The organism is Campylobacter concisus (assembly GCF_015229965.1).
GTDB classification, from domain to species: Bacteria; Campylobacterota; Campylobacteria; order Campylobacterales; family Campylobacteraceae; genus Campylobacter_A; species Campylobacter_A concisus_BD.
The window spans coordinates 1-45,101 of record NZ_JAAKZB010000018.1 but is presented as its reverse complement, the minus strand read 5'-3'; the positions used below and the strand labels follow the sequence as shown (position 1 = coordinate 45,101).

The window sequence follows — 45,101 nt, the reverse complement described above, 5'->3', positions numbered from 1 at the left end:
GAGTTCTCATCTTAACCTTCCTTGGAAATAACTATAAAGTTATATTTTTTAAAATAATTTAGTGACATTATAAAGGATATAATCTTAATTTAATATTAAAATATAATGAGAAAAAAGAATTTTTATACAAAATATTTCAAAAATGAAACTTTTTAGATATCTAAATGGCAAAGATAAATTTATTTTGATTTATCCACTGGTGGATAAAATTTAATTTTATATTGACAATGATTATTATTTTGATATAATTGCGAAACTGATTTTATTTCGTAATTTCAGTAGTTAAAGTATTTTATAGACGTGCTATTTTTATAAATTTAATAAAATAAATTTGGTTTTGATTACTAAATTTTCTAAAAATTAGCAAAATTTAGATCTATAAAAATTTAACAATATTTTTGTGACATATATTAGAAATAGAAAAATAGACAATTTAATCTGAAAGGATAGGTAATGAACAAGCATTTATTTGCACTTTTGGCTTTGGCGGCATTTAGCAGTCACTCTTTGGCTCACGAATTTTGGCTTTTTGGAAGCAGCAAAGAGGTAACTAGCGTCGATATCGGCTACGCAGACGACTTTCCGACTGTTGAAAAGATCCCAGATAATAGGATTGCCCTATTTGAAGCCCCATACATTATAAACAAAAATGGCGAGAAACTGAGCCTAAAACAAAGTGGCGAAAACTACCACTACGAAAGAGCCAAACTAGAAAACGGCTCATACCTTATAGCTGGCGAGTATAAGCCTACGTTTTGGACAAAAGCGAGCGATGGCACATGGCACATGGGCAAAACCAAAGAGGACATCAAGGACGCCAAATACTGCAAAAAAGCGAGCATGAGCGCAAAAGGTATCATAAATAAAAACGCCAAGGACGACTCTGTGACAAAGCCTTCACAGCAGCGCTTAGAGATAGTCCCACTTGACAATCCAGCAAATTTCAAAGTTGGCGTGCCATTTAAAGTGAAAATTCTATTTGAGGGCAAACCTTTAGAAAATGCTACGCTTGATGGAACATTTGATGGATTTTTAAAAGAAAAAAGTGCATTCCATGGCCAAACTGAGTCAGACGGCACGATAGAGGTACTTGCACTTAAACCTGGAAAATGGTTGCTACAAACAGTGCATAAAATGCCATTTGCCGACTCAAAAATTTGCGACGATGAAACGATTGCTGCAACGCTTGCATTTGAGATAAAACAGTAAATTTAGCAGTGAGCGTATCAGTTTGGTGCGCTCTTTTTGTGTATTAATTTGTTGTATTTGCAATTACTAGAGTATAAATAAAATTATCTCCATTGTTTTTATAATAATTATTTATATATTCACTTGCTTTTTCAAAAGATTTTATAAAGTTGCTCCCAGAAAAGCTCCAACTATCATATGTAATGATGATTTCACCACCATTTAACTCATAAACATCTCCGCCAAGCACTGTCATCTCTTTTTCTTTGATAATGTCTAAAACTTTTACAATATCGTCAAATTCCCAGCCGACCTCATAAACTCCAATTCTCTCTCTTAGAAAAATCCCCCTATTTAATAGTGCTTGAGGCAAGATATTTATAAAGTCTAAATCTATAATCATAAATTTTCTATCATATCCGTCCAAAACGGCACATTTTTATATTCACTTATATATTTTGGAATATCAATACCACAAAATTCATGCAATAAATACTCTTGTAAATTTCTACCGTAATAGACTATATCGTCATAATATATTGACAAGACTGGCGGATCATTATCATCATTCATCTCTGGCATAAATCTATGAAAATAGACTGGTATGATCTTTGGTGCATTTTTATATAGCTCAGCCACAATTTTAACTCTTTGCTCTCTTGATATCTTAGACCATTGATCCGGTAAATAAGTGCTATTTGGTATATATTCTTCAAAAGAGGCGCTTTTCACAAATTCATAAAAATGTTGCATCATATTTTTTATTTTCGTGACATTTCCACTTGAAAAGTCACGCCAATCATAAAAGCCATCCGAAACTGGCAAAGCTGTAGTCAAAAACGACCTTAAATTTAATATCATAAATTTCGTATATTTTTTCAAGCTCGTTTTGAGTAAGGCCGGCGTCAAGTTTAATACCTCTATCTTTCAGGAGTTTAATAATTTCTAAATACACTATTCAATCTTAATAAAACGTTTATAATGATTTAAATAAATTCCAAAATCTAAAATTACTCTTACTAAAGTTGATATTTTAGACTCACAGTAATCATTCTCTAAAGTATTTAATATATTTGTATAGAAATATAGATATTACGACTTATAACAAAATACAAATAGTTGAAACTTACAAGAAAATACAGTTTTTATTTAAGAATTTAAAAAGTGGTGACCCATACGAGACTCGAACTCGTGTTACCAACGTGAGAGGCTGGTGTCCTAACCGCTAGACGAATGGGCCAAAAGATGGTGCCCCGTGTAGGTCTCGAACCTACGACCCCATCATTAAGAGTGATATGCTCTACCAACTGAGCTAACGAGGCAAGATTAAATATCAATAACAAATCATAAAGTGTTATCTTAGAACTTATAATCTTAAAATTTAATTTGATCACTCAAAAAAACAAGAAAAAATAGAATCAAGAACCTTAACCTAAGGTTTAGTAGATGGCGCAGCGGACGGGGCTCGAACCCGCGACCTCCGCCGTGACAGGGCGGCATTCTAACCAACTGAACTACCGCTGCACCTAAAAGTAATGGTGGTCGCTATAAGACTCGAACTTATGACATCCACCTTGTAAGGGTGGCGCTCTACCAACTGAGCTAAGCGACCTAAAATTTAAAATATCTGGCGACCCTTAGAGGATTTGAACCTCTGTTTCTACACAGAGAAAGTAGAGTCCTGAGCCACTAGACGAAAGGGTCATAAACCCAAAAATGGTGTCCTGCGTTGGATTCGAACCAACGGCCCCCTCATTAAAAGTGAGATGCTCTACCGACTGAGCTAGCAAGACATGATTATTTAAAAAAGAATTGAGATTATACAAAAAACATTATTATATGTCAAGAAAAAATTAAATTTTAAATCAAATTAAAGCTATTTTGTCCGCTATTTCTAAGCGAAAAATATAAAATTTTATTTTTAAATATTCTAAATTTAAAGTCAAAATTTCTTAGAAATTTAAACCATTTTTACTTTATAATCCAACAAACAAAACACAATCAAGCACCTAATCCGCTTAGTGGCAAATTTAATCCTTATATAAAAAATCTTACCGCCATTTTTCTAGCTTTTTCTATCTTTTCAGCCTCTTGATTTTGAACTGCACTAGAAGATATCCACTTTTTACCAAACAAAATTTGAGCTGCTTCTATCATAATCGCGCAGGCGTATAGCTCTTTTTCACTAGAGATGCCTTGCAAAAATGCGGCTTTTGTTTTATCTCGCAAGCTCTCTTGGCTGGCCCTGTGAAATGACATCTGCATAAGGCTAGCTGCTGCCCATGCCCTGCAAAGGCTATCTTTGCTGTTTAACATCTCGCTTATTAAAATTTCTATTTGCTCTAACGAGCCAACCCAACCAAGCGCTATTATAAGCTTGCGGCGTAAGGCATCATTTGTCTCCGAAAAAGAGGTGATTTGAGGGACAAGGCGGTCACAAAACGCGGTGTAAAAATCTCTATGCTTAGACTTAGAGAGAATTTGCGCTATTAGATAGATAGTATCTACTTTTAGTTTTTGATCGCTCTCCTTAGCTAAACGCTCAAACAAAAACTCCAGCCCAGCGCCTCCATGCCTGTCAAAGCTACTCTCTAAATTTAGCTGCCAGCCCTCTTGCCACTGCTTGCAGATTAGCTCATAGTGGTATGCTATCTCGCCACTAGCGCCTAAATTTGCAATAAATTTGATCCTTTTGCCGTCTGGGAAATTTTCCTTTTCTAGCTTTAGATACTCTTTTTCAAGATCATTTAAATTTGACACTAATTTTTACTTTATCATCTCGAGCTTGGCTTTGCAGGCGTCTTTGTAAGCACTTGTGAAATTTGAGCCAACGCACTCGTTTAGATAGGGTTTAGCTAGCTTATATTGCTTTTGTCTGATATAAATTTCACTTGCCAAATTTAGAGCATGCAAGCGGTCTTCTGGCTCAAGCTTCATATTTAGTATAAATTTCGCCTCATCAAGCGCCTCGTCAAGATTATCTGTCTTTAACGAAGCCTCCGAGTAGTCAAAATTTAGCTTTGGTGAAAAGGTATTTATCTTAGCCCTAGTTTGTAGCTCAAGCGCCTTTTTAGCGTAGGTTGCAGCGATAGCGTAGTCGTTGCTTTTCATCGCGTAGTCGCTTATAGCTGCGTATGCTTCTATAATCTTAAAGTCCTGCCCTCTTAGCTGCTCGATCGCACTGATCGTAGAGACCGCCTCAGTAAAGCGTTTTAGCGCAAGTAGCGAGTAAAATCTATCAAAAAGCGATGGCGTCGGGTCTGAGTACTCGACTGCTGAGCCAAGCGAGAGCGCGTCGTTTGCAGCGATGATGGCGTGCTCGTAGTCTTTATTTTTATATAAAATTTTGCTCAAATTTACCAGCCACTCGACTCTATCTTCTAAATTTTCATCCTTCACGTGCGCCTTTGCAAGCTCTAGCGCCTCGTTGTAACGTGCCGTTCTAAAGTAGCAGTTAAAGAGCTTAAACTGCGGCAAAGAGACCTTACTTACATCATAGTTTTCAAGTAAATTTACAACCGCTGTGCAGTCATCTTTGATGAAAAACTCTTTTGTTAGCTCAAGCGCAGCCTCATTTACTAGCTCCATTGCCCGGCTTAAATTTTCATCTTTTGCGAGGTTGTTATAAGCTAGCGCATCGGCAAATTTACGCTCTTTTAGATCAAGCTCAAGCTCGCTGATTAGCGCCTTTTGGCTGATATTTGTGCCGGCATATTTTTCGATGAGATCTTTATATCTTGCGTGAAGTGCGGTGGCGTTTTTGTCATCCTCTTCAAAAAATAGCCCATCCTTTGCCTTAGCGACCTCATCGATATAATCGCCATACTTAAACTCTTTTTCATATCTGTTTAGATACTCATACGCCCTTTTTTCATCTTTTGTTTTGGCTAAATTTAGTGCTAAATTTTTTAGTGCTGCCTCGTAAAAATCCTTTGTCCTATCACTATTATTTACCAAAATTTCATAAATTTTAGCAGCTACGTCTGGCATATCTTTGCTGGCAAATGTATAGGCCAAATTCATCGATTTTGTCGGATCGTTCATAAAAAATTTTTCATTTGCATTTGCGATCTTTAGTACAAATTTCTTTGCCTCTTCAAATTTCTCTTTATCGATATTTGCGTCTGCTAGGCTTAGCGCTGCTCTGCTTGCAAGGTCGATGTCGTTTGTCGAGTAAAGCACCTTTTCGTAGTCGCTTAGCGCCTCTTTTTGCCTGCCTATTTTATATAGATAGTCAGCATAATCAAGCGTGGCAAGCTTTGTAAATTTTGACTCCGCGTGCTCTTCACTTAGTATGTCAAGCATATATTTTGCATCACTTGCGATGCTATCTTTTAGGTAAGCTCTGGCGATGAGATATAGCACCTCTGGGTAGTTCTCATCAGAAGGGAATTTTCTTATCCAAGCTCTGCCCTCGCTTACGATATCTTTTGGCTCAAGCCCCTCAAACTCGCTCTTTGTCTCAAAAATTTTATCAAGCGCTCTTAGCCTAAAAAGTAAAAACTCGCTTGAGAAAAGACTGGCTGGATGCCTTTTCATCGCTGTTTGCGTATCTTTTACCACGCTTTCATAAGCGCCTTTTTCGTAAGCTCTTTTTATATTTATGTAGATGTCTATATCGTTGCTATCAAGCCCAGCAATAGGCGCTTTGTTAAGATCGAGCGCTCCGATGCCTGGGCTTAGCATATCTCTAAAATCAGGCGAGAAATTTAGCCCAGATACTCTTTTGTTGTTTTCGCTAAGCGAAGTATCGATGATGATGCTAAAGTGCTTTGAGATGGTCGTCTTTGGCGTATCTTGCACGCTTGGACTGCTGTAAAGCTCAGTTTGAACATTTAGAAGTTTTGAAGGCGCCTTTGGCATGATGACGATGAAGAGTTTGCCATCTTGCTTTTTATATTTTATGTCCATTAAAGGCAGAGTCGTATCTTCGATCTTTGGCAAGATCCCATCATCGAGCATACAAACGTAGCGCTTCGTGTCGTAGGCTAAAATTTGCTCCACACATTCAAATTCTTTTTCGTCGCTTAGCTGAAGGACGCTATAAGGCTTATTTGCGTTTGCGCCGCTGTTTAGGCTAAGGCTAAAGGCGGATAGATAAAGCGGTAAAAATAAGATGGTTAAGAGCTTTTTCATGCCGCCATTATAGTTAAATTTTCTAAAATCCTGAAGCAAAGACAAAATGCTCGATAAATTCCAAAATCGCCCCAGAAAATAAAAAGGCAAAGACCGTGCCAGCAACGGCAACTCCAACGATCACTTTTAGCGCCATCGATACATTTGAGATGTAGATATTTTTATCTTTTACGATAGGCTCTTTTAAAAACATAAAGACGATGAGCTTTAGGTAGTAATAAATAGCAATCGCCGAGTTTATCATGATGATAAGGCTAAGCACGACGTAATCAGACTTTATGAGCGATGAGATAAGCACCATCTTACCCCAAAATACGCTAAAAGGTGGTATGCCAGCAAGGGCGATCATGAAAATTCCCATTATCACGGCGTAACTTGGCAAAATTTTAATAAGCCCTGAAAATTTCTCATACGGATGTTTAAAGCGCTTGTCCCAGCAGACGACGTCGTCGCACCTTGCCACCCAGAGCATAGAAAATGCGCCCAAATTTGCAAACAAAAACATGATCCAGTAGAAAAACAAGGCGACATTTGCCTCGTGAGAATTTGCCACAAGCGCGCAAAGCACGACACCAGCGTGAGCTATCGAGCTAAAAGCGAGCATCCTTTTGACATCTTTTTGCACTAGCGCCATGATGTTTGCAAGGCTCATCGTAAGCACGGCGATGATGTAGAGCATATCTTTTATCCATGAAATTCCAGAGCCCTCAAGCATCGCAAAAATTCTTAACGCGACGATAAATCCCGCCACCTTTGGCACGATCGACATATAGCCTGCTAGCGGGGCATTTGAGCCCTCATAAACGTCTGGTATCCATGTGTGAAATGGTATGAGCGAGAGCTTAAAGCCAATGGCTGAAGCGATGAAAACGCAGCCAAGAAGGATTATTAAATTTTGATTTAGGCTAAGATCTTTTATGACAACGCCGATACGAGCGATATCTATTGAGTTTGTTGCCAGATAAAACATCGCTATCGCCATCGCAAAAAAGCCAGCTGAGAGTGAGCCCATCGCGAAGTATTTGATAGCAGCCTCGACGCTTTTTGCCTTGTTGTGAAGGGCGATTAGGGTGTAGAGGCAAAGCGAGCTGATCTCAAGGCCTAAAAAGATGATAAGTAGGTTGTTTGAGCTCACCATAAATAAAAATCCAGCGATCATAAACAAAAATAGCGCGTAATACTCGTAAATTTTATACTCAAAATACTCTTTTGTGCTAAGTGCCAGTGGGATGAAAAGAGCTGAGGCGATTAAGATAATAATCTGCGAGATGATAGAAATTCCATCAACTAAGAGCATATCCCAAAAGCTTAGGCTAAGCCCGTTAAAATCAAGCGTAATGCCTAAATTTACAAATATAGCGATGATGCAAAATACGCAGTAGAAATTCCTCGAAAGATCCTTTTTTATCGCTCCAACTATGAGGATAAAAAGCGCAAAAACCATCATGCTTAGCATCGGCGAGAGTGATTGCAAAGAGATCTCGTTTAGGTCTAAAAAGGCTATTTCGTTCATAGTTTGCTCCCGCCATTTAAAGATGAAATTTTATCCTTCGTGCCGCTATTTACAGCTCTAGTTTGCATTTTGCTTATGATATTTTGCACGCTTGGCTCAAGTGGTTTTAGTATCAAATTTGGCGCGATACCAAGAGCGATTATGAGCAAACAAAGTGGCACAAGAGCGGCTAACTCTTTAAAATTTAGATCTTTTAGGCTTAAATTTTTCTCCTTGCACTCGCCAAAAAAGACCCTTTTATAAAGCACCAGCATATAAACAGCGCCCACGATGATACTAAAACCACCAAGTAGCGCAAAGAGCTTATTTAGCTTAAATACGCCAAGTAGGCTCAAAAACTCGCCCACAAAGCCAATGGTTAGTGGCAAGCCGATACTTGCAAGCGTTGCTATAAAAAATATGAGTGCATACTTTGGCATCACCTTGGCAAGTCCGCCAAATTCGCAAATTTCTTTGGTGTGAGCTCTCTCGTAGATGACGCCAACTAACAAAAATAACGCGCCACTAACGATGCCGTGGCTTATCATTAAAAATATAGAGCCGCCAAGGCCTATTAAATTTAGTGAAAAGATGCCTAGCATGATGACGCCCATGTGCGAGATCGAACTATAAGCGATCACTTGCTTCATATCGCTTTGCGCGTAGGCAACTAGGGCTGCGTAGATGATCATGATGATAGCTATGACGCAGACAAAGCCGCTTAAAAGCAGGCTAGCATCTGGAAAAAGTGGGAGTGAAAATCTCACAAAGCCATAAGTACCCATCTTTAAAAGCACGCTAGCAAGCAGCACTGAGCCGATAGTCGGAGCCTGTCCGTGTGCGTAAGGTAGCCACGTGTGAAACGGAAATAGCGGAGTTTTCACGCCAAAAGCGAAGAAAAATGCTAAAAATAGCCAAATTTGAGCGCTTTCTCCGATACCAAGCTTGTACCAATCAAGCAGATTAAAGCTAAAGACGCCACTTTTTTGGTAGCACAGATAGCCGATAAAGATGATCGCTACTAGCATAAAGACAGAGCCTAAAAATGTGTAGATGAAAAATTTAATCGCCGCGTAAATTCTATTTTTACTGCCAAATGCACCGATGATGTAAAGCAGAGGTATAAGACTAAGCTCCCAAAAGCTGTAAAACAAGATCATATCAAGCGCGCTAAAGACGCCCATCATCGTGCTCTCTAAAAATAGCACGCTAATAACAAGGTGCTTTAAATTTCCATCATCACTAAGGGCTGCGATAGAGATGAAGCTCATAAATGCGCTAAGGACTATAAGCACAAGCGAAATAGTGTCGATGCCCACAAAATAGCTGATATTTAGGCTTGGTATGAGCGAGACTTGATGCGTTAAAACAAAGTCATAACCCTGAAAATCGACATTGACGCAGATAAAAATGGCTAGCAAAAGCTCTATGAGAGCGATGCTTGCTCCATAAAATTTGATACTTTTATTTTCTATCAAAAAGCCAAGTATTGCGCTTATTGCTGGGAAAAATATGATGACACTTAGCATTATTTGGCTCCATTTAATAAAAATATAAAGCTTAAAAGCAAGGCAAATCCTGCAACCATAAACCTAAGCATGACGCTAAGATCTCCGCTTTGCATTTTGTTTGCAAGATATGCAAATTTAGTAACCAAAAGTGCGACAAAATCAACACTTCTATCAACTATCATCTCATCAAATTTCTTACAAATTTTAGAGATTAAAGCGTAGCCATTTATAAAAAATTTCTCATAAAATTTTGGTATAAAGTAGGCATTTTGCAAAATTTTATAAACTCTACTTTCGCAAATGCTCTCTTTAAAAATTTCTTTTTTATAAGCAAAGACTGCAAAGCCAGCACTTGCAAGCACTAAAGTAAGCGTTAAAACGAGTAAGAAAATTTCACTGCTGTGAGATAAATTTAGCTTAAAATCCCCAAGGCTGTTACTTAAAAACCCACTAAAGTTGCTCCAGAAAAAGCCGCTGATGACTGAGAGAACGCCAAGCAAGCTCATGCCAACAAGCATGTAGTTTTTGGCCTCATGTGCGTGAGTGTCGCTCTTTGGTCTCGCAAAAAAGACAAGCATAACGAGCCTAAAGCTATAAAATGCCGTAAGCACCGCGCCAAATAGCAAGACGGCCCACAAAATTTGATTTTCACTAAAGGCGACTTCTAAAATTTTATCTTTAGAAAAAAAGCCAGCAAATGGATAAAAGCCAGCCAGCGCGCAGCTTGCGATGATAGAAAGAAGTGCAGTTGGCTTCATAAATTTATAAAGTCCGCCCATTTTTTTGATATTTAGCTCGTCATTCATCGCATGCATGACGTTACCAGCGCACAAAAAGAGAAGTGACTTGAAAAATGCGTGCGTGACAAGGTGAAAAAGTGCGATCTTGTAAGCGCCAAGACCAGCGGCTACAAACATATATCCAAGCTGTGAAAGCGTCGAGTAGGCGACTATCTTTTTAAGGTCGTTATGCACAAGCGCGATGCTAGCTGCAAATACCGCTACAAATGCGCCAAGGCAGGTAATAAAGTGTGAGACTTCAGGCACGTTTGCAAAGATAAAATTCGCACGTATCACTAGATAGACGCCAGCTGTTACCATGGTCGCAGCGTGGATGAGGGCTGAGACTGGCGTTGGACCCTCCATGGCGTTTGCAAGCCAAGTGTGAAATGGAAACTGCGCGCTTTTACCCATAGCGCCTATAAAAAGTAGCGTGGCGATGATGCCTAAATTTAGCCCAGAAAGGTCGCTTCTAGCGTTAAAAACCTCGCTAAATTTAAGTGAGCCAAAGCTATAAAATATATAAAAAATGCCAACAAGCATGGCAAGGTCAGCCACTCTATTCATCACAAAGGCTTCGTTTGCAGCGATGTTTGCGCTAGGTCTTTTATACCAAAAGCCAATGAGCAGCCACGAGCAAAGTCCAACGCCCTCCCAGCCGATAAATAGCCCTATGAAGTTATCGCTTGATACAAGGACGTTCATGCAAAAGACAAAGAGCCCAAGATAGCTAAAAAAGCGGTTAAAACTCGCGTCATCTCTCATGTAGCCAATGGAGTAGATATGCACGATGCTAGCGACTACGCCCACGGTGCTAAGCATCACAAGGCTAATCGCGTCAAGGTAGAAGCTGAAGCTAAGATCAAGCGAGCCAAAATTTATAAACTCTTTTAGGGTTAAATTTAAAGGCTCATCTACGCTAAGACTAGCCGTTAGCATAAGCGAGGCTGTGGCGCTAGCGATCATGAGAAGCGAGCAAAAAAGACCGATAAATAAATTCTTACTGCTATGCGAAAAGATGCCAGCTATGATGAAGCTAAGAAGTGGGAAAAATAGCGAAATACAAAATAAAATCATCTCTTAGCCTTTCATATTTGTCATCGAATCTAAACTGATGCTGCCAGTCTTTTTATACCAAAGCACGAGCAGCCCAAGCCCCACAGCGACCTCGCTAGCAGCGATGGCTACTATAAAAAATGCGATGATCTGCCCAGTTAGATCAAAGTAGTATTTCGAGATAGCTGCAAGCGCGATGTTTGCTGAGTTTAGTAAAATTTCGCTTGAGAAAAATAGCATTATCAAATTTCTTCTTCTCATTATGCCAACAAGCCCTATGACAAAGACTAGACTTGCTAGGATGAGGTAGTGAGTAAGGCCTATCATAGCATCTCCTCAAATTTGCTTTGCGCGTTCATGTCTTTATGTATCAAGATGATGCCAGCCACCATCGCCACAAGTAGCATGATAGCGCACATCTCAAAGGCTAGCAGATACTTGCTAAAGAGCAAAATTCCAACCGCTTCGATGTTGCCAAGATTAGCGAGGGTAGAATTTACAACCTCTTGCTTAGCGCTATAGATCGGCGCTAAAAAGATAAATATCAAAAGAAGCGCTATGAAGCTGCTTAGAAGATAGACGATAATCTTTGCTTTTTTGCTACTTTTTGGCTCGCACTCCTTGCTGGTGTCAAAAAACATCATCGCAAATGCGTATAAAACGACCACCGCGCCTGTATAGACGACGATTTGTACCACGCCTAAAAACTCAGCCCCAAGCAAGAAAAATATAGCTGATATAAAAACCATGCCAGCAGCTAGCGCAGAGACCGCGTTTAGGGCGTTTTTGCAAAGCACGCTAAAAGAAAAACTAACTAATATAAGGGCGCTAAAAAGATAAAATGCAAAGCTCTCATACATCGCTTGACCCTTTTAAATTTATATCCATCGTTTCTGCCTTATCTTCATTTGTAAGCGCATTTGGCGTCTTTTTCACTAGGCTATTAGCATTTTTAGGTAGTGCGCCATAGCCCTCAAACTCGGTTTGATCTTTTAAGAATTTATCATCTGTCAAAAACTCAGCCTTTGTACCAAAGAGAATTTTATTTTCACTTGCGACCTCGTACTCTTGCCCACAAACTATGGCAAGCTCAGGGCAGACATCAGCGCAAAATCCGCAATAGACGCATCTACTTAAATTTATCGTGTAGCTTGCGACCTTTTTGCGGCCATCTTCGCCAAGAGAAGTCTTCATCGAGATGCAGTTACTAACGCAAATTTTCTCACATAATCCACAGCCTATGCAGCGCTCATTTTCGCTCTCAACAAATTTTAAAAGCCTGTGAATTCCCCTATATCTGGCGTTTAGCTCCATCTTTTGCATAGGGTATTTTAGAGTGTGCGACTTGCTAAAGAGCATCTGCTTTAGCGTGATCTTTAGCCCCACCAAAAGATCAAGCTTAAAAGTAGCGGCGATGAAGTGCTTAAATTTATCAAATGCCCCTTTTGGCTCTATCTTTTCGTCTATCAAAATATATCTTTTCTCGTTCATTTTACGCCTTAGATAAGTAGTGCAAAGCCGGTGATTACGACATTTAAGATGCCAAGCGGAAGTAAAATTTTCCAGCAAAGCATGCTAAGCTGATCGACCCTTAGATGCGGCCACGACGCCCTCGTCCAAAGAAAAAAGAAAAAGACTAGGCTTGATTTTAAAAGTATCATTAGCCCGCCTGGGATAAACAAAAACTCATTGAAACCGCCCAAAAACAAAAGCGTGATGATGATGCTTGCTGCGATCATGTTTGTGTATTCGCCGATAAAAAACATCGCCCACCTCATGCCGCTATACTCAGTGCCATAGCCTGCTACGATCTCAGTCTCGTTTTCTGTTAGGCAAAATGGCGTTCTGTTGCACTCCACAAAGCTTGCCATCACGAAAAGCACGAAGGCTAGGGGCTGCTTGAAGATGAGCCAGTTAAATATGCCTTTTTGGTAGTTGTTTATATCAACTAGCGAGAGCGAGCTAGTCACCATGACAACGCTTAAAAGTGCCATGCCAGCGACCACTTCGAAGCTAAGAAGCGATACAACTGCACGAGCGGCGCTAATTAGTGCAAATTTATTGTAGCTTGCAAGGCCTGCTGCAAGTGGCGAAAATACGCAAACAGAGGCCACGCCTGCGATATATAAGATGCCCACGTTTATATCTGCAAGTATCGGTCTAATCGTATGCCCAAAAACCTCAAACTCAGGCAAAAATGGCACAGGCGCAAGCGCTGCAAATGCCGCTATAGCAGAGATTAGAGGGGCTATTAGAAAGATAAATTTATTTGCATTTGCAGGCACGATGTCCTCTTTTGTAAAGAGCTTTATCATGTCAGCCACGATCTGAAGTACGCCAGCAGGACCCACCATATCAGGTCCCACGCGGCGCTGCATGTAGGCTAGCACCTTTCTCTCAGCGTAGGTCGCAAGTCCTGCAAGGCTAGCCATGACGGCCAAGATGACGACTGCTTTAACAATAGTTGTTATCACAAAAAATAGCATTTCACTCATTCTCTGCCTTTATTATTTTTACGCTAGCGTAACTTTTGCCCTCAAAAATGGCGCTCACATCAAGCTTATCATCGTAGTCACCAAGATAGGCTGCCACGCCTCCTAGCTCGCTATCAAGCTCCACGCAAATGGCAAGCTTTTGCCCATTTTTTTCTAAAATGACCGCTTCATTTTGTGAAATTTCAAATTTAGCCATGAACTCGCCGCTTGCGTAAAGTTTCGCGCGTTTAGCTGTCTGGCTGGCATAGTTTGCAAAAAACGATGGCAGATTTATAGGATTTGCAAGGCTTATTAGCGCTTCATCCTCTTTTAAATTTAGCTCATTTTGCTCTTTAAAAAGTGGCTCTATGTCCTCTTTTGGAGCGAAATTTGAAATTTCAAGCTTGTAGCCTCTGTGGCTTGTGCCGTCATTTGCGTAAAAGTTTTCTAAATCATCAAATTTAACGCCCCTATAGCCCTTCTCTTTTGGCAGCTGCGCTGTGTAATCAATCGTATTTTTAGCCGCCAGCCCAAGTGCATTTGCGATATCGTTTAAGAAGTAGCCATTATGAGCCAAAGCCGCATTTGTCGGCACTACTTCGTTATTTATGCTTGTAAATGTGCCCTCTTGCTGATTTAGCGCACCAGCGTCAAGATCGCCCTCAAAAATGCTAAATTTAAACTCGCCCATTTCATTGTATCCTAGCGTCTTGCCAGGCTTTTTCTCGTGTGAAAGCGTGCAAATTTTAGCCACGCCAAGCGAGTTTGTGCGAGGCGGTATGAGCATCACACGAAACGGCGTAGTTCTTGCGATCACTCCAGCAAGGGCTGCAAGTAAATTTGCATTTTCATGAGCGTAAAAGTCGCTACCCAAAATGAGCGTAAATTTAGCCTTGCCCTCGCTCAAAGCGGCTACCTCCAAGCCAAAGCTCTCATCAAATTTTTCAAGTCTTGCCTGAAGTGCTACTGGTAAATTCTCGCCCCAGTTTTTAAGCACAAAGAGTAAAATTTGCTCCAATTTGCCAGCCTCATAGCTCACACAGGCGAAATTCTTTGAAAATTTCTTCACCACCTCATCAGCGATGTGGTGAAAGTAAATTCCAACCGCTTTATTCATCTTAAGGGCGTTACTTAGCTTATAGCTTGTCACTGGGCTCTCATGGCGCAAGAAGCTGCCAGCTGTGATCACAAAATCGCTATTTTTAAGGCTAGCATAGTCTGCATTATATGAGTCAAGCCCGCTAAATTCGCTAAAAATATTTAAGAAATTTTGAAATTTAAAAGCCTCATCGTTTAGTAAATTTAGGTCAAATTTCTCCCTCAAGCGCTCCAAAATAAGCGCCTCCTCGTTTGTTATGAAGCTATTAAATTTTATATTTTTTATGTTGCCATTTTTAAAATTTAAGACTAGCTCGTTAAATTTCGTCTCATTTTTGCGGGCATTTTCGTTGTGAAAGTCGTAGCCAAACCTTGCCGCACCGCTTATCTCACCAAAGTGAAAGTCGTTGCTCACACGATAAATTTGCTTGCTTCTATCGCTAGTGCTTTTCTCTTTTACATCATAAAAAATGAGCTCGCAGTCGCTTTGGTGCGGATTTGCCGCTGGGACGCGGCTTAGCTCCCAGATATTTGAGCTATACTGGAAATTTGAGCTAACAAGCGCACCAACAGGGCAGACGCTGATACACTCGCCGCAAAATGAGCAGTCCAAATTTTCGCCCACACTTGGGCCAATTAAGCTCTTTTGCATCTTGCTAAAGACGGCGTAGGCATCTTTTGGCATGCTCTCTTTTAGCTCTTTTGGCACTTCAACGCCTCTTGGCACCGTTTTTAGCGCGCTCTCGCCGATCTTATCTTTGCAAACCGTCACGCACCTCTCGCAGACCACGCAAAGGGCTGGGTCGTAGTTTATGAGACCCCATTTTTTGTGCGGTTTATGCGTATCCTCTATGGCAAAACTTTGCTTATTTACACGCAGATGCGCCGTTAAATTTTGCAATTCACACTCGCCACTTTTATCGCAAACGCCGCATTGAAGGGGGTGGTTGACGCAGTAGGTCTGCATGATCGCATTTCGCTCGGCAGCGATCTCTGGCGTATTTGTGTAAATTTGCATATCCTCTTTGGCTTTGGCGTTGCAGCTATAGACCACTTTGCCGTTTGCCTCGACCATGCAAAGCCTGCAAGCAAGCGTTGGCGAACAGCCGCTAAGGTAGCAAAGCGCAGGGATGTAGATGCCATTTGCCCTTGCGATGTTTAGGATGCTCTCGCCCTCGTTTGCCTCTAAAATTTGATCGTTTATGGTGATTTTCATTTGCTAACTACTACTTGTTTAAATGCATATCCATCAAAATTTTTTGCGCCTAGCACGGCAACCGTGCCTTTTAGCGCTGGATCAAGCCTAAATTTAGCGCTCACACTAAAGTCTTTTGCCTTTAAATTTAATGTTTCGCCATCCTTTGCCTTTGCCACGATGCCAAACTGCACGCCGCCCACGATCTCGTCGCTTGCGTTTTTGTTTAGATAGACGACCGCTCCGTCAAAATTGTCAAGCTCTCTTAGCTCGCCAACTTCGCCGCCTACTGCAAATTCTCTCACTTCGCCGCCTGCTAAGACGACATTTTTACCTAAAACCTCAAGCAGCCAAAAGATCGCATCTTTGTCTGGATGAGTAAAAAAAGAGTCATCTATGATCACGTTTTTAACGTCCTTTATCCACTCGCCAAGCTCCTCAAACTCCTCTTCACCCACGTTGCACTCGCCACTTATGAGCCCATCATCAAGCTCGTCAAAAAACTCATTTTGCACCAAATTTGCATACTTGCAAAGAAGCGCCAAGACATAGCTTATCGATCCTATCTCGCAGCGGATCAAATTTTTACTGCCAAGCTCGTTATCCTCAAAGCATGAGATGTATTTAAACTCGTGCTCTTTTATCTTTTTTGCTAAATTTTTGTCGCTCAAACTTAGTAAATTTGCGATACTTAGGCTCTTGCCTGCTATTAGATCATTAAATTTCATATCTTGCCTTTTTTTATCGTTAATGCCCAATCAACTTGGTTAAATTTAAGCGAGTTCATCACCTCGCAGTTTAGGTTATAAGCCAAATTTACGGCTTTTGTTACACCGCTGTAATCGCCTATCTCAAACAAAAATATCACCACTTCGCCTGGCTCGCTAGCCTTTATCTGCTGCCCAAGAGTGCTCAAAAACTCGCCCTTTAGATGCCTAAGATCGACCCTTCTCATCTATCAACCTCGCCTAAGATGATATTTGTGCTGCCTATTATCGCAGCGACATCTGCCACATACTGCCCAACTAGCATATCTTCATAAATAGCGCAGTGCCAAAAGCTTGGAGTGCGAATTTTTAGGCGGTACGGGCTTGCGCTGCCGTCTGAGTTTATATAAATTCCAAGCTCGCCCTTTGGCGACTCACTAGCAAAGTAAATTTCGCCCTTTGGTGGCTTTAGCCCCTGAGTTATCAGCACAAAATGCTGCATTAATGAGTAGTTTTGGCTCATTATCTGCTCTTTTGAGGCGCTCACATACTCTGGCGCGTCGGCGATGATAGCTGGGCTACTTGTCTGATACTTGCTAACGCACTGCTTTAAAATTTTCACGCACTCGCGCATCTCTTTCATATAAAGTAGGTATCTCGCGTAGCAGTCGCCCTTGGTGGCGTAAGGCACGTCAAATTCTAGCTCGTCGTAGATGAGATATGGCTCTTCTTTTCTGATGTCGCGCGCGATGCCACTTGCTCTTAGCATGACGCCAGAGCAGCCGCTACTAAGAGCTAACTCTTTGCTAACTACGCCCACATCCACAAGCCTTGCTTGCCAAATTCTATTTTCACTTAGCATATCTTCGTAAAGCGTGATGTCGCTTGGAAATTTCTCGCAAAATTTAAGTAGCTCCTCGCACCAGCCATCAGGCAGATCAAGCGGCACGCCACCGATCCTTATGGAGCTATGCGTTAGCCTTGCGCCGCAGTATTTTTCTATGAGATCAAGGACGTATTCGCGCTCTCTAAATGCGTATAAAAAGACGCTCATTGCCCCCACGTCAAGGGCGTGCGTAGCTAAAAATAAAAGGTGCGAGCTGATACGGTTTAGCTCCAAAAGCATCACTCTAATGATCTGCGCACGGCGAGGCACTTCTATGGCGCAAAGCTTCTCCACAGCCGCGCAAAATGCATAGTTATTCGCACTTGATGCGATGTAATCGACCCTGTCAGTCACTGGGATAAATTCCTGATAGGTCATATTTTCAGCCATCTTTTCAACGCCTCGGTGCATAAAGCCAACCTCTGGCATAGCGCGCACGACCTTTTCTCCGTCAAGCTCAAGCACGAGTTTTAGCTGTCCATGAGCACTTGGGTGCTGCGGGCCAAAATTTAGTATCATCTTGCCGTCATTTTGCTCAAATTCTAAATTTTCAAAAAATGGTTTTAAGCGGTTTGGTGCTTGGCTCAAGGTCTTTCCTTTACTATCTGGCTTTGGTTAAATTTAGCCTTTTTGACAAATCTCACGCCGCCTTCTTCTTGATACTCGTACTCTTCATTTTCGTCAAACACTCTTGAAAATCCAAAGGTATCTTTCTCATCGACAAAGGCTGGGTCGCGGTTCTCTTCGCCGATCTGCTCTCTAAACTCACGCCCAAAAATTTTATCCACCTCGTACCATTTAGCAGCCTCATCGCCAACTAGTGGATAGCTCTTTAAAAGCGGGTGCGAGTGCCAGTCATCAGGCATTATAAGACGCTTTAAATTTGGATGATCTTTGATTAAAACGCCACTTAGATCATACATCTCGCGCTCAGCCCAGTTTGCACTTTTGTAAAGCTCGCAAACGCTTTTTAGTATTTCGTCTTTTTTGACAAAGCACTTTACTCGCGTGCGCCTATTTTTGCTAACACTTAAAAGCTGATAAAAGACCTCATATCCACCTTTTTGCGCTATATAATCAATCGCTGCTAGCTCACAAAGCTGTTCGTAGCCAAAGTTTTTTAACGCTTCAAGCGCTTTAAAATTTTCACTAGAATTTACGTAGAGAACAAGTTGGTCAAACTCCACATAGCTAGATAAAATTTGCACTCCGCTTTGCTCTAAAACAGCCAGCTCCTCGTCAAATTTAGAACCACTTGCTGCTTCTTTTGGCGTCTGCTTGGTGATATAAAATTTCTCGCTGTAGTACTGCTTTTTTTGCAGGTCGTTTTTTGGCTTATACTCTCTCATATCTCTAGCTTTCTTGGCTTTTGCGCCCTAAATGCACTTTGTTTTCTTATCTTTTTTTGAAGCATCATAAGTGCGTACTGAAGCGTCTCTGGGCGCGGGGCACAGCCTGGGATGTAGATATCGACGGGGATTATGCGATCGACACCTTGAACGGTTGAGTAGGTGTTAAACATGCCGCCAGTGTTTGCGCAGCTACCCATCGAGATGACCCACTTTGGCTCAGGCATCTGGTCGTAAAGGCGCCTTGTAAATTCAGCGTGCTTTTTAGTTAGCGTGCCAGCTATGATCATCACCTCTGAGTGTCTTGGACTAGCGCGAAAAATGGTGCCAAATCTATCAAAGTCATATCTGCTAGCGCCACTCGCCATCATCTCGATCGCACAGCATGCAAGCCCGTAGCTAAGTGCCCAAAGCGAGTTGCTCCTGCCCCACTGCACGAGCTTATCAACGGTTGTTAAAACGACTGGCAGACCGCCATTTGCAGCGTAGTTTATCTGATGCTTTGCCATTTAAAGACTCCTTTTTGCCAAGCGTAGGCAAAGCCGATGAGTAAGATCGCCACAAAAAGCAGCATTTCTATTAGCCCAAATAGCCCAAGCAGCCTAAAATCCACCGCCCACGGATACATAAAAATGACCTCAACGTCAAATAAAATAAATAAAATTCCATAAAAAAAGTAGTGGATATTTATCTTATTTGGTTGTTTTACAGTTGTCGGTCCGCACTCGTAAAAGCCTACTTTTAGGCGCTCAGTGTTGCGGTTGGCTAGCTTTTTGCTTATCTTTGAAGATAGAAATGTTATCAGACTAAATGAACAAGTAGCTAACAAAAGTATGATAAAAGCGCCAAGATAGGTGCTGTCAAGCTCTGAGTGTGACATACTTCGCCTTTTTTAATTTTTCAAAATTCTACTAAATTTAAATTTATTTGATCTTGAAATAGCTCAAGAGTAGCGCACTCAAATCTCTTTTTGTGTAAAAAATACTCTTATTTTATCTTCTCAACGGCGTCTTTTGCAGCACTTATGCGCTCTGCCTCATCAAGCTCGCGCACAAAGCCATCTTTAACTAAAATGATCCTAGTTGCCACGTCAAAGTAGCTATCATCGTGGCTCACGGCGATGACGCTGATACCTTTGCTTTGCAAAAACGGCAAAATTTCTTTGTAAAATTTACGCTTAAATAATGGGTCTTGATCGGCCGCCCACTCATCAAGGATAAGGATAGAACGGCACTCTAAAATGGCTATTAGCAGGCTTAGGCGCTTTCTTTGGCCGGTTGAGAGCTGCGTGGTGCTAAGTTTATTATCCACCACACTTACCTTTTTATCTATCTCAAGCAGCGCCAAGAGCCCCTCTATATCGCTTTGGCTGGCAAAGCCATCACGCGAGAGCGTTTGTGAAAATAGATAAAAATCAGCAAAGATGGCGCTTATCTTTGCTTGATAGCTTTGCAAATTTGCATCATCTATCTTTGTGCTATCAAGGTAAATTTCGCCGCTACTTGGGCGGATAAGTCCGCAAAGAATGTTTATAAGCGTGCTTTTGCCGCTGCCATTTTTACCGATGATAAATGTTATCTCGCCACGTTTGATCTCTAAATTTACATCCTTTAGGCTAAATTTGCCGTGAGCGTAGTTGAAATTTATATCTTTTAGCCTGATGCTTCGCCACTCATCACTTAGACTATCATCAAATTTAAAGCCTTCTTTAAATTCATTTAAATTTAAGTTCATTATCTTCTCTAGGCTCACTTTTGCGCTAAGTGCGGCTGGTATGGAGCCAACCATGCTCATAAATGAGCCTCTTAAAAATAGTATCGTTAGGCTGATACTAAGTGCTGTTTGCAGGCTCGCCCAGCCAAATGCCACGCACAAAAATACACAAAGTCCGACTGAGCCAAGGAGCATCACGTTTGTGAAATTATCACTTAGCGCGTGAAATACGTCAGCTTTTACCATGCTTTGGCGCTTCTTATCGCCTGTCAAATTTAACTCATCAAAGCAAATTTGAGCTCTTGCTCTGTTTAGACTAAGCTCTCTATGCCCCTCAACGATGTCGTCGTAGTGCCTTTGCAGCGCGTCATCTTGCGTCCTTGAGTCTTTAAAGTAAAAATGGATCTTTTTCATCAAAAGCGTGTTTATAAAAAGTGTTGCACCGATCCAAACGGCTAGAAATAAAAAAACTTTTGGTGCGATCACGCAAAGATAGATGCTAGCACAAATGATGAAAACTAGGCTTTGTATGAAGCCAGTAGCGCTCATAAATGCAAATGTGATCGTTTTTATGTCGTTGTTTAGACTTGCTATGATCTTTGCCTTGCCGATCTCGTTTATCACGCTATTTGGCGTGTCTAAAATTTGCTTTACGCTTTGGTATCTAAGCTCATAGATAAATTTATGTCCGAAATTTGTAAGTGAGATGTTTGCAGCGATGGCGCTTGCAAAAAAGAGGAGCAAAACAACTATAAATTTAACCGCCACAAAGGCGTCAAATTCTTTTAAATTTACAAGTTCGTTGTTGATAAAAGAGAGCGTCCAGACGCCAAGCCCACTAAAGGCAAGCGTCAGGATCACTATTTTGATTATTGAAAAAAGATTGCTTTTTATTAAATTTACAAGCATTACATGGCAGCACGTGGCTGGATGATGTTTTGATCAAATTTTTGCTCAGTATTTTCGCTCATGATGTGAAGCACCTTGCTGCGTTTGATCTTCGCGTCATCCTTAAATATCGCGCGCACCTTGTCCATGCCAGCGTAGAAGTCACGCATGAGCACGACGCAGATGTATTTGCCAAAAAATGTTGGCTTGATAACGCCATTTTCTTCGTAGATCGCATTTACTAGTTTTAGCAAGCTAAGCTCGACAAATAGGTCTTTGTTGATATTTGCGTTGTTTTGCTCGTTGTAGCTTTTGATATCAACGGCACCGTCAAAAAGCCTTGTTAAAAATGTATATTTTAGTCTCTCTTTTTTGCTAAATGCGCATTTTGCGATGACTGGGCTTTGTCTTTCTTTGACCTTTCTGCCGTAGTCAAGTAGGTTAAAGGCATTTATCACAAGCTCACCGTTTAAGAAGCTAAATGCCCCGCTACCAACGCCCACGTACTCTAAATTTGAGCCTACATATTCGTCGCGAAGGTCAGCGCTTTTTTCATTTGAAAATGCCCAAGCGTTGCTTTGCCTGTAGCCGCCTTTAGCAAATTCGCTCACGATGATCTCGTAAAATTCGCGCTCATTATCGACGTTTGAGACGCCTAGTGCGCGAGCGATGTTCTCTCTTGTTAGCTCTGATTTCATGAGCGGATAGAAGGTTATTTGCTGTGGGGAGATCGATTTTGCAGTGTTTATGTCATTTATTAGCTGCTCTTTTGTTTGATTTGGTAGGTTAAAGATGAGATCTAGGCTGATGACTGGTATCTTGCCGATAGCCTGCTCAAGCTTTCTTTTTGTCTCTTTGGCTGAGCCAAATTTCTCGTATCTGCCAACTCTTTTTAGAGTCTCATCATCAAAGCTTTGCACGCCTACGCTTAAGCGGTTAATGAGCCCATCAAAACGGTCGAGACTCTCCGGCGAGATGTGGTTTGGGTCGCTCTCTGCTGAGACGTCCTCTATGCTAAAGAGATCTTTTGCGAGTTTTAGCGTCTTTTCAAGCTCTGGCTCGTTTATAAGCGTCGTGCCACCGCCCACATAAAGCGACGTAAAGTCAAAGCCGGCCTCTTTTATCTGCCTCATCTCCTCGCGTAAATTTTCAAAGTAAATTTTCGCAAGCTCCTGCTCGTAGTGGTACTTGTGAAACGAGCAATACGGGCAAAATGTGTGACAAAACGGCACGTGAGCGTAGAGCATATACTTTTTGTCTTTTTTTGGAGTTTTGGTGTAAGTCGTGTTTAAAATGTCTATGTTAAATTCGTTATATAGCGATTTTTGTATAGAATTATGAGCGTAATTTACAGCAAAACTCTCAATGATATTTTTAAAAATCATAATTAATCGCCTTAAATAAGTTAGTTTTAATTTAATCCATTAGGATAGCCAAATTTTAATAAATTTAGCCTTGCGTTAACGTAAATTTTGAGTAAAAAATACAATCATTTTTTAAATTTTCTATTTTAACAAACCTGCGATTTTTACATATCTAGCTCGCTTTTGCTCTATAAATTTAAGCTTAGCCTACTTACTCTTTTACTCTTGAGATAACCTTGCTTGAGTCAAGCTCAAATTTCACTCCGTCTTTTGTCTGCAAGTAGTAAAATTTACCGATATTACAAAGTGACTTAACGTCATAAATTTTAACCGCCTTTTCATCTATCTCGCAAGGCATTTGCTCTTTGCCTTTTGCCTCGCAAAGTGAGCTAGGTAGCGCCTTTAACGCACTTTTATCCACAAGCAAAAATTTATAATCCACATCGCCTATGTTAAAGGTTTTTGCTGTGTATTTGATAAACAAAAGTGAGTTTGAAACGATCATAAGCGAAAGCGCAGCGTAAAAAACAAATGAAAAGTCCTTTGTCTCTTTGATACTTGCAACGCCCAGCATAAAAGAGAGCATAAACGAGCAAAAAAGTATCCAAAGTGCCAAAAATCCGCCATCTTTTAAGACAACAACCGAAATGATAAAGAGCAAAAGCATAATAAGCGACAAAAGATAGATGATGAAATTTGATCTATCTTTAAAGAAAACTGCCAAATTTACCCCAGCATAAGAGAGTAAAAGTAGCGATAAAATGGCGCCCCAGCCGTAGTTTAGCTTAAATGCTGCAAAGGCTAAAATGGCAAATGAGATGAGCGTTAAAAAATAGATGAAATTTGAGCTATAAAAAAATAGAAATTTTGGCTTTTTAAATTTATATTTTTTATCATCATTTTGGTAAAAATAGGAGACAAAGACCAAGATAGCGATCTCAAAAGCCGTCACGATCGCGGTCGCGCAAAATAGCAAGATGCCTGTAAATATCATCTCTGAGCTATCTAAACTCGGAAAATAGCCGATCTCAAAGCCAAAATACAAAAAGTAGCAAAGCATACTGACGACTGGGACGATGAAATTTGAATGTTTAAAGAAATTTGTAGCGCACTCTTTTATGAAATTTGCCTTTAAATTTGCCGAGTGCTCGCCCAAATGGCTCTCAAAAAACGAGTTTAAAAGTAGCTCATTTTTGACCTTCTCAAGCTCCTCTGGCTCTCTTGATAGCGCCTTTTTGTAAATTTCATAGTTTTGCTTGCCAAAGTCCTTTATAATCTCATCTTTGATATCCAAAATGACAAGAGTGATCTGCTCTTTTATCTCGCCGAGCCTTTTTGAAACTTCAGCAAAATTTGTCCTATTTAGCCTGTCAAAAAGATCGTTTTCTTCGTTTAAAAGAGCGATCAAACGCGCTTGTTTGCTGCTTCTTATCTCACAGTTTGAAAAATTTGCCTTTATAAAATTTACAAATTTCTTAGCGTTTTTAACGCTCTCATCTTTTTCATCTAAAATGTCTTGATAACTCAAATTTAAATCCTAAAAATTTACACGAAATGCTATTTAAGCACCTTTGCGATTTCGCTCCAGCCTATTTGCTTAGCAAGTTCAGCTGCGGTTTTGCCACTTTTTGTGCGGGCGTTTTTGCTAGCGCCATTTTCTAGCAAGAGATTTACGATCGTAAAATTCCCAGCAAGTGCCTCGTGATGAAGCTGCGTAAAACCAAGCTCGTCGGTGTCTGCGACCATACTTGGATGCGCTTTTATATACTGCTCCACCTGTCCGCGCATATTTTTGCTCATCGGATGCTCTATTAAATTTTCTGGATGCTCTTTTTGCTCGAAAACTACCAAAATATCTTTAAAATCGCCAAAATCAAGCCCCCAAGCCGCGTCATGCTCGGCTAGCTCATCTTTTTGCATGCGTGAGCGCATCGCCTGCACGCTAAAGCCGCCATAAGCGCGTCCGCCAATGGCAAAGAGCCAGTCGCTCATATCGGTAAATTTTGCACTTATTTGATCGCCAACTTTGACGTTTTGCACGCTATCAGGCTCATTTACGAGCGTGCCATATATCGTCTCTCCGTCAAATTCAACGTCATTTACCCACATATGCTCGCCCACCTCTTCGCCGTTTATGACGTCTAAAAAGCAAATTTTTACCATCGCATAATCAAGCATAGGTGCGATCCTGCGGCGCTCCCAGTAAAGCTCACGCCAAAAATACTTAAAGCTCTCTCTGGCTTGCTCGAATGCGCGCTGCATATAGTCTTCGTCGCTACTTACAAAATAGATCGGCATCTGCTCGCCAAGGTCTATTTGCTTACCAAGTATTTTCTCAAAAAAGCCCATTTTACTCCTTTTTAGAATTTAGATATATCAAATTTAAATAAAACGATAAGGCGAAATTTCACCAACAAACCAGCTAGATTTTATATACAAAAACCATGCGAAATTTCGCAAATTTAGCCCAAAATCCTGCGAAATTTTAAATACAAAATGCGCATGACTATTTCGCAAATTTATCCGAGCAATTTGCCAAATTTTAACATGAAAATCATGCGACGTTTTCGCAAAATTAGGCGAGGCGATTTGAATTTTTGTGACGGGAGTTACCGAGCTGGTAATGACCGAGCAAAAATTTAAATCAACGACGCATAATAAAGCGAAAATATGCGATATAGCCTGCGGAGCGAGAATTTTCTAGCTCCTTTAAAGGCACTCACGAGAAGCCATTATTTTAGGTTTTTAAAGCTTATTGGGAGTTCTAGATTTAGCCCCCTAACCAGCTTTATACACTCCTGCAGATCGTCTATACTTTTGCTTGTCACTCTGATCTCTTCGCCCCTGATCTGCGCGCTCACCTTGATCTTTGAGTCTTTGATCGCTTTGGTGATCTTTTTTGAATTTTCGCCGTCAAGCGTGTCGTTTAGCTTTAGCGTCGCCTTTAAATTTCCCCCGCTCGCTGGCTCTCTTTTTGTCTCTGTGATCGCCACTGGTGGGATGTTGCGCTTGATAAGCTTTGAGATCACGATGTCTTTTAGCGCGTCGATCTTGTTGTCACTTGAGCTAAGAAGCGTGATAATTTTCTCCTTTTCATTTAGCTCTACCTCGGCCGCAAGCCCCTTAAAGTCATACCTCGCAGCGATCTCTTTTTTAGCTGTCTCAAGAGCGTTTTTAACCTCCATCATATCGACTTCAGCGCTTATATCAAAGCTATGTTCGCTTGCCATTTTCTATCCTTTTATAAATTCTTCTATATTTTTAACTATGAGTGAGATTAGCCGTTTTCTAGCCTCCAAGCTACCCCATGCCATGTGCGGTGTGATGAGTAAATTTGACTTCTTTTTTACATTTAAAAATGGGCTATTTTCGCTCATCGGCTCGCTTTCTAAAACGTCTGTGCCAAAGCGTAAATTTCTCTCATCTATCGCCCTTGCCATCGCTGCTTCATCCACTATGCCGCCACGTCCTAAATTTAGCACTATCGCATCATCTTTTAGCAAATTTATCTCGTTTGCTCCCAGTAAATTTCTAGTTTTTTCATTTAGTGGTGCGTGGATGCTGATGATGTCACTGCTTCTTAGTAGCTCGTCTAGGCTTTTTTGCTTAAATTCACTATTGTTATTTGCTCCACTTGTCGAGTAGTAGCTTACTTTTGCGCCAAATGCACGTGCCACTGCTGCCACGTTACGTCCTATCTCGCCAAGACCGATGATGCCAAATTCTTTGCCAGCGATCTCGCTGATATCTGCGCCAAGATAGGTGAAAATTTCGCTCTTCACCCACTCGCCACTTTTTACGTAGTGGTCATAAAATTTGATACGGTTTGTTAGCTCAAAAAGCAAGGCAAATGTGTGCTGCACGACGCTTGCTGTTGAGTAGCCAGCGACGTTTTTTACAGCTATATTTTTAGCTTTTGCATGCTCTAGATCTACGTTGTTCATGCCAGTTGCGCTTATGCAGATAAGCTTTAAATTTGTCGCGTCCATCACTGCTTTGTCGATGACGACCTTGTTTGTGATGACGATATCAACGCCCTTTAGACGTGGCACGACCTCATCGCTTTTGGTTTTTTGGTAGCTGACAAACTCGCCAAATTTCTTAAAAACACTAAGATCAACGTTTTCACCAAGCGTGGCCGCGTCTAAACAAACGATCTTCATCCTTAGTCCTTAATGAAATGTCCTACAAATTTAGAGTAGTTATCTAAAATTTTACCGCCCTTTCTATATCCAAGCGCGCACGCCTCATAAGCGTAAAATACTCCGGCTTGATAACTCTCGCCTCTCTCATCTTGATTAAACTCGTAAAATTCTTGATAGATGGCTTTATTTGAGTCGTATTCGCCATCACTGCTTGCTATTTGTGTGCCGTTTTCATCGTATATAGAGACGTTTGCACCTTCTCTGCCAAATACCGGCTTTTTCACATATTTTTTGCCTTTTAGTGGCTCATTTGAAGTCTCAAGCAAGAGCGGGTGATTAGGATATAGATCCCAAAGGATTTTTAATATCCCTTTGCTTTGGAAAAGTAGCGTGTAGGCTGGATTTATGATGATAGCTTTTTGATTTTTGACGATGTTTGAAAGTATCAGAGCCAGCTCGCCCTCATCGATCGCTATGCTCTCCCAAGGGACAAGCTTGAACCAATACTCGAAATTTTCTTCACCTTTAAAAATGCCCTCATTATCGTCAAAAACGACCTCATCAACGTAAGAAAAGTCTGTTTTAAAGCCAGCCTCTTTTGCGATGTATTGCAGTAGTTTTACGGTCTGCTCGTCCTCGATACTGCCAGCGATGCTGCTAAAGAGTATCCCCCAGCCCTCGTAAAGCTCGTCAAAGTCCGCATCCTCGTCGCCAAGCGTGATAAGGCGTTTGAAATTTTGCTTTAGCGACTCGTAAAGGTCGTTAAACTGGGCTGCTTCGTCCATGTGATTTAGCTTTAGCATAGCCCACTGGATGATCGCCGTCTCAAAAACTGCCGTTGGCGTATCGGCGTTAAACTCAATGAGCTTTATAGGCTTACCATCAAGCCCTCCAGCTAGGTCAAACCTGCCGTAAAGGTGCCAGTGAACGTCATTTTCCCAGCTATTTTTGATGATATCAACAAGGTTAAATGGTATGCCTATCTCGTGAAAAAGGTTGTTGTCGATCACGTGTTGAGCGGCATTTACATACATATCATATAGCTCGTTTGCCGCCTCGTAGTAGGCATTTGCCTCTTTTTCGCTTACTTGCACGATCTCATCTGCGATATACGAGCTGTTGTCGTTATCTGTATGCCATGCAAAGCCGATCTTCTCCATAAATACGTTGTTTAATGGGGTAATTTTTCTTAAATTTATCATTTTCAGCCTCCAAAGCTTGATGAGCTAGAGCCTGACTTCGAGCCACCACCGAAAAATCCGCTCTTTCCGCCGCCGCTTCTTGCAGCAGAATTTGCAGCTTTTTGCTTGTTAAAGCTATCGACACTTCTTGTGTAGGCACTTGGATTTTTATATGTGCTTTGGCGATTTGCTTGGAAATTTTGGTTGCCAAAGAGCTTACTGCCTATCCAGCTACCAAGTATCGCGCCAGCTGCTGAGGCAAGGATCGTCTCGCCAAGGCTTAGCCCGCCGCTACTTAGCTGCGCGTCGCTAGTTCTTGTCAAATTTGAAGTGTTGTTGTCGATCTTTGCGTTTGCTTGCGCTAGAAGCTTATCGATCTCGTCTTTGCTTAGCACGCGCTCAGTGCCGTTCATATCTTTTAGCACGACCCTAGTTTCGGTGCTTGGGTACTCTTCTAAAATTTTATAAACGCCAGGTGCGCTCTCTTCGATGATGACAAAGGCGCCATTTTTTTGCGCAACTTCATTTAGTGCGTTTTCATTACCGCCATCGTCGCTTCCACAACCAGCAAGTCCAGCCATGATAATGGCACCAAATCCCCCAACTGCAGCATAAGTAGCTATCTTTTTAATGTGTTTCATATCTCTCCTATCAACTCTTTTAAATTTTTATGTCTTCTAACAAGTATCACACCTCGTTTAAATTTGATAAATTTGGAGTGATGTATTGCTTTTATTATCTTTTCACTGATCTTTTTTGTCGCTTTTGGTTTTAAATTTAACTCCTTTAGATATTCGCTTAAATTTATCCATTTTGACTCGTCCTCTATCTGCGCATCTATCGCTACTTCGCTTGCGGCACTTTCGTTTTTAGGTGCTAAAAGTGGCCTTTGCATGGCGTTTAGAAACTGCATGAGCTTCTCGTCTCTATCCTTGTAAATTTGCAAAATTTCATTTTTGCGCTCGATGAGCATCTGCTCTTTTTCTTTAAAAAGCCTGTCTTTATCGGCTTGCAAATTTAAATTTAAGCTCTTTAGCTCATTTAGCTCATTTAACAAATAGCTTACAAACTCGTCGTTTTGGGATTTAGTTTTTGTGCTTTTTGGGGCGGTTTTTGCGGGTTTTTCGCTGCTTGGCTCCTCGTCAAGGATGACAAATTTAGTGCCATTTTCAATGACCGTTTTTAACGAGCCTCGGCGGATTCTATTATAGACTGCTTCTTTTGTTATGCCTAAAATTTCTGCAGCTTCATTTACAGCTAGCTTTTGCATCGGATTTCCGTTTAAAATAAAATAAAAAAATTGCTTTGATTATAAAAAAATAAGGCTAAAAGAAGAGTTAAACAAAGAGAGCAAAGCCCTCTTTGTCTTGGTTTTAGAGTCTTGACTCGTAGCGTCTAAGCATATAAAGACGTTTAAGCATTTTCTTGCGAGCTGCAATTTTTTGTTTCTTGCGGATCTCAGTTTTAGGCTCAAAGAAGCGTCTAGCTCTTGCTTCAGTAACGACTAAATTACGGTCAGTTTGTTTTTTAAACTTTCTGTAACCCTCGTCAAATGACTCGTTAGGATGTACCTTAATACCAGGCAACGTCCTCACCACCTTTCAGATTAAAATAAGCCGTGAGTATAGTTTAACTTTCATAAATTTAAGCTTTCAAAATATGCTCAGCAGCTATCAAACCAGAGCTAATGCAGTCTGGCGTAGAGCAGCTTGTCAGTCTTGCATAACCGTGAATTCCACCTGTTGCTTCGCCTATGGCATATAAATTTTTAATAGGCATATTATCTTTCAAAGCTAAAACTTCAAAATTTAAACTAACCCTTACTCCGCCTGGTGTATAGCTTATACCAGGAGCTGCTAGCATCGCGTAAAACGGGGCTTTTGAGATAGTTTTTACCCTACTTATATCTTTTTTGAAGTCACTATCATCTTTTTTCTCTATATTTTCATTATATCGCTTGATCTCGCTGTTTAAAACCTCTAAATTTAACCCAAATTCCTTTGCTAGTTCGTCTAAATTTTGAAATTTCTTCAACTTTCCATCTTCTACAAATTTGTTTAGCCTTTTTGGATCATGACTGCTTCCAAAACCAACCTCATCAAAGATTATCACTGCAAATTTATCTGAGTTGTTATCTTGCATATTTTCTAAAATTTTATCCGACAAGCCCTGCCTATCGCCATCTTCGTTCATAAACCTTTTTGAGTTTTTACCATCGACTATCATTGAAAAGACCAGGTCTTCAGTTGGGATCCCAAAAGAGTACCTACCAAGACTTAGCTGAATAGGCGTTGCTCCAGCTGCTAGCATCATCTTTAAAGCACCAGCTGTTGCGCCTGGATTTGAAGGTGTTTTAGCAAGAGCTAGTCTTGGATTTTGAGCAGCTTTAAATGCTTTATCTGCCGAATATCCACCGCTTGCAAAGATGACAGCTTTATTTGCTTTGTAAAATTTGCTATCGCCTGTTGTGTTTTGTATGTCATCATCAGCCAAACTCTTATCAAATTTATACTCTTCTCTAACCTTTAGGCCTATTACCTTGCCACTCTCGTCAAATATAATATCATCAGCTTTTACACGCTTAAGATTTGCCCCGCCTTTGCTTTCAAAGTGCGAATTTAAAGTCTGAACAAACGCTCCACCACCGCCCTCTGTCTCTAAGCTTCTAGCTACGCTATGTCCACCAAGATGTTTTAGCTTGTTAGCAAATTTAACGCCTCTTGCCTTTACAAATTCATACGATCGTTTCGAATTTTCAGCTATGCGTAAAGATTGTGCAACGTCGTTAAAACCTTTACCTGCTTTGTTTAGGTCTTTGACGAAAAGTTCTATGGAGTCTTTTATGCCAGCATTTATCTGTTCGTCTGATCCAACGCATGCAAAGTCAAGCTGTGAAATGACCGAGTTGCCACCAAGCCTTGACATCTTTTCAATCAGCGCTACCTTTAGTCCAGCCTCTGCCAGAACTATACCAGCAACATTTGCGCTAAGTCCGCTACCAACGATAAGTACATCAAATTCTTTATCCCATTTTGGCTCGTTTTGTGATGCCTCTAAATTTAAAGCAGCTAGTGTTGTGGCTGCTAAACTTGTCTTTATAAATTTTCGTCTAGAAATCATGCACGCTCCTTTAATAAATTTGTAAAAATATACCTTAGAAAAGGGGCAAAAATGGGTTTAAAGTTGTTTTAATGTATAATCACAAAAAATCAAAAAGGCTCACCATGTCAAAGGATCTTCATCTTAGCTACGCCAAGAGGCGTTACATTTTTTTTGCCTGTATCACACTATTTGTATTTATTTTGCCATTTATCAGGATAAACGACGCGCAGCTATTTTTGCTGAGTTTTGATAAGAGCAGAGTCGATCTATTTTTTACAAAATTTGACATGCAAGAGCTATATTTGCTGCCGTTTTTGTTTATCACTTTGTTTTTAAGCATATTTTTCTTAACGACGCTTGCAGGACGCATCTGGTGTGGCTGGAGCTGTCCGCAGACCATTTTTAGAACGCTCTTTCGTGACCTTTTGCAAACTAAAATTTTAAAGATCAGAAAAAATATCCAAAACAAACAAAATGAGCCACAAGGTCAAATTTTAAAACCTGCATTAGCAGTTGGAATTTGGTATGTTTTAGCCCTTATCATAGCTGCAAATTTCATGTGGTTTTTTGTGCCGCCGTTTGATTTTTTAGCCTATATAAGCGAGCCAAGCGAACATAAAATTTTACTTGCATTTTGGCTTAGCATCGCTGCTTGGCTAGTCTATGACGTAGTCATTTTAAAAGAGAATTTCTGCGTCTATGTCTGCCCGTATGCGAGGGTGCAGTCAGTTATGTTTGATAGCGACACGATACAAGTTATCTACAATCAAAAACGAGGCGGCGTCATATATGAGGGTCGGGAGAAATTTAAAAAGCCAAAAGAAGAAGGCGCACTTTGCACTGGCTGCGAGGCCTGCGTGAGGATATGTCCGACGCATATAGATATAAGAAAAGGCATGCAACTTGAGTGTATAAACTGCCTTGAATGTAGCGATGCGTGCGCTAAAGTGATGGGGCATTTTAACGAAAGTTCGCTCATCGAGTGGAGAAGTATAAATTCTCAAAATGAAAATAAAAAGGTGAAAATTTTTAGATTTAGAACGGTTGCCTATCTTGTCATTTTATGCGTTGTCTTAGCAGCTGCTGTACTAATGAGTGGTAAAAAAGAGAGCATGCTTTTAAACATAAATAGAACTAGCGAGCTTTACAAGGTTTTAGGGCAAGGTGAAGTCGAAAACTCATACGTCTTTTTGGTGCAAAATACCCAAAATAAAGAGCATACATTTTTCTTTGAGATAGATGATAAAAGTATAGAAATTTCGCGTCCAAGCAAGCCGATCACGCTAAAAGCTGGCGCAAAACAAAAGGTCATCGTCACTCTAAAATCAAAAAATGAAAACACGAGCGAAAAAGATCTTTTAAAACATATAAATATAAAAGCTTACGCCACTGACGAGCCAACTATCAGTGTGCAAAGAGCCAGCACCTTTATCTATCCTAAAAGATGATAAAATGGCGAAAAATTTAGTGGGAAGTAAAATGGCGATATCAGAAAAAGGCAAAAAACGATACGAACTCATCGTAAAAACAGCGCTTGATCTATTTTTAAAAAATGGCTACGAAAAGACAAGCCTTAGCGATATCGTGGCGATAAGCGGCGGCTCGCTTGCTAGCATTTACACATTTTTTGAGAGCAAAGATGGGCTTTTTCAAGCGATCATCGAGCAAGAGATAGATGCGCTTATAAAAGAGGTCGATGAGAGGATAGATCTTAAAATTTCTCATAGCTTGGAGGAGTTTTTAACCAAATTTGCAACCATTATTTTTTCTATCATCTGCACCAAGAAAAATATCTCACTTGGCAGGATAATGATGAGCGAGGGCCCTAAAAATGGCGGCAAACTTGGCAGGGTGTTTTTAGATCAAATTTTAAACAAGATCGACCTTGTGCTTATAAATTTCTTTGAAAGAGATGAGATAAAATCACAGCTAAATCCAAAATTCCCAGCCAAATTTGCCGCAAAATGCTTTATAGAAAATGTAAAGGGGTCACATTACTACAACGCTCTCATATTAGACGAGGAGCCAAAACTAAGCAAAAAAGAGCGTGATGAGCACGTTGCTTTGTGTGTTGAGCTATTTTTAAATGGCGTTAGAAAAAAGTTGAATTGACTTTTAATTTATAATTAGTTATATTCAGTAACTTTTATAATTTGTAATAAAAATTACAAAACTAAATTTGGGATTAAAATTTAAAATTAAGGGAGGTTTTTATGTTGAAATTTAAAAGTTTTCTTATGCTTTCAGCTGCCGTTTTTTTGCTTTCTGGCTGCTTTGAAAGTGGCGACAAAAAGGCCGCTGCAGGACGCCAGATGCCAACATCTCATGTTGATATATTTGTTGCACAAAAAGCGGATGTGCCTATTAGCTTTGACTACACAGCCACAGTTACTAGCAACCAAGATGTCATCATCTATCCAAAGGTTGGCGGCACGATCATAAAGCAGTTTTTTAAGCCAGGCGATAAGGTAAAAGCTGGAGAGAAGCTATTTCTCATAGATCCAGAGAAATATCAAGCTAGCTACGACTCACTTGATGCAGCCGTTGGCGTGGCAAATGCAAATTTAAAAAATGCCGAGACTGAGTTTAAAAGAATTTCTGCTCTTTATAAGAAAAATGCAGTCTCTCAAAAAGACTACGACGCAGCCGTTGCTGCTTACGATATCGCAAATGCAAATTTAGTAAGCGCAAAAGCAAATTTAAAAAGTGCAAAAATAGATCTAGGCTACACAAGCATAGTGGCTCCATTTGACGGCGTAGTGGGCGATAATAAAGTCGATGTTGGCTCACTTGTAGTAGCAAGCCAAACTCAGCTTGTAAGACTAACCAAGATAAATCCGATCGAGGCTGACTTTTACATCGCAGACGTGGATAATCTAAGTAGAAAAGCAAATTTAGATAGTGGCGCTTGGCAGCAACTAAATAGCGAGGCTGTTTTAAATTTAAACAATGAAGATTTCACTGGCAAAGTGACATTTATAGATAACGTAGTAAATACTGCAACTGGCAGCGTTTTGGCAAAGGCTAGCTTTGATAACAGCGAAGGTAAAATTTTACCAGGTGCGTTTGGTCATATAAAGATGAGTGGATTTGTTCAAAAAAATGCCTTTAACATCCCACAAGTCGCCCTTCAACAAAGCGCTACAAACACTTATGTCTTAGTCGTAAAAGATGGCAAAGTAGGTCAAAAAAATGTAAAAACAGGATATCAAACAAAAGATATGATCGTAGTGACTGAGGGTCTTGAGGAGGGCGATAAGATAATAGTTAGTAACTTCCTTAAAATCGGAGTTGGCGCACCAGTTGAAACTGACAAAGACCTAAGCGCAAATTTCTTAAATAAAGATGCAAACGCTACAAGTAGCAAGTAAAGGCAGATAGATGTTTTCAAGATTTTTCATAAACCGCCCGATATTTGCAACTGTTATATCTATCATCATAGTTATAGCAGGTTTTATGGGTATCAAAGGGCTTCCTATAGAGGAGTATCCAAGTCTTACACCGCCTACTGTCTCTGTAAGTGCGACATATAGCGGTGCTGATGCACAGACGATCGCTGACTCAGTCGCAAGTGCCATTGAAGATCAGATAAATGGCGTTGAAAATATGCTTTATATGCAAAGCACCTCAAGCTCTGCAGGTACTATGAATATAAGCGTATATTTTAAGATCGGCTCGTCAGCAAAACAAGCAACGATCGATGTAAATAACCGCGTGCAAGCTGCTCTTTCAAGATTGCCTCAAGAGGTGCAAAATATGGGTGTAACAGTTCGCGAAAGAAGCAGCTCGATCCTTCAAGTAGTTGGCTTTACAAATCCAAATATGAACCAAGTTGAGCTATATAACTATGTAAATTTAAACATCGCTGATGCGATCAAAAGGGTAAATGGTATCGGCGATACGGTGCTAATTGGCAACAAAGAGTACTCGATGAGAATTTGGCTAAAGCCAGACAAGCTCGCTCAGTTTAAATTAACTCCAAGCGATGTCATCTCACAAGTAAGAATTCAAAACTCACAATACGCCGCTGGTAAGATCGGCGAGCAGCCATCAAAGGGTGAAAATCCTTATGTTTATTCGGTAGTTTCTGAAGGACGTTTTAAAGATCCAAAGCAGTTTGGCGAAATTTTGATAAAAAGTGAAGATGGCAGCGTTGTAAAACTAAAAGAGGTCGCCACAGTCGAGCTTGGAGCTGCTAGCTACGCATCAGATGCTATGCTAAATGGCAAGCCAGCAGTGCCACTTTTGCTATTTTTACAAAATGACGCAAACGCACTTGCAACTGCCCAGGCAGTCGCTGCAAAGCTTGAAGAGCTAAAGAAAACCTATCCAGTTGGCCTAGAGCACACGATAGATTACAATCCAACTGAATTTATCACCGTCTCAATAGACGAAGTTATAAAAACTTTCATAGAAGCGATGGTGCTAGTTCTTATCGTAATGTACTTCTTCTTAAAGAGCTTTAGAGCTACCATCATACCGATGCTTGCTGTGCCAGTCTCCATCATAGGCACATTTGGCGGACTTTATGTGATGGGTTTTAGTATAAATTTGATCACGCTTTTCGCCCTAGTTCTTGCCATCGGTATCGTCGTGGATGACGCCATCATCGTTATAGAAAACGTCGAGAGAATTTTGCACGAAGATAAAAATATAAGCGTAAAAGACGCGACATTTAAGGCGATGGAGGAGGTGCAAGCTCCGGTTATCTCTATCGTGCTCGTGCTTTGCGCAGTTTTCGTGCCAGTTTCATTTATGGAGGGCTTTGTTGGCGTTATACAAAAGCAGTTTGCGCTAACACTTGTTGTCGCCGTTTGTATCTCAGGCTTTGTCGCTCTTACGCTTACGCCAGCGCTTTGTGCGGTTATGCTTAAAAAGCAAGAGAACAAGCCATTTTGGATCGTTCAGAAATTTAACGACTTTTTTGACTTTAGCACTAAGCTCTTTACAGCTGGTGTGGCAAAAATTTTAAAACACGTCATCATTAGCTTTATAGTAATTGGCATAATGGGATTTGCAACGTATGGCTTGTTTCAAAAGGTGCCAAAAGGGCTTGTGCCTTCAGAAGACAAGGGCGCTTTGATGGTTATCACCTCGCTTCCACCTTCAACAAATATGCTAAAGACTAAAGAAGAGGTAAAATCTATTAGTAACGCCATTTTGAGCAATCCAAATGTCGAATCTACTATGGGCGTTGCAGGTTATGATATGCTAGCTAGCTCACTTAGAGAAAACTCAGCCATTAGCTTTATCAAGCTAAAAGACTGGAGCGAGAGAAAAGGTGCAACAGACGGCGCAGATGCCTTAGTTGGTCAGTTTAACGGCATGCTTTGGGGCTCTAAAAACTCAATGACCTTTGTCGTAAACGTGCCACCTATCATGGGTCTATCAATGACTGGCGGCTTTGAGATGTATCTACAAAACAAAAGTGGCAAGAGCTACAACGAGATAGAAGCAGACGCTAGAAAGGTGACAGCGGCAGCAAATGCAAGACCTGAGCTAACTGGCGTGAGAACGACGCTTGAGACAAACTACCGCCAGTTTAAGATAACAGTTGATAAAGAGAAAGCAAAGCTATTTGGCGTAAGTGAGAGTGAAATTTTTAGCACGATAGCGGCTACTTTTGGCTCTTACTACATAAATGACTTCAACCTTGCTGGTAAATCTTACCGCGTATATGCAAGGGCAAGTGATAACTTTAGAAACAACCCTGAGGATCTAAGAAAAATTTTCGTTCGTTCAAATGATGGTGGCATGGTGCCATTAAATTCAGTAGCAACGCTTACAAGATCGATCGGACCTGATATCGTTGATAGATTTAACCTCTTCCCTGCGGCGAAGATCATGGGCGATCCAAAACCTGGCTATACATCAGGCGATGCGATAAGAGCGATACAAGAGGTCGTAAATGACACGCTAAGTAGCGACGACTACGCTATAAGCTGGGCTGGAACGGCATATCAAGAGGTAAATTCTCAAGGAACAGGCACGGTTGCCTTTATCTTTGGTATGGTCTTTGTCTTTTTGATCCTTGCTGCTCAGTACGAAAGATGGCTCATCCCACTTGCAGTCATCACAGCCGTGCCGTTTGCGGTATTTGGCTCGTTGCTAGCTGTCTGGATAAGAGGGCTAACAAATGACATCTACTTTGAGATAGGGCTCTTACTACTCATCGGTCTGGCGGCTAAAAACGCCATCTTGATCGTAGAATTTGCTATGCAAGAGCGCGAGAGCGGAAAGAGCATATTTGAATCAGCTGTAAATGCGGCCAAACTTCGCTTTAGACCTATCGTTATGACATCTATCGCATTTACCTTAGGCGTTTTCCCAATGGCCATAAGCACAGGCGCTGGAGCTGCATCTCGCCACTCACTAGGAACTGGCGTGGTTGGCGGCATGATCGCTTCTACTACGATAGCGATATTTTTCGTGCCTATGTTTTACTATTTGCTTGAAAATTTAAATGAAAAATACTGGAAAAAGGGAGCAAAAAAAGATGAGAAATAAGGCGTTTATACTTATAACAGCGGCGTTTTTGGCTGGTTGCTCGTTTCGCCCAGATATGCCAAATGTGGATACAAATTTTACCTCAACATACACTTTCGAGACAAGCGATATAAGAGATCTTTGGTGGAAGGAATTTAAAGATGAAAATTTAAATATTCTTGTTGAAAGTGCGCTTGAGAAAAATACAAATTTACGCATTGCCTATTTAAATTTAGAGAAGGCAAAGGCGAGCCTTGGCATTGCTGAAGCTGATTTGCTACCGGGGGTAAATTTAAACGCAGGTGCCACAAGAACTAGAAATAGTGCCGAGACTGCCACACACATGCCTCAAACTACTTCAAAAAGCTATGAGATAAATTTAGGTCTTAACTACGAGATAGATCTCTGGGGCAGAGTAAGAAATAGCGTGCTTGCAGCTAATGAAAATTTAAATGCGAGCAAATTTGACTATGATAGCGCCAGACTTAGCCTTAGCTCAAGTGTGGCAAAAAGCTACTTTGCTCTAGTGTCGCTAAACATGCAAGAAGCGGTGCTAAAAGAGACACTAAAAACCTACGAAGATACGCTAGCGCTTCGCAAAACGCAGCTTGATCTTGGTGGCATAAATGAGATGACCTATCTGCAAAGTAAGGCTGAAGTAGAAAGGGCAAAAACAAGCCTAACTTCAGTGCTAAACTCAAAGTCACAAGCGCTTACTTCGCTAGCCATCCTAACTGGCAAAAGCAATGATGAAATTTTAAAAGGAGCCGTTGCTAGTGCGCAAAATTTACCAAGCTCACCTGAGATAAAGGCTGGTATTAGCTCAGATGTTTTGCTTAGAAGAAGCGACGTGGCAAAGGCACTAGCAGATCTAAAAGCTACAAATGCCCTTGTTGGCGTAGCGCGCGCTCAATATTTCCCAACGCTATCCCTTACAGGTCTTTTTGGCTTTGCAAGCGACGAGTTTGATAGAATTTTTATGGGTAGCGCAAGCGTTTGGAGCTTAGGAGCAAATTTAACACAGAAAATTTTTGATTTTGGCAGGACAAAGAATAACGTCCGTGTTGCTGAGACAAACGAGCAAATCGCAGCTATCACTTACGAAGCGACTGTTAGATCGGCCCTTGGCGAGGTTAGAGATGCCCTTATCTCAAGGCAAAATGCAAAGCTCTCTTTGGATCAGGTAAAAAATTTGCTACAATCGCAGCAAAAAATTTATTCGCTTGCTAAAGATCAGTATAACGCTGGCTATATCGGCCACTTAGAGCTTCTCGATGCGGAGAGAAATTTGCTTCAAGCAAAGCTTCAAGATGTCTCTGCAAAGCTTGATGAGGTAGATAGCGCGGTTGAAGTTTATAGGGCACTTGGCGGCGGATTTAAGGTAGATAAATAAACTCAAAAAGGAGAAAAGTTGATGACTAAGATTTTAAATTTTTTATTTTCTTGGGGATTTTTTGTTTTTGCTATCGCTCTTGGCGTAGCATTATGGTTTGCGATAAATTACGTGGATACCATTAGGCTTGAGTCAAGCTTTTATGATATCGGCGAGATATTTATGATGGCAGCTGTCTTTGGTATCGTTTTTTACCTTATCGCAGCGATATTTGTTATACCTATTAGGGCTATGACAAAAAAGGCCTAAATCCTCTTTTCATCTAAGAATTAAATTTCTTAGATGACCCCTCAAAAATACATTATAAATTTCTTTTTACTTATTTAAATTTTAGAAGTAGAAAGGGCGAAGATCGCCCCTTGAAGTATAAAATTTGATTATTTTGCGCTTTTGCAGCCGCATGTGCAGCCTAAAATTCTATAAATGATAGCTCCGATGATCGCTCCAACGATAGGTGCAACCCAGAAAAGCCAAAGCTGCTCTAGTGCCCAAGTGCCTTGAAATATCGCAACACCAGTTGAGCGAGCTGGATTAACCGATGTGTTTGTGATAGGTATCGAGATAAGGTGGATCAGCGTCAAACCAAGACCAATAGCGATCGGTGCAAAGCCCTTTGGAGCACGCTCATCAGTCGCACCTAGGATGATGATAAGGAAAAACGCAGTTAGAACTATCTCTGCAACAAGTGCTGAGACTAGACTGTAGCCATTTGGTGAGTGCTCTCCGTATCCGTTGCTAGCAAAACCGCTTGCAGTAGCGTCAAATCCAGCCTTGCCTGAAGCGATAAGATATAGCACAGCAGCAGCCGCGATCGCTCCGATAACTTGTGCGATGACATAAGGCACTAGATCTTTTTTATCAAATCTTCCGCCAACTAATAGGCCAACTGAGACAGCAGGGTTGAAGTGGCCGCCACTGATGTGACCAACTGCGTAAGCCATCGTAAGAACTGTAAGACCAAAAGCAAACGCAACACCTACAAATCCGATACCAAGCTCTGGAAAAGCTGCTGCAAATATCGCGCTACCGCAACCTCCAAAAACTAACCAAAATGTGCCAAAAAACTCAGCTAAATATCTCTTCATTTTCTCCCTTTTAGGTAAATTAAAAGGGGCGATTTTAGCAAAAATGTGTGACATTACAAAATATTGTAAAGGTAAAGTTTTATGTAAAATTACTTGTGGATCTTGTGGATTTGGATTAAATTTAAAGTGCTTTACAAAGCAACACCCTAAATTAAAATTTAACATCTCTGTTGCGTCAATAATATATTTTCTCATTATATTTTGGCACGATAAGTTGGTTTTCTCCAAGTTTTATTTTATTCATATCTATTTGGTTATTGTTTTTTGCATCAAACATAAAATTTTTTATATTTTTGCATTTGTTTGCCTCTTTTGTTAAGCACTCTACCTTATATATGGCTTTCTTTGTTAGAAGGTTATAGTCCAAGTTTTGATCTCTTACATTTTTATCTAGCATATTTACGCTAACGCCTATTAATTTCCAAATTTTATCTTTTAAGCCAAGTCTGTATTTGTGGATATAGCTCCACTCAAATCTACCGCCACCGCCACTATGGTTTATTGTGATCACTCTATTTTTTATCTCCAAACCTTCAAAAGGATCTCCCATGGCACCACCATCATCAGACTTCATTATTACATTACTAAATTCTTGCCATTTGATCCATTTATTTTCACTATCTCTTTTAAAAATTTGCAAAACTCTATGCAAGTCACTATCTTGCCAAACCACTACTCTTTCGTCCTTGCTATCACCGTCTAGATCCCCAAAAGCTTCTGAAATTTCAGAAGCAAATAAAAAAGTGCTTAGTAAAACTACTATATAAAATATTTTCATTTAGATGCCTTAAATTGATTATAATATTTCTTAACATTGTTTGCGTATTCTGGGTTTTTCTCTTTCCATTTAGAGCCATTATATAGTGTCGCTATTCCTTCCCAATTCTTGTTCTTCAATGCATCAACCATACCATTCGTTTTTTTAAGATATAAAACAAAATACTTGAATTGTTGCAATTCACACATATTCATAGCTTTTTCTAACTCCCTAGGTGATGAATATAAATTAGCATAGTGAAATCCCATAACTTGAAATTTTCCCCATGAACATGATTGCACAGCACAATCATAATCTATACTTTTTGCGGTTTTTAGTTTATCGTACGATGTCATATCATTATAACCACCACTATTTTTATTTACGATACTTGGATGTTTTATAGACAGCGCATCTACACTGGCTTTAGTATTACCTTTTTTAATAAGAAGGCTATACATTTTGTGCCTTTCAAATAAAATAGTGGCTTGTTTTACTGCTTGAAACGATGAACCCTTAGACTCTTGTTTTGCTATTGCCATTAATACTTCTTTTTCAATACCTAGTTCTTTGGCAGCTATTTCGTAGTCATTATCGTTTATATTACAACCATTTCCACCACAGCTCTTTTTAACTAAGCCTTGGCTTAAACAAAAACAAACATTATCTTCAATTACTTCAATACTAACTGATTCTCCATCTTGTAGTTTAACTTTTTGTTTTATTTCATTAAATTTAGAGATAAATTTGCTTTTATTTTCATTATTTATTAAATTTATTCCATCTTTATTGCCCAATATTGCACTTTTGATCTTATTGTCAGATGCATAAATTTCAAAAAGTACCCTACTAGACTTACCATTATTACTTATTACTTGATAAGCAGGATCTTTGAGCTTATGATCTCTAAAAATACCTATGCTTTGACTGTTTATGCTTGAGCTTATAAAATATTTTCCACCAAAATTAGTTGAGCCTTTTACCTCATTAATCTCGCAAGCAAATTTATTTGATAAGCTCGCATCAAAGCCTAAATTTTTGTCAGTATGATCAAATTCATATATATAAAGTTTGTTGTTTTCATATTTGAGCTTCATAGGTACTTTAAAATCAACCCTTCCATGAGTTTTACCATATCTCGTTGTATATCTTGGTGCTTTTAGATATGCAAAAAATACTAATGTACTATCACCTTCTTTTAGCTTATCCAGTAGCTTTTGATCTTTTATATCAGTTTGTGGAGTGAAGCTTATCTCTTTTCCTTTAAATTTCTCTCCCTCCAGCTTTATGTCATTTGCTACAAAATTTGACTTTACTTCTTTGTTATACTCGCCTTGCTTGATAATTTTATAAGACCAATTCACCTCTTTATAATTATCATCACCATTATTTGGCTTATAGACAGCTTTTAAATTTATAGTGTCTTGTATGGTTGTTTGATCTATGTTTTGTATATCTACGACTACGCCGGTTATATTATTTGCCACCTCAATAAGTGAAGTTTTTAGATCATATGTGATACTACCTTCTGCTTTTTTCTTTGCCTCAAGTGATATAACGCCATTATCACTCATGCTATGGATATCGCTAGTTGAGTAGTCTTTACTTAGGTCACGGTAAGCTAATATAAATTTAGTTGTTCTTTTAAAGACACTTTGGTCTTTGTCAAGGATGAGATTTATATTAAATTTAGCCGTGTATGAGTTTTTATCTGCTTCATCATTATCATTTTTCTCAAGTGAGCATGAGCGATATACCCTTTTGTCTTCGCAGTTATGCAAATAAATTTCTTTGATATCACTGCTATTTAAATTTTCATCAGTGATTATTAGATTTTTTACTATGAGATTACAATTTCCACTATTTGTAGTTGGTTTGCTCTCTTCTTTATCTGCTAGTTTTAGCCTTACATCAAACATGGCTGAGGATTTATCGCTTCTTAGGCTAAAGCCATTTTCTTTGGCAAAATTTAGTAGATTAAAGTTTAGATTATTAAAGAAATTTAAAGTTACTTTGGAGCCATCATAAGAGTATTTTTTATCTTGTGAGATAAATTTATTGTTGCTGTCTTTGTAAAGCGTGACATCTCCGCTTGTCGCTGAATCTACAAATTTTATATCTTCTTCTTTGCTGTTTGCTTCGTATGGGTTAAATTTATAGTTAGTTAGTATAAGCTTACTTTCATCTTTACTTCCTTGTGGATTTAAATTTACGCAGTCTAGGTATGTCTTATCTGCCAAGATGATGGTAAGTTTTGTATTTTTAGGCTGATATGGCGCTATGATCTGCGCTGAATGATAGGGGCATATCAGTAAAATTTCTTCTTTATTGCCCGCTTTAAACTCAGAATTTTCTTCTCGCTTTTTTAACGCTTTGTTTATCTTTGAGATGTTGTTAGTTCCATCAGAGCTTATGCTAACTACGTATATGTTTTTAAGAGAGAAAATAGTACTAATGGCTTCTTTTATAAAAGAGTGGAGTTTTTCTGAAAAAGGAGATAGCGAAGTTTCAGCATCTATGCCATTTTCACTAGCGTAGGCACTAAAAATTTCATAAAGAGTTTGCTTGTCTTCTATAAGTTCTTGTTTGTCATTGTTGTATTTTAAAGCTTTATTGTACTCAGAAGACATAGGCGTATTTAAAACTGCAAAAAAGTCGCATATCTCTTTAAAGCTTAGCTCAGAAATTTCTTTTTCTTTTACGCTATTTTTTATCGTTTCATAATGGTTATACTCTGCTTCATTGCTTGTATAATATAGCGGCTGATGAGTTGGGGTGGTTACCATTTCACCATTTCTATTTATAGGTACTTTTGCATAAGGCACCTTTTGCAGTTGCCCTCCGACCATAGCCTGAAAATCTTTTTTATAAGTATAAGTATAGGAATTTTCTTTGTCATATAGCTTCATTGATTTTAGAGCATTTTTTAAATGAGAGCCAAGATGATTGCCTGATAAAGTTAATGCATAGTTTATGCCCGTACCAAAATATGGTATAAAAGATACAATACAATAGCCAATAAAATCTCCAACTATTCCAACCACCTGTTCATCCCAAGTGTCACCCTTGGCAGTATCGACTATAATTCCTCCAGAGGTAGATTGCATAAAAATAAGACCTTTAGCGCTACTTATATTTTTCAAAGGAGAAACCGATGTTGCAATATCACCAGCCACAGTTAGTAAATTTTTGGCTGTTTCAAGATTATTTAAGAATTTATCTTTTTTCGCTTGATTTAGATTGTCCAAATTATTCTCCTATTTTAATATTCTCGTAATTATGACCTAACTCTTTATAGAATTCTAACTCATCTATATCTATTTTAAACTTGCTTAGAAAGTACTTTTTTATTAATGCTCTCTCAAATCTTGAAGTAGCGAGTATATTTAAAACTTTATCTTCTTGAAATATAATTACTGCATCATCGCTTTTATAGTAAGAGCCCTTGGTTTTTACCAAATAAAATAGCCATTTTACAAATTTAAAAATTTGAAGCACTGATATTAAGGCAATAGGCAAAAGCCACTTTCTTAGTTTCTCTTGAGCGCCTTTATACTTTTGAGATTTATGATAATAGTCGTCATAAGTCTTATAAATTTCAAATTTTTCACATAAATTTATATTCTCTATTAAATGGCCATCTTGCAGAAATTCTATCTTTTCATTAGTTAATTTTAATATTCGTTTACGTCCATAAAAAAGGTATGGACGAATGTAAATAAAAAATATATGCGACACCATTAAGCATATCAAAAAAGTTGCGCCTTTAAATACCCCAAATGCTAACAATATAGCTACTAATGGGATATGCAATAAAAACATAAATATTGAATTGTAATCTTTTATAATTATCGGTCTTTTATCATAATCTCTCAAAATTGCTCCTTATTAAATTTAATTACTGTGAGATAAAATTCCACTCATATATTGGCTTTTAATTTTATGTATTTCTATTTTTTCTAAACCATGATCTGTTTTTTTGCATACTTGAAGCATGTCTATATCTATTTTGAATTTATCCAAGAAATATTTTTTAACCAAAGCTCTCTCATATCTTGAAGTGGCAAGTATATTTAAAACCTTATCGTCTTGAAAAAGAATAATGCAGTCATAAAA

At 39.7% G+C, this 45,101-nt stretch carries 41 protein-coding genes and 6 tRNA genes; 7 read left to right on the top strand and 40 right to left on the bottom strand.

What is annotated here, in order from left to right; all coding sequences use genetic code 11:
- The first annotated feature begins 453 nt into the window (after positions 1-453).
- A complete protein-coding gene (locus G6W43_RS08135; protein WP_012001131.1) occupies positions 454-1,209 on the top strand; it encodes a DUF4198 domain-containing protein in 756 nt (251 codons plus the stop codon).
- A gap of 43 nt (positions 1,210-1,252) precedes the next feature.
- On the opposite strand, the gene imm40 is transcribed toward G6W43_RS08135, so the two are convergent.
- The 35 genes from imm40 to G6W43_RS07960 all read right to left on the bottom strand — a co-directional run bounded on the left by imm40 (position 1,253) and on the right by G6W43_RS07960 (position 31,282).
- A complete protein-coding gene (gene imm40 / locus G6W43_RS08130; protein WP_103617756.1) occupies positions 1,253-1,591 on the bottom strand; it encodes an Imm40 family immunity protein in 339 nt (112 codons plus the stop codon).
- Positions 1,588-2,025, bottom strand: coding sequence for a hypothetical protein (locus tag G6W43_RS08125; RefSeq protein WP_103617757.1), 438 nt, complete (start codon positions 2,023-2,025; stop codon positions 1,588-1,590). Before G6W43_RS08125 ends, imm40 begins: the two co-directional genes overlap by 4 nt.
- 328 nt (positions 2,026-2,353) lie before the next feature.
- Positions 2,354-2,428: transfer RNA gene (locus G6W43_RS08120), tRNA-Glu, on the bottom strand.
- Positions 2,429-2,434: 6 nt separating this feature from the next.
- A tRNA-Lys gene (locus G6W43_RS08115) sits at positions 2,435-2,510 on the bottom strand.
- Between the two features lie 125 nt (positions 2,511-2,635).
- Positions 2,636-2,712: transfer RNA gene (locus G6W43_RS08110), tRNA-Asp, on the bottom strand.
- Between the two features lie 12 nt (positions 2,713-2,724).
- A tRNA-Val gene (locus tag G6W43_RS08105) sits at positions 2,725-2,800 on the bottom strand.
- Between the two features lie 16 nt (positions 2,801-2,816).
- Positions 2,817-2,892 (bottom strand) — tRNA-Glu (locus tag G6W43_RS08100).
- 13 nt (positions 2,893-2,905) lie between these two features.
- A tRNA-Lys gene (locus G6W43_RS08095) sits at positions 2,906-2,981 on the bottom strand.
- 244 nt (positions 2,982-3,225) lie between these two features.
- Positions 3,226-3,948: a HEAT repeat domain-containing protein gene (locus G6W43_RS08090; RefSeq protein WP_194169562.1), complete on the bottom strand. Its 723-nt coding sequence runs from the start codon at positions 3,946-3,948 to the stop codon at positions 3,226-3,228.
- Positions 3,949-3,954: 6 nt separating this feature from the next.
- Positions 3,955-6,324 carry a tetratricopeptide repeat protein gene (locus G6W43_RS08085; RefSeq protein WP_194169561.1) on the bottom strand — a complete coding sequence of 790 codons (2,370 nt, stop codon included), beginning with the start codon at positions 6,322-6,324 and terminating at the stop codon, positions 3,955-3,957.
- Between the two features lie 22 nt (positions 6,325-6,346).
- Positions 6,347-7,837 carry an NADH-quinone oxidoreductase subunit NuoN gene (nuoN, locus tag G6W43_RS08080; protein WP_004317979.1) on the bottom strand — a complete coding sequence of 497 codons (1,491 nt, stop codon included), beginning with the start codon at positions 7,835-7,837 and terminating at the stop codon, positions 6,347-6,349.
- Positions 7,834-9,345 carry an NADH-quinone oxidoreductase subunit M gene (locus G6W43_RS08075; protein WP_194169560.1) on the bottom strand — a complete coding sequence of 504 codons (1,512 nt, stop codon included), beginning with the start codon at positions 9,343-9,345 and terminating at the stop codon, positions 7,834-7,836. Before G6W43_RS08075 ends, nuoN begins: the two co-directional genes overlap by 4 nt.
- On the bottom strand, positions 9,345-11,183 hold the full coding sequence (gene nuoL / locus G6W43_RS08070; protein WP_194169559.1) for an NADH-quinone oxidoreductase subunit L: 1,839 nt from the start codon (positions 11,181-11,183) through the stop codon (positions 9,345-9,347). Before nuoL ends, G6W43_RS08075 begins: the two co-directional genes overlap by 1 nt.
- A 3-nt stretch (positions 11,184-11,186) precedes the next feature.
- Entirely contained in the window at positions 11,187-11,489 is a 303-nt protein-coding gene (nuoK, locus tag G6W43_RS08065) for an NADH-quinone oxidoreductase subunit NuoK (protein WP_004317991.1), read from the bottom strand.
- Complete coding sequence (locus G6W43_RS08060; protein WP_194169558.1) at positions 11,486-12,022, bottom strand: NADH-quinone oxidoreductase subunit J; 537 nt, start codon at positions 12,020-12,022, stop codon at positions 11,486-11,488. Before G6W43_RS08060 ends, nuoK begins: the two co-directional genes overlap by 4 nt.
- Positions 12,015-12,653, bottom strand: coding sequence for an NADH-quinone oxidoreductase subunit NuoI (nuoI, locus tag G6W43_RS08055; protein ID WP_103620068.1), 639 nt, complete (start codon positions 12,651-12,653; stop codon positions 12,015-12,017). Before nuoI ends, G6W43_RS08060 begins: the two co-directional genes overlap by 8 nt.
- Before the next feature lie 8 nt (positions 12,654-12,661).
- Positions 12,662-13,657 carry an NADH-quinone oxidoreductase subunit NuoH gene (gene nuoH, locus G6W43_RS08050; RefSeq protein ID WP_194169557.1) on the bottom strand — a complete coding sequence of 332 codons (996 nt, stop codon included), beginning with the start codon at positions 13,655-13,657 and terminating at the stop codon, positions 12,662-12,664.
- Positions 13,650-15,950 carry an NADH-quinone oxidoreductase subunit G gene (locus G6W43_RS08045; RefSeq protein WP_194169556.1) on the bottom strand — a complete coding sequence of 767 codons (2,301 nt, stop codon included), beginning with the start codon at positions 15,948-15,950 and terminating at the stop codon, positions 13,650-13,652. Before G6W43_RS08045 ends, nuoH begins: the two co-directional genes overlap by 8 nt.
- The gene (locus G6W43_RS08040) at positions 15,947-16,657 is read right to left on the bottom strand and encodes a hypothetical protein (protein ID WP_194169555.1); all 711 of its coding nucleotides are present in this window, start codon (positions 16,655-16,657) and stop codon (positions 15,947-15,949) included. Before G6W43_RS08040 ends, G6W43_RS08045 begins: the two co-directional genes overlap by 4 nt.
- Positions 16,654-16,884, bottom strand: a complete 231-nt coding sequence (locus tag G6W43_RS08035; protein ID WP_148788138.1) for an NADH-ubiquinone oxidoreductase subunit E family protein — start codon at positions 16,882-16,884, stop codon at positions 16,654-16,656. Before G6W43_RS08035 ends, G6W43_RS08040 begins: the two co-directional genes overlap by 4 nt.
- A complete protein-coding gene (nuoD, locus tag G6W43_RS08030) occupies positions 16,881-18,110 on the bottom strand; it encodes an NADH dehydrogenase (quinone) subunit D (RefSeq protein WP_103639771.1) in 1,230 nt (409 codons plus the stop codon). The genes G6W43_RS08035 and nuoD overlap by 4 nt, the downstream gene beginning before the upstream one ends.
- Positions 18,107-18,871: an NADH-quinone oxidoreductase subunit C gene (locus G6W43_RS08025; protein WP_194169554.1), complete on the bottom strand. Its 765-nt coding sequence runs from the start codon at positions 18,869-18,871 to the stop codon at positions 18,107-18,109. The genes nuoD and G6W43_RS08025 overlap by 4 nt, the downstream gene beginning before the upstream one ends.
- Positions 18,868-19,380 carry a NuoB/complex I 20 kDa subunit family protein gene (locus G6W43_RS08020; protein ID WP_012001120.1) on the bottom strand — a complete coding sequence of 171 codons (513 nt, stop codon included), beginning with the start codon at positions 19,378-19,380 and terminating at the stop codon, positions 18,868-18,870. The genes G6W43_RS08025 and G6W43_RS08020 overlap by 4 nt, the downstream gene beginning before the upstream one ends.
- Complete coding sequence (locus G6W43_RS08015) at positions 19,362-19,751, bottom strand: NAD(P)H-quinone oxidoreductase subunit 3 (protein WP_012001119.1); 390 nt, start codon at positions 19,749-19,751, stop codon at positions 19,362-19,364. Before G6W43_RS08015 ends, G6W43_RS08020 begins: the two co-directional genes overlap by 19 nt.
- Positions 19,752-19,858: 107 nt before the next feature.
- Entirely contained in the window at positions 19,859-21,493 is a 1,635-nt protein-coding gene (locus G6W43_RS08010; RefSeq protein WP_194169553.1) for a multidrug ABC transporter permease/ATP-binding protein, read from the bottom strand.
- Positions 21,493-22,857 carry a coproporphyrinogen III oxidase family protein gene (locus G6W43_RS08005; RefSeq protein ID WP_194169552.1) on the bottom strand — a complete coding sequence of 455 codons (1,365 nt, stop codon included), beginning with the start codon at positions 22,855-22,857 and terminating at the stop codon, positions 21,493-21,495. The genes G6W43_RS08010 and G6W43_RS08005 overlap by 1 nt, the downstream gene beginning before the upstream one ends.
- 190 nt (positions 22,858-23,047) lie before the next feature.
- Positions 23,048-24,364: a hypothetical protein gene (locus G6W43_RS08000; RefSeq protein WP_194169551.1), complete on the bottom strand. Its 1,317-nt coding sequence runs from the start codon at positions 24,362-24,364 to the stop codon at positions 23,048-23,050.
- Between the two features lie 29 nt (positions 24,365-24,393).
- Positions 24,394-25,185: a DUF2314 domain-containing protein gene (locus tag G6W43_RS07995; protein ID WP_194169550.1), complete on the bottom strand. Its 792-nt coding sequence runs from the start codon at positions 25,183-25,185 to the stop codon at positions 24,394-24,396.
- A gap of 383 nt (positions 25,186-25,568) precedes the next feature.
- Positions 25,569-26,066 carry a YajQ family cyclic di-GMP-binding protein gene (locus G6W43_RS07990; protein WP_103570114.1) on the bottom strand — a complete coding sequence of 166 codons (498 nt, stop codon included), beginning with the start codon at positions 26,064-26,066 and terminating at the stop codon, positions 25,569-25,571.
- Positions 26,067-26,069: 3 nt separating this feature from the next.
- Positions 26,070-26,999: a D-2-hydroxyacid dehydrogenase gene (locus G6W43_RS07985; protein ID WP_103570115.1), complete on the bottom strand. Its 930-nt coding sequence runs from the start codon at positions 26,997-26,999 to the stop codon at positions 26,070-26,072.
- 2 nt (positions 27,000-27,001) lie between these two features.
- Positions 27,002-28,183, bottom strand: a complete 1,182-nt coding sequence (locus tag G6W43_RS07980; RefSeq protein WP_194169549.1) for a glutathionylspermidine synthase family protein — start codon at positions 28,181-28,183, stop codon at positions 27,002-27,004.
- A gap of 2 nt (positions 28,184-28,185) precedes the next feature.
- Positions 28,186-28,803 (bottom strand): UPF0323 family lipoprotein, encoded by a 618-nt coding sequence (locus G6W43_RS07975; RefSeq protein WP_103590317.1) that lies wholly within the window; start codon positions 28,801-28,803, stop codon positions 28,186-28,188.
- Positions 28,800-29,432: a hypothetical protein gene (locus G6W43_RS07970; protein WP_021088251.1), complete on the bottom strand. Its 633-nt coding sequence runs from the start codon at positions 29,430-29,432 to the stop codon at positions 28,800-28,802. Before G6W43_RS07970 ends, G6W43_RS07975 begins: the two co-directional genes overlap by 4 nt.
- Positions 29,433-29,535: 103 nt before the next feature.
- On the bottom strand, positions 29,536-29,748 hold the full coding sequence (gene rpsU / locus G6W43_RS07965; RefSeq protein ID WP_009294994.1) for a 30S ribosomal protein S21: 213 nt from the start codon (positions 29,746-29,748) through the stop codon (positions 29,536-29,538).
- A gap of 58 nt (positions 29,749-29,806) precedes the next feature.
- The gene (locus tag G6W43_RS07960) at positions 29,807-31,282 is read right to left on the bottom strand and encodes an FAD-dependent oxidoreductase (RefSeq protein WP_149722500.1); all 1,476 of its coding nucleotides are present in this window, start codon (positions 31,280-31,282) and stop codon (positions 29,807-29,809) included.
- Positions 31,283-31,386: 104 nt separating this feature from the next.
- Between G6W43_RS07960 and ccoG the strand changes: the two genes are divergently transcribed.
- The 6 genes from ccoG to G6W43_RS07930 all read left to right on the top strand — a co-directional run bounded on the left by ccoG (position 31,387) and on the right by G6W43_RS07930 (position 39,392).
- Complete coding sequence (gene ccoG, locus G6W43_RS07955) at positions 31,387-32,712, top strand: cytochrome c oxidase accessory protein CcoG (protein ID WP_194169548.1); 1,326 nt, start codon at positions 31,387-31,389, stop codon at positions 32,710-32,712.
- A 4-nt stretch (positions 32,713-32,716) separates the two neighbouring features.
- Entirely contained in the window at positions 32,717-33,376 is a 660-nt protein-coding gene (locus G6W43_RS07950) for a TetR/AcrR family transcriptional regulator (RefSeq protein WP_242047644.1), read from the top strand.
- Positions 33,377-33,477: 101 nt separating this feature from the next.
- Complete coding sequence (locus G6W43_RS07945) at positions 33,478-34,635, top strand: efflux RND transporter periplasmic adaptor subunit (protein WP_194169547.1); 1,158 nt, start codon at positions 33,478-33,480, stop codon at positions 34,633-34,635.
- Between the two features lie 10 nt (positions 34,636-34,645).
- Positions 34,646-37,771 carry an efflux RND transporter permease subunit gene (locus tag G6W43_RS07940; protein ID WP_194169546.1) on the top strand — a complete coding sequence of 1,042 codons (3,126 nt, stop codon included), beginning with the start codon at positions 34,646-34,648 and terminating at the stop codon, positions 37,769-37,771.
- Positions 37,761-39,143: an efflux transporter outer membrane subunit gene (locus G6W43_RS07935; RefSeq protein WP_194169545.1), complete on the top strand. Its 1,383-nt coding sequence runs from the start codon at positions 37,761-37,763 to the stop codon at positions 39,141-39,143. Before G6W43_RS07940 ends, G6W43_RS07935 begins: the two co-directional genes overlap by 11 nt.
- A gap of 21 nt (positions 39,144-39,164) precedes the next feature.
- On the top strand, positions 39,165-39,392 hold the full coding sequence (locus G6W43_RS07930; RefSeq protein WP_004318043.1) for a hypothetical protein: 228 nt from the start codon (positions 39,165-39,167) through the stop codon (positions 39,390-39,392).
- A 128-nt stretch (positions 39,393-39,520) separates the two neighbouring features.
- Here G6W43_RS07930 and aqpZ read toward each other — a convergent pair whose 3' ends face one another.
- From aqpZ to G6W43_RS10555, 5 genes are all read right to left on the bottom strand, one after another.
- Complete coding sequence (gene aqpZ / locus G6W43_RS07925) at positions 39,521-40,228, bottom strand: aquaporin Z (protein WP_103570124.1); 708 nt, start codon at positions 40,226-40,228, stop codon at positions 39,521-39,523.
- A 175-nt stretch (positions 40,229-40,403) separates the two neighbouring features.
- Positions 40,404-41,006, bottom strand: coding sequence for a hypothetical protein (locus G6W43_RS07920; RefSeq protein ID WP_103574901.1), 603 nt, complete (start codon positions 41,004-41,006; stop codon positions 40,404-40,406).
- Complete coding sequence (locus tag G6W43_RS07915; protein WP_194169544.1) at positions 41,003-44,233, bottom strand: N-acetylmuramidase domain-containing protein; 3,231 nt, start codon at positions 44,231-44,233, stop codon at positions 41,003-41,005. Before G6W43_RS07915 ends, G6W43_RS07920 begins: the two co-directional genes overlap by 4 nt.
- A 1-nt stretch (position 44,234) precedes the next feature.
- Positions 44,235-44,861: a hypothetical protein gene (locus G6W43_RS07910; protein WP_194169543.1), complete on the bottom strand. Its 627-nt coding sequence runs from the start codon at positions 44,859-44,861 to the stop codon at positions 44,235-44,237.
- 18 nt (positions 44,862-44,879) lie between these two features.
- A partial coding sequence (locus G6W43_RS10555; protein ID WP_206759033.1) for a hypothetical protein occupies positions 44,880-45,101 on the bottom strand: 222 nt, incomplete at its 5' end.

Coding starts and splice junctions, on each gene's coding strand:
- G6W43_RS08010 (WP_194169553.1), bottom strand. CDS start 21,493: ATGCTTGTAAATTTAATAAAAAGCAATCTTTTTTCAATAATCAAAATA.
- G6W43_RS08075 (WP_194169560.1), bottom strand. CDS start 9,345: ATGCTAAGTGTCATCATATTTTTCCCAGCAATAAGCGCAATACTTGGC.
- aqpZ (WP_103570124.1), bottom strand. CDS start 40,228: ATGAAGAGATATTTAGCTGAGTTTTTTGGCACATTTTGGTTAGTTTTT.
- G6W43_RS08085 (WP_194169561.1), bottom strand. CDS start 6,324: ATGAAAAAGCTCTTAACCATCTTATTTTTACCGCTTTATCTATCCGCC.
- G6W43_RS07960 (WP_149722500.1), bottom strand. CDS start 31,282: ATGATTTCTAGACGAAAATTTATAAAGACAAGTTTAGCAGCCACAACA.
- ccoG (WP_194169548.1), top strand. CDS start 31,387: ATGTCAAAGGATCTTCATCTTAGCTACGCCAAGAGGCGTTACATTTTT.
- G6W43_RS07945 (WP_194169547.1), top strand. CDS start 33,478: ATGTTGAAATTTAAAAGTTTTCTTATGCTTTCAGCTGCCGTTTTTTTG.
- G6W43_RS08025 (WP_194169554.1), bottom strand. CDS start 18,871: ATGAGAGAGTATAAGCCAAAAAACGACCTGCAAAAAAAGCAGTACTAC.
- G6W43_RS07995 (WP_194169550.1), bottom strand. CDS start 25,185: ATGGGCTTTTTTGAGAAAATACTTGGTAAGCAAATAGACCTTGGCGAG.
- G6W43_RS08045 (WP_194169556.1), bottom strand. CDS start 15,950: ATGAAAATCACCATAAACGATCAAATTTTAGAGGCAAACGAGGGCGAG.
- G6W43_RS07935 (WP_194169545.1), top strand. CDS start 37,761: ATGAGAAATAAGGCGTTTATACTTATAACAGCGGCGTTTTTGGCTGGT.
- G6W43_RS07970 (WP_021088251.1), bottom strand. CDS start 29,432: ATGCAAAAGCTAGCTGTAAATGAAGCTGCAGAAATTTTAGGCATAACA.
- G6W43_RS07920 (WP_103574901.1), bottom strand. CDS start 41,006: ATGAAAATATTTTATATAGTAGTTTTACTAAGCACTTTTTTATTTGCT.
- nuoI (WP_103620068.1), bottom strand. CDS start 12,653: ATGAACGAGAAAAGATATATTTTGATAGACGAAAAGATAGAGCCAAAA.
- imm40 (WP_103617756.1), bottom strand. CDS start 1,591: ATGATTATAGATTTAGACTTTATAAATATCTTGCCTCAAGCACTATTA.
- nuoK (WP_004317991.1), bottom strand. CDS start 11,489: ATGATAGGCCTTACTCACTACCTCATCCTAGCAAGTCTAGTCTTTGTC.
- G6W43_RS08020 (WP_012001120.1), bottom strand. CDS start 19,380: ATGGCAAAGCATCAGATAAACTACGCTGCAAATGGCGGTCTGCCAGTC.
- G6W43_RS08005 (WP_194169552.1), bottom strand. CDS start 22,857: ATGATTTTTAAAAATATCATTGAGAGTTTTGCTGTAAATTACGCTCAT.
- nuoH (WP_194169557.1), bottom strand. CDS start 13,657: ATGAGTGAAATGCTATTTTTTGTGATAACAACTATTGTTAAAGCAGTC.
- G6W43_RS07990 (WP_103570114.1), bottom strand. CDS start 26,066: ATGGCAAGCGAACATAGCTTTGATATAAGCGCTGAAGTCGATATGATG.
- G6W43_RS07985 (WP_103570115.1), bottom strand. CDS start 26,999: ATGAAGATCGTTTGTTTAGACGCGGCCACGCTTGGTGAAAACGTTGAT.
- G6W43_RS07950 (WP_242047644.1), top strand. CDS start 32,717: ATGGCGAAAAATTTAGTGGGAAGTAAAATGGCGATATCAGAAAAAGGC.
- G6W43_RS08040 (WP_194169555.1), bottom strand. CDS start 16,657: ATGAAATTTAATGATCTAATAGCAGGCAAGAGCCTAAGTATCGCAAAT.
- G6W43_RS07975 (WP_103590317.1), bottom strand. CDS start 28,803: ATGAAACACATTAAAAAGATAGCTACTTATGCTGCAGTTGGGGGATTT.
- G6W43_RS07980 (WP_194169549.1), bottom strand. CDS start 28,183: ATGATAAATTTAAGAAAAATTACCCCATTAAACAACGTATTTATGGAG.
- G6W43_RS07940 (WP_194169546.1), top strand. CDS start 34,646: ATGTTTTCAAGATTTTTCATAAACCGCCCGATATTTGCAACTGTTATA.
- nuoL (WP_194169559.1), bottom strand. CDS start 11,183: ATGATTTTATTTTGTATTTCGCTATTTTTCCCACTTCTTAGCTTCATC.
- nuoN (WP_004317979.1), bottom strand. CDS start 7,837: ATGAACGAAATAGCCTTTTTAGACCTAAACGAGATCTCTTTGCAATCA.
- G6W43_RS08060 (WP_194169558.1), bottom strand. CDS start 12,022: ATGTATGAGAGCTTTGCATTTTATCTTTTTAGCGCCCTTATATTAGTT.
- G6W43_RS08035 (WP_148788138.1), bottom strand. CDS start 16,884: ATGAGAAGGGTCGATCTTAGGCATCTAAAGGGCGAGTTTTTGAGCACT.
- G6W43_RS07930 (WP_004318043.1), top strand. CDS start 39,165: ATGACTAAGATTTTAAATTTTTTATTTTCTTGGGGATTTTTTGTTTTT.
- G6W43_RS08135 (WP_012001131.1), top strand. CDS start 454: ATGAACAAGCATTTATTTGCACTTTTGGCTTTGGCGGCATTTAGCAGT.
- G6W43_RS08015 (WP_012001119.1), bottom strand. CDS start 19,751: ATGTCACACTCAGAGCTTGACAGCACCTATCTTGGCGCTTTTATCATA.